Consider the following 42,307-nt stretch of genomic DNA (forward strand, 5'->3'; position numbering starts at 1 on the left):
AACGCGAAATCGAAGACATCAAACATGGCGGCGGCACGGTTTTTGTCGGGGCGGTAACAGCAGCGGCCGTTGACCTTGTTGTGCCCGCCATCCGAAGCGTTCAGTCGGTAAACTCGCTGCTTGAAGCCCATGTCGGGGTTGGCCCGTCGCATCTTTTGATCAAGGATTTGCTGGCGGGTGATCATGACTTTGTCATTGGCCGCGTGCCTGAGGACATGGACCCGCGCCTGTTTAACATTCGCGAAATCAGAAGCGAGAAAATCCGCCTGATGGTGCGAACCGGCCATCCCCTTCTGGCAAACAACAAACCCATCACCCTGGAACGGCTTGCCCAGTTTGAATGGATTTTACCACCGCCCGGCAACCTCATGCGCCGCACCATCGAGGATGTGTTTATTTCCCGTCATCTGCCCCTGCCCCATTCCAGCCTGAACTCGGCGTCCCTTCTGGTGACTCTGGCGACCCTTTCAGACACAGATTCAATCGCCCCGATGGCCGAGGAAGTCACAACTCTGCTGACCAGTGGCGGGCTGATTACCGAACTTCCCTTTGACGGGGCGATTGAAATCAAACCCTATAGCCTGATTACCGCGCGCGGCCATCGGCTTTCGCCCTCTGCCCAATTGGTGTCGGATCATATTCTGGCCCGGATTGAAAAGCCGCTTGGCGAACGCAACGCCTGATACATACGTGCTTTGGGCCAGTTTCCTTTGGCGTTGACACGCCCGGTCAACGCGCTAAAAGGCGCATCCTTAAACACGACCTTGCGCCATCCCGGCGCAAGCCCAAAACCAACAACAAAATTGCCATCTCCTTGCCGCAATACCCGGTCAGAACCCCGGCGTGCGGAGATCAACACGAATGCAAACGCCCATCACATCCAACCTTGTCGTCATCACCGGTGGTCCCGGTGCAGGCAAAACCACCTTGATCAATCATCTTCATGAACGGGGCTTTGACACCAGCCCCGAAGTGGCACGTGCCATCATCGAAGAACAGCAGGAACGTGGCGGCAATGCCTTGCCATGGGCCGATAACGACGCCTATGCCGGTTTGATGTACCGTCGCTCCATCCGGGCTTGGCAAGATGCCATACAAGCCCATCCACGCACGGTTTTCTGCGATCGCGGATTGCCCGACACCCTGGCACACCGTCAAATTTCCGGCCTTGACGATGACCCGGGATTACACCGTGCGATCAACACCTATCGCTATCACAAGATGGCGTTTGTCTTGCCGCCCTGGTCCGACATCTACAAACCCGATGACGCGCGCACACAAAGTTTCTCTGACGCCGTCAGAACATATGTCGTGCTCTGCCGGGTTTATGCCCAATGCGGCTATGACCTGATCGAAGTCCGTAAAGGCTCGGTCGAACAACGCGCCGCCCAAATCCTGTCACGCCTGAAACTTTAGGGTCAAAACCCATTCAAATCACCGGCGCCGCCATACGAATTTAAAGGCGTTTTGCCCCCAACCACCAAAGATGCACATATGCCCCTCAAATTGCCCCATACCTTTTTTCAGACAGTTGCAACCGCCACCCTGATTGCCACCGGTGCAACCACCATCACACAGACCGCCCAGGCAGCCTGCTATGACTGGCCCCTGCGCGAATATCGCGGTGCATATGCCTATGATGGCGATACAATCTATGTCGCCGTTCCCGGCCTGCCCCGCGAAATAGCCAATATGTCGGTGCGCGTGCGCGGCGTCGATACGCCGGAAATCCGGGGTAAATGCGAAGATGAAAAACAACTGGCGCAAAAGGCACGTGATTTTGCCCGTGAACGCCTTAAATCCGCCCGGTCTGTTACATTCTGTGAACCGGAATGGGGCCGCTATGGCGGGCGGGTTGTCGCCTCTGTGCGCGTTGATGGCAGCCCGCTTGATCTTGAGCTGATTTACAATGGTCTTGCCCGCCCCTATGACGGCAAAACAAAACGGCAGCCGTGGTGTCAGGGGTAATGCGCCCTGCACCAAACCTCACTTCGCTGTGAAGTTACTGGACAAGTTCGATATTCCGCCCATCTTTGGAAACAGGAATTTTACGATTAACGATCCCCAATGATGTGAAGTGACCGACATGAGCAAATACCAAAAAGACCCGGATGCCCTCCGCGACCTTTCGCCAGAACAATATCATGTGACGCAGGAAAACGGCACGGAACCGCCGTTTCGCAATGATTTCTGGGATCACAAGGAAGACGGGCTTTATGTCGATATCGTCTCGGGCGAGCCGCTGTTTACATCGCGCGACAAGTTCGACAGCGGCTGTGGCTGGCCAAGCTTTGTAAAGCCCGTCGAAACCGACCATGTGGTCGCCAAGGAAGACACCACACATGGCATGCGCCGGATCGAGGTCCGATCCAAACACGGCGACAGCCATCTGGGCCACGTCTTTCCCGATGGACCGCAGGATCGCGGCGGATTGCGCTATTGCATCAATTCGGCATCCCTTCGCTTCATCGCGATAGAGGATCTTGAGGCCGAAGGGTATGGGGAATATATAAAACTTTTTGAATAATAGTCTCGATTATTCAAAAAAAGTGAAGAATAAAAAGACCAGCGCATGAGAGATCATGGCCGGTCTTTTTTGTGTGCCTTTATTTGTATGAGGATTAAAAGTCAGACCTAGAATTCACCGGGCGCACATTGCAAACAGGTCAACCCCATATCGCGCCATTTATCGACCACCCGTCTGCGATCATCCACCACCAGCCACGGGTTGAAGCCATCGTCGATGATTTTGGCCAGCAGGTCTTCCTTGACCTCTTCATCACTACGGTGATCAGCGTCTTCGGGGCGCAAATACATGCCATCAAAGGGAATGTCATGGGCGCGCAGCCAGGCTTCTGATCGATGCTGCCATCCGGCGGGGCGGCCTGAACAGATCAGGATCGCATGGCCCGATGCATGCAGGATGCGCAACAGGCGTTCGATGTTTTCAATCGGCCTGGCCTGATCCATCGCATCAAAGAATGCATCCCATTGCTTCTCCACGCCATGAACCAGATGCCCCAACTCATCGGCATCAAAATGCGCCAGTGTGCCATCCATATCAAACACCACAGCGTCTCTGGCATCACGCGCATCACGGGTTTTGGGTTCACTCACGCGGAAATCTCCTTGATCAATTCTTCGGTCAGATTTTCATAGGTCCAACCATCAGCACTTGGGCGAAACAGGATCGGGGTGGCGTTGGGCACACGCGGCCCGTCGGCGTCAAAGCCGGTCATGTAAAGAATGCAGCGCGCCACGCCCGAATGGGCAACAATCACAGTCAAATCGTCGCTGACCTCGGCCAGGGCCTGCTGCATGGCAAAGGACACCCGCTGACACATGGCATCGAACCCTTCGCCGTTTGGCGGGGTGTCAAAACGCGGGCAAAGTTCGGATATCGGGCGGCCTTCAAGATCCCCCCAGTGCCGTTCGCGCAGGCCATCAAGAACCTTGGCCTCATAGTCGGGCAAGGCCAATTGTGCTGTCGTGCGGGCGCGATCCTGCGGGCTGACATAAACGGTATGCCACTTTGTGATCGCCAACAGGGGGGCGATTGCAACGGCCTGTTCGCGCCCGGTATCATTGAGCGGCGGTTCGTTTGACCCGGCAATGATCCCGGCCCGGTTGGCATCGGTTTCCCCGTGTCGAATGAAAACAAACGGCACTTCGGGGAAGTCGAACTTTTCAGCGGCATAGATCATGATCAGGCATCACCGTTTTGAAAAACCAAAAGCATTATAAATAGAACCGATCCGCAAGCTGTAGCCGCCCGTCAAACCCGTCGACAAGTCCAAAATCCTCTGGCCGGCTGGTGAAAAGCGGCACGACCTGCATCGCATGGCATTGGTTGGCAAGCTCGATCACATGGTTTGCCAAGGGATGCACATTCCAGCGCCGAAAATGCGCATGGCCCTTTTCCACCATTTTACGCGCCTCAATCGGCATGAAACCGGTAAAGATCACATGCGCACTTGATCCCATCCGACCAGCGGCCTTCCATGTATCAATCAGTTCACGCGCCTTGCCAAAGGTCGCACAGGGCGCATGACACAAAAGCAACCGGGCATCCGGATTAAAATGCTTTGCCTTGTCTTTAAGTGTGCGCAAACGCCGGATGGCACCGCCATCAACATAATCCGCGCCCCGGTCATCAAGCACCTGCTTGACCTGCCCGTAACACCGATCATCCATCGACCAGTCGGTCAGCCCATGACGTTCGAACAGCAATGCCATTTCTGCGGCCCTACCACTGGGCGGCACCGGAAACAGGATTTGCCCATCAAGCTTGGTCATGGTGGTCAACAGACTGTCGATGCGGACCTGCTGGGTAAGCTGTTCCATACCGTAAGACGCATCAAGCAACACGGTCGCGGCATCAGGCGGCGCGTCATAGAGAAAATAATCAGATTCCTGACAAAAATCGCCGGAATACAAAACCCCGCCGCCCAGCTCGAAATGCAGCCACACCCCGCCAAATGAATGGCCGGTGCGCCCGGTGGTCACCGTTACCCCATCAACCTGAATTTCCCCGCAAGGTGGCAAGGGAATGACATTGGCCCCCTTGGGCAGGGACCGTGCGGTGACCTCTGTGCAGTAAATCGGAAGACCGGCGGCGATAATTTCATCCGCCGCCCCGATATGATCGATATGGTCGTGGGTGATGAAAACAGCGTTAACTTTGGTCAGCCACGCCGGATCAAATCCCTGATCGCTTTCCGGCCCCACCCCGCAATCAAGCAGCCAGCGCCGGTTAAAGAATTCAAGTCGAAGACACGCCGGGCCTTTTTCCCCAAGCCCGGAAAGAACACGCATGCGGGCTGACATCAGGCGGCCTCACCTGCCATGCGATCAAACACCCAGCCATCAGATACCTTAAGCCCGACCTGCTCGCCGATGCGCGCCCGGCGGTTGGCATAAACCGGCAGGCTGTGCCCTTCGCCAATCCGAACCGAAAGCCGGAACCGCCCACCAAGATAAACGCAATCTTCGACCTGACCGCGTAGCGGCGCATCGTCCGTGACCCAAACGTCTTCGGGCCGCAAACACAGGCCTACATTCACATTGGTCTGGCTTTCGTTAAGCTTCGGGCAGATGCGTGCCGCAATACGTGCGTCCCCCAATTGCACCGAACAGGCCCCGTTCGATCCAACCGAAACGTCTTGTACCGGCAAAACCGCGCCTGCCCCGACAAAGCCCGCCACCATCAGATCGGCCGGTTCGCGGTATAGCGTTTCGGGGGCTGCCATTTGGCGAATATGGCCTTTGTCCATCACGGCAATCCGGTCGGCCATCGCCATGGCCTCGGACTGATCATGGGTGACGTAAATCATTGTCGCCCCGGTGCGGCGATGGAAATCGAGAAAGGCCTGCTGCATGGTTTCACGCAAATGCACATCAAGGTTCGCCAGCGGTTCATCAAGCAGCACCGCACGCGGTTCCATGACAAGGCACCTTGCGAGCGCAACACGCTGACGCTGCCCACCTGAAAGTTCGGATGGACTGCGATCGGCATAGGGGCCAAGGGCAACGATATCGAGTGCCTCGGCGATCTTGCGATCCTGCTCGGCCCGATTGAGACCACGCACTTCCAGCGGATAGCCAACATTGCGGGCAACCGTCATATGCGGCCAAAGCGCATAGGACTGAAACACGATGCCAAGGTTGCGGTCTTCGGGACTGACCATGATGCCGTTTTCCGGGCTTGCCATGATCTGCCCACCCAGTGAAATCTGCCCGTGATCAGGTTCCTCGAACCCGGCCAGCAACCTTAAAAGGGTCGTCTTGCCACAGCCTGACGGGCCCAAAAGGGCAACAAATTCCCCATCGGCAATATCAAGCGAGACCTGATTGACCGCCCGATAATCGCCAAAGCATTTCGTAATGCGCGAAAGATTTATGTCTGCCACGGTACAACTCCTTTGGGCAAACGACGCGCAGCAAGCTGAAAACAGCTCATCAGCGCGATCACCACCAGCACGACCAGAACCGCCACGGCCGAGGCCAGAACGGTGTCGCCACTGTCATCCAAATTGAAAATAAGAACACCCAACGTCTCGTTCCCCGCCGACCACAGAAGGGCGGAAACAGTCAGTTCGTTAAAGGCGGTCAGAAACACCAGAAGCGCACCGGCCGCAGCCGACGGGGCTGCAAGCGGCAATAAAATGTCACGAAGACGCCGTGACAATCCGGCACCACAGGCCTGGGCGGCCTCTTCAAGGGCGGGGTCAAGCTGGGTAAAGCTGTTCATTACCGGACGCAGCGCAATCACAAGGAACCGCGCCAAATATGCAATGAAGATAATCCCCAGCGTGCCATACAGGCTGACATCCAACAGCGGAATGCGGATGAACAGCAAAATGCAGGCAATCGCCAGAACCACGCCGGGCAATGCATAGGGCACCTCGACCAGAAGATTGATCAGCTTGGTCACGCCTGATGGTCGGCGCACCATCACATAGGCCAGCGGCAGGCACAGCAGTACCAAAACGATCGCCGCCCCGACCGACAGAACAAAACTGTTCTGAAAAGCGCGGATGGTTGATGGCTGTACGAACATGACTTCGCGGAACGCTTCAAACGTCGCATTGGCAAATGTCAGCTTGACGCCAAAGGCCGGAACCAGCGCGGTCGTAAACAGCGCCAGAAGCGGAATAACAAGAATGCCGACCAACACCGCCCAAAGGGTGGTTTCAACCAACGTCCGGCGCGCACCAAGCTTTACATCCAGCGGTCGCCCAACCATCCCCATCAGGCGATAGTCACGCTTGGACAGCAAACGGTGATGCAGCGCCACGCCGCAAATCGCAATCGCCCCGATCAGCATCGCCAGAACCGATACTTCACCCAAAACCGATGGACCAAACCCGGCAAGCTTCTGATAAATAAGCGTCGGCAGGGTCTGATAACCGGCCGGTATGCCCAGCATCGCCGGGATCCCAAAATTGCCAAGGGCGGTGACAAACGCCATGGCGGTCCCGGCAATCAAACCGGGGCTGGTCAGCGGCAAGATAATTTGCCACCACAACCGCCCACCACGCGCACCGGCCAGACGGGCGGCTTCGATCTGTTCGCGCGGCAACATGCGCAAGTTTGCCCGCAAGGTCAGAAACACGATGGACGCATGCTGAATACCCAGCAGCATGGCAATGCCTTCTGCGGAATAAAGCGGCTGGGGCGATCCCATTGGTGGGGCCATGCCAATGGCGTTTAAAAGCGCACTGCTGGGTCCGGTCAATTGCACCCAGCTAAGGGCTGTGATCTGTGGCGGGATCATCATCGGGATCATGAAACAGAACACCAATGCCGCCTTGGCCCGGATATCGGTCAGTGCGACCAAAAAGGCAAAAGACCCGCCGATCAAAATGGAAATGATTGTCCCAAGGCCTGCGGTATAAAGACTGTTGCCCGTGGCGCGCCAGGTCGATGAACTGCCCAGCACGTCGCGAAAATAATCAAACGAAGGCACACCACCGACCATCACACCTTCAAAGCCAAGGCGCAGGATCGGCAAAATTGAAATAATAAATACCGGCACCACCAACCAGTAAAGCAACCGGTCCGAAGACCGGTTGCCTTGTGGTTTGGCGATCATGCCAGGCAGAACGCCGCGAAGGCGACCTGTCGCCTGCATTACTCAGCCCCGAACATGTCTGCGAATTTTTCTTTGTTTGCTTCGGCCTGTTCCAGCGCGATGGCCGGATTGAAGTCCATCAGCTTGATGTTGCTGCGCGCCGGGAAACCTTCCGGAAGCGCCATGTCATTGCGGGCCGGGATATAGCCCATATCAAGAACAAGTTCCTGACCGGCACCCGAGAGCACGAAATCAACGAACTTATGTGCCGCATCGACGTTCTTGGCGTTTTTCATGATTGCGACCGGCTCGGTCACATAGGTCACACCTTCTTCCGGGAAGACGAAATCAACCGGCGATCCTTTGGCCTTACCGCGAATGGCAAGGAAATCAACAACCACGCCATAGGGTTTTTCACCCGATGCAACCGCCTTGAAAGTACCGCCATTGCCCCCTTTGGCACGTGCATCGTTGGCAGCCAGCGCCTGATAGTAATCCCAGCCAAGGTCTTTGTTCTCGGTCAGGGTGGACAGGTGAATAAGGGCCGCACCGGAATAAAGCGGGCTTGGCATTGCGATCTGGTTTTTGACCGCCGGATCAGCAAGGTCTTTCCAGGATGTCGGTGCCTTGACCGCGGTGTTGTAAACAATGCCGCTGGTGATCAGCTTGGTGGAATAATAATAACCTTCCGGATCATACAGCCCGTCTTCATAGGCACTGGCTTCGGAAGATTTGTAAGCCTGAAGCTGCCCATCCTGTTTCAGGCCTTCAAGCGTGACCATATCAGCAATCAAAAGCACATCCGGGCGCGGATCGCCTGCTGCGATTTCCGCACGGAGTTTTGCCATCAGTTTGGTGGTGCCATCACGGACCCACTCAACTTCAACATCGGGGTTGGCTGCCATAAAGGCATCCACAGTGGTCTGGGCATCCTTGTTTGGCTGGCTGGTGTAAAGAACCAGTTTTTCGGCAGCTTGACCCACAACCGGCAACATCATCGCGGCAGAGGCCACGGCAGCAAGAAGAACGTTACGCATGATCGGCATCCCATATCGAAAAGAAGGTTTCGTTCGAAAACGTTTCGATCCGGACGCTATATGGATTTCGATTTCAATTGTGTGACAACACCAAGAATTAAATGTTTCAACAGGGAAACCGGGCTATGCAGTTGCACTGCCGCCTGTCTATACTCCGATCACAAGCGAAATCATAACTTTCGAACGAAAGACCAAAAGTGTCCAAGACTCCCGATCCAGTGCCTCTTGACCGCCGACGCGACCGTATCGTCGCCCTTGTCAAATCGACCGGCTTCATGGCGGTCGAGGAACTGGCACGCCGATTTAACGTCTCGGTCCAGACCATTCGCACCGATCTGCGTGATCTGCATGAACAGGGGCGCGTGTTTCGCCGCCATGGCCTTGCCGGTCCGGCCCCGGATCCGGATAACTCGGCCTATGAAAAACGCGAAGTCTGGAACCGGACGGGGAAAATGGCAATTGCCGCCAAGGTAGCGGACCTGATCCCGGAGGGCTGCACAATTGCGATTGGCACCGGCACCACCGCCGAACTCGCCGCCCAGCATCTGGCATCCCATCGCAATTTAACGGTTCTCACAAACAACCTGCATGTGGTGATGACCCTGCAGAACGCACCGAATGTCACCCTTAGGCTTGCGGGCGGAACAGTCCGCACCCGTGACCTTGATATCATCGGGGCTGATAGTGCAGATTTCTTTGGCAGCATGCGTGCGGATTTCGGCATCGTCAGCGTCGGCGGGATGAGTGACGAAGGCGACCTATTGGACTTCAACATGGATGAAGTCCGTGCGCGTCGCGCGCTGGTATCATGTTGCGATCACGCAATTCTGATGATCGACGAGAAAAAAGTCGGGCGCAAAGCGCTTTGCCGTGACGGCCACGCGAGCGATTATCAAACCGTATTGCTCAACACCCCGCCCGGAGATGCCCTGCAACGCGCCTTGGTCAAGTCACGTTGTCAGATTGTTGTTGTGTCGTAATCAGCAGGCAAGCGTTGCCTCTTCGCTGATGGTCAGATCACCTTCAACATGCAAGGTATGGTTGGGGGCAACGGCCTTCCAGCTGTCGCTTTCGGTATCGAGCGGTTCAGAGACGACAATCACGTGATCATCGCGTTTGCGCCAATACAGCGATGGCGGCTTGTCGTCGCTGGCATGGCGGATGGCGCAGATGCTGTTGCCGTTTGACAGGCAGGCGGTGAAACGGAACGGAGCCTTTGCGCCGCGCAGCTTCATTTCATTTTCCACGACCTCGATCGTGCGGCGAATGGCGCGGTGTGGGTCATCGCGCAAGCCAAGAGTCAGCATCAGGCAAAAGATCAGTTCGCTATCGGTTGATCCCTGTCGGCCTTCGTAAAATTCATCGTCGATCATCATTTCAAGGGCACGACGCACCAGCGGATAATCGCCAATCTGGCCGTTATGCATGAACAGATATTGGTCATGGGCAAACGGGTGGCAATTGGTGCGCGTGGTGTGTGTCCCCGTGGACGCGCGCACATGGGCAAAGAACAGCCCCGATTTGATGTGATGGGCAAGGGATCGCAGATTGGGGTCATTCCAGGCCGGCAGGATTTCGCGATACAGCCCCGGTGTGGTGCGTTCGTCATACCAGCCGATGCCAAACCCGTCGCCATTGGTTGGCGTCTTGGCCTGTTCGGCATGCAGGCTTTGCTCGACCAGCGAATGACGCGGCTCAAACACCAATTTTTCCAGATAAACCGGATCACCGATATAACTTAGCCAACGACACATGATCTGTTCCCGCACTTGAATTTTAACGGCGCACATCTAAGCCTGATATCTACAGTGTGGTCAATGTGATATTCCCGTTGTCTGCCATGATTTTCCGGCCTGGGGGGACGTCATGCATTTGTTGGCAAAAAGAACAACAAACCTCTTGCCAAGGCGGGTTATTGTCCGTATTTTCCGCGCCACAAAATGAATCGTGCTGGCGTAGCTCAGCTGGTAGAGCAACGCATTCGTAATGCGTAGGTCGTAGGTTCAAATCCTATCGCCAGCACCATTTTGATTTACAAAACCCCGCCGGGTATACCCGAGCGGGGTTTTGTGTTTTTTGACCCAAAACACAACCGGGAATGATCCCTTTCGGGATGCCCGGACCATGCAAATCTTTTCACATTTCCAGTACAAACCCGTCTGTTTGCAAGGAACCGTTAAACTCCTTTCAGCAGATCGGCGGCTTTTTGACACGGTCTGACCGACGCTGTGAGGCACCACTGGGGATTGCATGCATGACTGACAGTGACGCACCCAAACAGGGTAAGGCCAACGCCAAATCCGATGCCACGCAGAACGCACCGGAAGCCAGTGCGGCGGATGCCGAAAACAACCTTCAGGAACCAACAGAACCGCTTGCAGCCGCAAGCCCGGAACAAGCCGCCATGGATATGATGGCCGCTCTTTGCCGGGATTTTGGTTTGCCGGAAGTGACCGCGAACCAATCCGCCACGGAAGATGCGCAACAGCAGCCAACCGAAACCGCGTTTCAGATCATTCAACGTTTCCTGCTTGATGGGAACGCCAGCACGCCAACGCCAACTGCCAATCTGAACGCCGAGATACATGAAGCATATGGTGATCCCGGCAGCCGGCAAACCGGCCATAGTGATGCCACCCCAACCACGCAGGGCACTGATCCGCAATGGGGCGTCACCACCACACACAGCGACGGCAGTACAACAGACCTGAGCGGCCCGGTCATCAAGGATGACATGTTTCGGACCGCCATGCCGTCCCTGCAGGGTAAAACCACAGCTGGTGCAAGTGATCCGGACTGGTTGATCAGCATGACACAAAATGCCGCGCTTTCACCGATGCACACCCCGGCACAAATCGCCGTTGCCGCCAGACTGTGCGCAACCGATGTTCCCCAATCGCTGCGCAAATGGTGCCTGCATGTCGGACCTTCATCTGATGCGCTGTCGGAGCTTTCTGTTTCACTGCCTTCAAGTCAGCCATCGCATTTGCGTGCGGTTGTGTTCGATACGACGCTCGAAGACACCAGCGGCACGCATCTGTCGGAAGTTCCAACATTCAGTGGCGGTCCCTATGCCATTCATCTGGAACAAACGGTTGGAGCCACATCAAGCGAGACCACCCCGAACCGCGCTTTGATCCGGCTGGTCTTTGCAGATCGCGCACCAATCCCGGTCGAGCTGGAATATGTTGGTGCCCTGCCCAGCCCGGTTGTTGCCGGCACCATTCTGATTGGCCCGAACCACACCATTCCTTTCTGGGTGCAGATCACCCCACCGGCAGAGGGTGACAATGGCGCCGGGCTGGTTGTTCTGGTGCGTTATGATCGGGAAACCGGGTTTGACGTCACGGCCCAGCTTGTAACCGATGCCAAGGCCAGCACCCCAACGGCCATCCTGACCTGCAGTGCGCAAAGCGATAATTCCGCCTGCCGGGCGGCAAGCATGATTGCCAACAGCAGTGGCCGTCTGGAAACAAGCCTGACCGGGCTTTCTGATATTCCCGACGAAAACGATCTGGAAAAATACGGCTTCATGCTGCCCGCAGTGGTTAGCAACTCTGACACATCCAGTCCAACTGGCACCAAAAGCGGTTCATCAGTTGGCAAAACGGATACAGTAGAAAGCCCCCCATCCGCGCCCGCATCGAAATCATCGGGCAGCAAACCAGCCAGTCGCCCGGCAAAAGGCAAGACGGGCGGCACAGATAACGCGACCAAACCCACAAACAGCAGCAGTTCAAATCGCAACACCAAGGGAGGCACCTGATGTCTGGTCAGGCGCAAAATGATATCGCCACGGCAAGCGGGCGAAAGGACGCCGTCAGAAAGGCGTTCAATCAGGAATACATGGCAACGCAGCAGGCCATGTCACAGGCCGCCGAGCGCGCCCGTGCGCAGGTTCTTGATCAAAAAAATACCATTGCCAATCATGCCACGGATGTAAAAGCCGGCGCCCAGGCCCCTCAACCGCCGATCGGCGCCCAGAATACCGGGCAGGCACATGCGCAGCCACAAGCCGCAACCGGTCACCCGCCACAGGGGGCACCCCACATGGCATCCGACCCAAATCAGTACAGCGATCAACAGATCATGTTCGATATCGCCAATGAAATCCGCAATATCATTACCCGTGAAATTGATCTTCGGATGCAGGCTCTGTCGGCAAAAGTGGAAACGGCACTTGCCAATGCCTTCCCGCCCCAGGATCAGGAAAGTGACACACAACACCCCAAAACCAGATCCGGCAACCGCCGTTCTGGAAGCAGCAAGAAAACCTGACTGATCAGGTCAGGACCACTTCGCGAAACCAACCGTCCATAAACACGATAACAAGCGCACCAATGCGCGACCAGAGCGTCCCAAAGCTCCAAAGCCCGAATGCGATGGCAATCTTGCCGCGCACCGAAGCACAACCAAAAGATGCACAAAACTTTTTATTCACAATCGAGTTAAAGCTACGTCATAATGGATACCTGAAAAGTTTATCATCCTATGGTTGTATTCCATCAACCGGAGGGGCCCATAGTGCAGAATGAAAAGAACAGTCGGCAGGATGAGACAACCCTGACACAAGCAGAGCTCAGCTTTGCCCAAAGCCTGGAGCAGACCCTTAATCAGGCTTTGGGGGATGGTGACAAGGTGACCTCGATCTGGTCACGGTTGAAACCAGAACAACGTGCGCGCATCGCAGAAGACTATCTTGCGAAGCTCGCGGGATCAGATCCCTGTTTTGATCAGGGACATGATGATTGCCAAACCACTTCTGATCGACCCAAAGACGATCCACTTGATTTGGGTGGTTTGGGTGATTTGGGTGATCGCAATGCCAAGGAACTTGATGCCGACTTCATCACGCAGTCGCCCGCCTCAAGCGCCCAGCAGGCACCGACGCCAAGCGGATCAGAAACCCCATCCCCGCAGCACCCCCCCACCACCACGCCCCCCTCCAATCAATACAGCCCACCCCGCGGTTATCCGGCAGATTTCAATCCACTGGCAGGCTTTCCCGGGCTGGAACCATCACGCAGCGGGCCAAGCCCCGAAGATGTTATTGCCGGTGCACTGGGTGGTTTAGCCCCCCATGCAACACCGCTTGATGTCTTGCGCGGCGCGGTACCGGGCGAACATGCCCCGAACATGCGTCAACCGGTTCCCCATCCACCTGTTGCACCCCCGCTTGAACAACCGGCACCTGATGACAATCCGCAGGTCGATTACAACCACCAAGCTGCAACCAGCCCCCAGGATGCCGCCCACACGGGGCCGGCTGCACCGAATTTCTGGCCGCTTTGGATTGATCAGCAAGACAGCCTGTTAAAACAATGTCTGAAGCTGATGTCAGGCAATATGGATGATGCGCAGGATGCGTTGTCCGAGGCCATGGTCAAGGCATCAACCAAGTTCGAAGATTCCATGGATGAAATTCGCAACCACCGCGCCTGGCTATCGCGCATTGTTCATAACGCCTGCATTGATCTGCATCGACAGAACCGGCGCAAGGCGGAATATCGCGAAGAAACCCATGGGGCAGCAGACATGCCCCCTTCTCCGATGACAGCGCCGATCACGCCAAGCCCGGAAGAGTCCTATTTGGCGGGCGAGAAACTTGATCAGCTTGAAACAGCCCTTCTTGCCATGCAGGAAAAACTGCGCAAACCGCTTTTGATGCGCTGCGTGCAGGATCGAACCTATGACGAGATTGCACAGGCATTGGGCCTTTCGAACTGTGCCGTGCGCAAACGCGTTCAGCTTGCCCGTGAACATCTTAGAACGGCAGGCATTCAATAGGCAGGAACCATCAATCGCGCCAAAATGAAACGGCAGGCCGGACATTTTGATATCGGCCTGCCGTTGACGAAAAAAACAAAAACTAAATTGAAAAGACGCGTCACAACCCGAAACCACCAGCGTCTTTAGACTGAAAACGGGACGGCGAAACCCCGTCAGGATCACAACAGCAAGCAGCACACAGCAAAGCTTTACGAAGGAGACTTTACAATGGCGATTCCGACCCCGGTAAATGGTCAGATCACTGATGCAGTCACCCAGGCTAACGTGAAAGTTCTGGGCGATGCCCCGGCAATGGCAATGGGCTCTATTTTCCAGTCCCTCGCACATTCCACCGGCATTCTTTATGAAAACGCGGTCAGCGCACAGCAGCAGATCGGCATCACCTCTCAGGCGGCAACCAACCAGGGCGTCATCCAGATCTATTCGGTCGATACGATGGCAGACTCGGTTGCGACCTCGAAGATTGCCAAAAGCGATGTTCCCGACAACATGCTTTCGCTTCTGACCGCTCTTCAGGCCACCAAGAGCTGATTCCCCCTTATTCCCCCAAACAGGCCCAACAAACCGGGCGGTCGCATTCACCTTGCGGCCGCCCGATTTTTATCCGCATCACCACGGCAAAACAGCGCAGCTTTTTAAGGGCCTAACGTCACAACACCCTTTGCCCTGCGTCAACTGATTGACCGCAAGACATGCGGAAAGGGCCGGTTGCGAGGGATAACTTCCATCCGGCACTTCTTTAGGCAACCAGGAGATACACAATGGCTGATAACACTCCGGTCAATGGCATGATTACCGACGCCGTCACCCAGGCCAATGTAAAGGTGATGGGCGACGCGCCGGCAATGGCCATGGGCTCGCTCTACCAGTCGCTGGCGCATTCTCATGGCATTCTCTACGAGAACGCTGTCAGTACCCAGCAGCAGGTTGGCATTTCTTCGCAAGCAGCCACCAATCAGGGCGTCATTCAGGTTTATTCTGTCGACACCATGGCGGGTGCAGTTGCGACGTCAAAGCTCGCCGCAAGCGACGTTCCCGACAATATGCTTTCGCTTTTGTCGGCACTCAAGGCAACGACCGGAACGTCCGTGTCGTAACATCCCTATTGGTTTCGCCGCCGAACCGGCCCGGCATGCAATCGCTTGCCGGGCTTTTTCCATCACAAATGGTTCGATGCGGCGTCATCACGGTAGGTACTTGTTTCGCCAGTCAAGGAGAAGGACATGCCAGCGGCACCCCCTGAGCAAAACGGCAAGAAATCCGCACACCCCCGGTTCGATTCGACTGAAGAGCCCCACAAGTGTGAGGTCTCAGATCAGATCACGGACTGTGTTGCCCTGACCAATGTCGCGACACTGGGTTCGGGGCCGGGGTATGCCGCCCTGCAATCCATGCTTGGCCAGACCCAATCCCAAAACATTCTGATGGCGAACATGGTGTCCGCCCAAAAGCAAAACGCCATGATCGGCATGACGACCATGACCCAAAGCGTTCTGCAAATGATGAACCGCGGCAACAAATAAGGATCATTCCGATGAGCAGCCAAAGCGAAGTCGACGAACAGATCACCGATAGCGTGACCCAAACCAACACATCCGTCATTGCCAATGGCCCGGCCATGGGAGCAATGCAGTCCTATCTGTCGCAGGCCCAGGCGCAGGGCATCCTGTTTGCCAATATGGTCAATGAACAACAGCAACAGTCGGTTGCCAGCCTTGCCACCACGATGGAGTGCGCCAAGGCCACCCTGTCGGTTCAGGACAGCAAACCAAATTTTTTTACGCAGCCCCAACCGGCGCGCCGTCGCCCGCATTCGGATTCGAACAACAATCCCACCTGAAAATGAAACCCCGCCCGGACGGCATGAACCTTGACGATCCGGACGATGAAGATGAAGACGACGATGCGCAAACAGCGGCCCCCTGGCATCGCGACATCTGGGGCGATCTGGACGAACGGTTCCTCGGAGATGGAACTGGCCATTCCGGGCAGGACGGTCCGAACGACGACGATGACGGTGAAGAGACAGAGGACGAAGCATGAATGATATCGTCAACCCACAAGTCACCGATGCTGTCACCCAGACCAACGTCAAGGTTCTGGGTGAAAGCCCCGCACAGGCGGTTTCCATTGCCATGCAGTCGCATTCACATGCCACGGGACTGGCGATGGAAAACGCAACGCTGACCCAGGGCAACATGCAGCAGGTCGTCAATACGGCGACATCAAAGCTCGTAGCGATGATCACAGCCCAGGCAGGCGGGTAATCCGATGAATTTGATCACAAACCTTCGCGTTGCCCGTCTAAAGATGTGCGGTCATCCGGACCGCTTTTTCGGAGGATAACATGGCTATTCCAACACCGGTGAACGGTCAGATTACCGACGCAGTCACCCAAAGTTCAGTCAGTGTTCTTGGATCCGCACCCGCCAATGCGATGGGCTCGATCTATCAAAGTGCGGCACATTCAACATCCATCCTGTTTCAAAATGCCGTGCAGGCACAGCAACAGGCATCAATGTGTTCGCAGGCGGCAACCAACCAGGGCGTGATGCAGCTTTACTCTGTCAACACGATGGCTGGCGCACAGGCCACCGCAAAACTCGGACGGTCTGACAACAGCGATACGCTTTTGACACTTCTCGTAATTTTGGCAGCAACCCGCCGCTAGGCACCTGACCCGCCGGCGCATCTGCGAACCGGCAATGGTCACAAACATGAGGGCGTGAAATGGCAGACAACACCCCTGTAAATTCACAAATCACCGACGCGGTGACACAGAACAACGTCAAGGTTCTGGGTGAAGCGCCGGCACAGGCCATGGGCCTTGTGTATCAGACGATGGCCCATTCCATCAGTCTGTCGATGCAAAACGCCATGCAAACCCAAGGCGGGCTGCAACAGATTGGCAACGCCGTAACGTCCAGCGCCTGCAAGATGATCTTGGACAGTTCCGGGGGCGGCATGGGCGGCAAAGGCGGCGAAGGCGGCTGACCGGATCTGACTGACAAGCCCCCTGATCACGCACAACCACCGCACGGGCGCGCATTTTGCGTCACATGTGCAAGTCTACCCACCAGCCCCGCACGAGGTTTACGATGGCAGACGATGACAACACCGCAAACGACAGCTCGAAAACCGAAAGCGACGATGCAAGCAAAACCAACGGTGATGATAGCACGTCAAATGCAGCCTCAAGTACGGACAGCAGCAAAGCCGAGGCTGGCGGCAAATCCGATGACAGCGGTTCAGCCAGCGGCTCCGGCGATGATAGCAGCAGCTCGGAAAGCGGGTCAGACAGTGGGTCAGAAAGTGGTTCGGATGGATCTGATGCAGGCAGCGCATCTGGCACCCCGCCGCTTAGCACCGCGCTTAATCCGCAAATTGTTCAGGCCGTCGGCACCACCAACCACGCTGTTTTGAACGGGGCCATCCCCGGTGCAAACGGGGTTGCCTATCAAAAAGTCTCCCAGGCGGCGGCCTATGCGGTTCAGGATTCAACCGATTATCTGCGCAACATCATGTCAATGGCATCCGCCACCACCGGTGTCGCCATGCAACAGATGCTCGCGACAAAGGAAGTTGATCCCTATTCCAAAATCATCGAAGCCGCAACCAAGGCAGTCGGTGACGCCCAAACCACCTTTTCAAAGGTCGGCACGTCTGCCAGTTCAGTGGTGAAGGACTTTGATAATCTGGCCTGAAAGAACTAGCCCGCGCGCATCAGTTCAATCCGGTGGCAGGCTTCCGAGAAGTCCGGGGCAAACAGCTTGACGCTGACCCCGGTTCCCTGAAGTTCATAAGCCCCCATCTCTGCTGTCGGGCAGGAAATGAAGCTTGCGACGGTCTGGCTGACCAGAACCCGTTTGCCAAGCTGTTTGGTAAGCTGCTCGATACGGGCTGCCTCATTGGCCGCCTGACCAACCACGGTAAAGTCCACACGCTCAGACACACCGACATTGCCGTAAATCACATCCCCGACATGCATGCCCAGCCCGTAATCAAACGGCAATTTGCCTTCGGCTTCACGTTTGGCATTAAGCTCATCGATGTTCAATTGTGCTTCGGCCGCGGCATAGAGTGCAGACACACAGGCATTTTCAAGATTGTTGTCATCCTCATCAATCGGGAAAATCGCCAATGTCGCATCCCCGATATAACGCAGAACCTGCCCACCGTGTTTGAGCACTGCCCCGGCGGTCGCGGCAAAGAAATCGTTCATTTCGCCAAGAAAGGCATCGTCACCCACATGGGTCGCAACCGATGTTGAATTGCGCATATCGGAAAACCAGATCACGGCGCGGGTTTTGGTGCTATCGCCCAGTTTGATCTGACCATTGCGCACACGCCCACCCGCGTCCGAGCCAAGATAAGTCTCAAGGATGGTGCTGGTTTCTTCATGGTTGATGCGCATCTTGCACGACACGGCAAAACGACGCTGAATCCCTGACAGGATTGCAAGGTCCTCGTCCGAGAAACCGCTGGGTCGACGGGTCAGATAGGTCATGAAAATGCGGTTGCTGTTAAGCGTGCTGTCACGGTCGGTGACAAACGGTGTCATCAGGGCATAGTAATCGGTGCCGCGTCTTTTACGGAAACTTTCAAGGACCGGGAAATCAACAACAGCACTTGGACCAATGAGATGACGGCGCATAAAGCTGACGTCATTTTCAAGCATCCACTTCATCGGGCTTTCGGTCCAGCCATTGTCTTTTTCATCGTCGCCCATGTGGTTGGTGCGTTCGATCTGGCCATTTTCCTTGGTCCAGATATAGGAAACACCTTCGTAAAGCGGATGCAGGGTTTTAAATGAAACCATCACCCGGTCAACGGGGATGCCCGACGCGACAAGGCGGCTTGCCATGCCTGAAAGAAGGTCCTTGATGTCGGTATCATCAAGTGCACATTCCATCAGCCAGTCATTGACAGATCGCACGAAACCGCGCGCAGCTTGCGCGTTGTTGGTACCAGGTAGCGCGGTTACCACACCTGTCGAGTTCTGATCATTGCCCATCGTCCGCTCCGTCCATCCGTATTCTTAATTGTTGCATCGCCTAGATAGAACAGCAATGCAAATTCGCAATTGTTGATTTGGAAACATTGATTTTCTCGCCACATAAATGACTATTGGTCATTAGTATTGCAAGGGCAATTCGACAAAAACCGGCAGCCCCTTGCTCCACCGGAAACATCCGGCGACCAAAGAGGTGCAATATCAGTGTTTTAGGGGCGTGCGGGCGGCAGGTAAATACGTGCCAGAAGTCCGCCCTGCGGGGCATCTTCAAGATAAATTTCCCCGCCATGTGCCCGAACGGCGGTTCGTGCAATCGCCATCCCCAGGCCAATGCCACCGGTGTCACGATTGCGTGATTCCTCAACCCGGAAGAAAGGCTCAAACACCTGTTCGCGCTGATCAATGGCGATGCCCGGGCCGTCATCGGCAATTTCGATCCACAATCCGCCGTCGTCGGCATCGCGTACAGTCACCTCGACCGTGGTCGCAAACTTCAGCGCATTGGATACCAGATTGCCAAACGCCCGTTTAATCGACAAAGGCCGACACGGATAGACCCGCGCTTCGACGGAACCGGCAAAATGGATTGGTCGTCCGGTTTCAGCCAAATCCTCGACCGCAGATTCAACAAGGGCAGTCAAATCAATCTTGCGGGTTTCCTCATTGGCAGTTTCTTCGCGGGCAAAGGTCATGGCCGCTTCGACCATTTGTTCCATCTCGTCCAGTGTTTCAATGATCCGTGCCCGGTTTTCAGGATCATCGACAAATTCTGCGCGCAAACGCAAAGACGTAATCGGCGTACGCAAATCGTGCGAAATCGCAGCCAGCATCCGTGTACGATCTTCGACAAACCGTTTAAGGCGTGCGGTCATGCGGTTAAACGCCTTGGCCGCACGGCGGATTTCAATCGGACCGGTTTCAGGAACCGGTTCGGGATAATCACCGCGCCCGACCCGGTCCGCCGCCTGGGTCAACAATCCCCAGGACCTTGATATGCGCCGGGCCAGCACAAATGCGATCACCGCAATCACCACGGCAGAAAGCAAAACGCGCAACAGATTATCGACCACAAACCTTGGCGGGGGCATCATGCCGCCGATCATGGCTTCCAGCCAGACGGTTGACGACGCGACCGTGCCGTCTGCATGGGTGACAGTCGATGTGATCGGCACGACAAGCTGCATGACCGGAGACGCGTGACAGTCAAAACGTTCCATATAGCGCAAAGCCCAAGGGGCTTTTATGCCACCATAAGGCCGGTCATGTGCGTTTTCCGGATGTTCGAACCTTTCACCGCGGGCTTCCTTCGCATCTTCAAGAACGTCTTCTGCGTCTTCTGCATCCTTGTAATCCGCATTTCCCGAAGATGATGCATGGCCGTTCATAAACACATTTTTGGCTTGAAGCAGCGATTTTTTGTGCTTCCAACAGGCATCCTCGGACAGAACAAAAACCTGTGCAGGATTATCGGGCGTGGTACCAAGAAATGCGTTTAGCCGGTCACTTAACCCACCTTCATCATGGCTGCCCCCACGGCCTTTGCCGGTGCTGTCGGGCAGTTCGGCCGGATCAAGGACACGCAACCGGGTTTGCGCCGATTGCGCAACACGCAAAACATCGCGCCAGTTTTCCTGTGGCGTGGTGGTCAGTATCCGTGAAATCGCCGCCACACGGGACAATGCATTGCCACGACGTTCAGATGCCACGGCATCGCGGCGCTCGTCTGCCAGCATGACCCCAAGCACGATATGGGTAAGTATAATCGCCCCCAGCAACAGACACACAAGCTGCGCGGTCAGGCTTTGCGGCCACAGACGTTTTATCAGGCGGCGTCTGTTCATTTCTCCGCCACCTCGCAGGTAAACATGTATCCCCCGCCCCAGACGGTTTTGATCAGGGTCGGGTTTTTCGCATCATGTTCGATCTTTTTGCGCAGACGGCTGACCTGATTATCAATGCTGCGATCAAACGGAATGGCTTCACGCCCGCGTGTCAGATCAAGCAACTGGTCGCGGTTAAGCACCATGTTGGGATGTTCGACAAAGGCGCAAAGCAAGCCGTATTCACCGGCACTAAGCGGGACCATCACATCATTGGCATCGCGCAGTTCATGGCGCGTGCGATCAAGTATCCAGCGATCAAAATGAACCTGCCCACCGGGCAGAGGTCCCTTGCGCCCGACCGGAAGACTTTGGGCACGTCGCATCACGGCTTTTACGCGCGCAAGCAATTCGCGCGGATTAAACGGCTTTGCCAGATAATCATCCGCCCCCATTTCAAGCCCGATGATGCGGTCGGTTTCCTCGCCAAGGGCGGTCAGCATGACCACTGGCACATCATGATTTTCCCGCAGCCAGCGACACAGGCTGAGCCCATCTTCGCCCGGCATCATCAAATCAAGGACAATCAGATCCGGGGCGATGTCATCAGCCATCAACTTCCGCAACTCACGACCATCGGATGCCAGAGACACACGGTATTCGTGCTGGCGCAAATATCGCCCAAGAAGGTCACGAATATCGCGATGGTCATCAACAACAAGAATATGGGGCTGGTCGCTCATAAGGGGTCCTGAAATCAGATTACGTCGCTTCTTGATCCTAACCTAACGCGTCGATGTCCATCCCAGAAACAGCAATTTGTATCAGATTGTCGCATTTCGTCATTTTGACAAACCTTGCGACCAATTTGCCGGTTTTCCGGGATCATTTCGCGACAATCATCAGCGATAACAGGCCTCAACGAACGATCCCCCACCCAAAAGAGGTTTTATCATGAAACACAAAAATGCTTTGAAACTTGCCGCTGCCCTGATTGCCACAAGCATTCTCGCAACACCGATTGCAACAGCATATGCCGCCCCGGGCGGACATGGCGCACAAAGTGAATGGGCGATGTTTGACGGCGGTTCCCCAAAAGGAAAATTTGAAGGGAAACACAGCGAACATCACAAAGGCGAAAAATCGCATCGTGAAAACCGTGAACGTGCCGTGCCACTGACCCCGGGCGAGGCCCGCATCCTGATGGACGCGATGCTGCTGAAAACCGGTACGGTCAACCTGACAACCGGCGACGCCCTTATGGCCGAAGAACCGGGCAAGATTGATGTTTTGCTGGTCAATGCCGAAGGCAATGTCGTTAAAGTCGTCAAGTTTGATGCCAAAAGCGGCCATATGGAACGCAGTCAACGCCGCGAGTTGCGCAAGCTGATGGCGCGCCCCGATCCGTCGGACCGCTACAACCGCAGTTACAACACCGATCAGATCACCCTTCTGGCCAATGCCATGGTCATCCGGTTTGGCAACGGGGATCTGAAAATTGGGGATATCACCGAAACCCCGCGTGGAACGTATAACGCGACCGTCACCAATCAGGCCGGTGACATTGTTCGCGAAATGGAACTCAGCCGTGTGACTGGCCGTCCGATCAGCTAATCCAACGGCCAAACACACCTGAAACCGTCCCCACCCCGGTCCGGGCACTTCCCCCCAACCGATAGCCCGGACCACTCCCTGCGCCCTCAAGGTTTTCCTTGAGGGCGTTTTTTGTTCAATATCATGGGCATATAACAGATTTGGGTTTGACCACCCTGCTAGCACCGATCATTCTTCGCATTTGATATCCCCACGAAAGAACCATTGATGACAACCATCGCCCTTAAACCAACGCCGCGCACCGCCACCCTTGATGACATTCCGGCCCTGACGAAACTTTGGCAGGAAACCGGGCTTTATCGCCCCTACAACCCGCCGGAATGGGATGTAAAATTTGCCCTGAACGCGGCAGAGGCAACACTTCTGGTCTGGGAAGATAACAGTGATAACATTATGGGTTCGGTGATGGTCGGCCACGATGGTCATCGCGGCTGGATCTATTACCTTGCCGTTATGCCCAGCCACCAGAAATCGGGACTGGGTCGCACCCTGATGGAAATCGGCGAGAACTGGTTGCGTGACCAGGGTGTCTGGCGCATGCAGTTGATGGTCCGCTCGGAAAACCGTGCAACGCAGGACTTCTATCGCCATCTTGGCTATCGCGCGCTTGACGTGACCGTCATGCAAAAGGATATCGACACACCGCCTGCCGATCGCTGATCACGGGAATAAGCCGATCATGAAACCTGAAAAGCTGCGCAATATCGGCCCGACATCATCGCGTGAGTTGCGCGAAATCGGGATTAAAACCCGTGACCAGCTTGTCACCACAGGGATTGAGGAAACAACACGCCGGTTGCTGTTTCGCTTTGGCAGCGAAAAGAAGATCAGCGTGAATTACCTTTATGCGCTTGAAGGTGCCATCCACGATCATGATTGGCGCGATATTACGCCGCCCCGCAAGGAAGAACTGCGCAGGATGCTTGAACCCCTGCGCAGTGAGCTGACCGTTAACCGGTCCTAGAGTCTATTCTGCCGCGACCGATGTTTGACCGGGTTTTTCCGGCGCCAGTCGGTTACGCAGGGCAGAAATCTGATCGGCAGACAACCGCAAGCCAAGCTTGGACCGCCGCCAGATCAGGTCATCGATGTCGCGCACCCATTCCTGATCCATCAAATAGCCAACCTCTGCCTCATAAAGATCATGGCCATAGCATTTGCCAAGATCGCCCATCGCCTTGGCGTCACCAACGATCTGTTCGATCCGTGTGCCATAGGCGCGCAGCAGGCGCTTGAGCATCACGGCATCCATCCAGTCATAGCGTGCGGCATAGTCGGCAAAGGCCGCCTCATAGGACGCATGAGGGAAATCGCCGCCCGGAAGCACGGCATTTGCCGTCCACGGCGTATCCTTGGTGTCCAGTTCCTTGGAAATGATCTGAAGGGCATGTTCGGCAAGCTTGCGATAGGTGGTGATCTTGCCGCCAAACACATGCAGTGCCGGAGCCTTGTGCGCGTTTGCTTCAAGCTTCAGGGTGTAATCACGCGAAACCTTTGATGCACTCTCGCCTTCGCCAGCTTCGCCGTCGCCAGCATAAAGCGGACGCACGCCGGAATAGGTCCAGACGACATCATCGGATGCAACGGGCTTTTTGAAATAGCCACTGGCCAGTTTGCACAGGTAATCGATTTCATCCTGATCAATTTTGACCTTGGCCGGATCACCCTTGAAATCAATATCCGTGGTCCCGATCAGGGTAAAGTCACCCTCATAGGGGATGGCAAAAACGATGCGGCCATCACCGTTCTGGAAGATATAGCAGAAATCATGATCAAACATCTTGGGCACAACGATGTGGCTGCCCTTGACCAGACGGATGTTGGCCTTGGTATCGGATTTGACCACACCCTTTTCCGGATTGATCAGATCAGCACACCACGGCCCGGCCGCATTGATCAGCATGCGGCCGGAAACCATACGGTTTTCACCACTTTCCTGATCGCGCAGGGTGACGTTCCAGATATCGCCGGAACGGTTTGCACCAACGCATTCGGTCCGGGTCAGGATTTCCGCCCCTTTGTCCTTGGCATCCATCGCGTTCAGCACTACAAGGCGCGCATCATCGACCCAGCAATCGGAATACACAAACCCCTTGGTCATATCATCGCGCAGCGGTTCGCCCGCGACATGCTTGGCAAATGAAATGCCTTCGGACGCCGGAAGCTTTTTGCGCCCGCCAAGATGGTCATACAGGAACAATCCCAACCGGATCATCCAGGCCGGACGCAGGTCGCGGCGGTGCGGCAGAACAAACCGCAGCGGCCAGATGATATGCGGCGCGTTACCGAGCAACACTTCACGTTCCGTCAGGGCTTCGCGCACCAGACGGAATTCGTAGTGTTCAAGATAGCGCAAACCCCCGTGGATCAGCTTGGTACTGGCCGATGAGGTTGCACTGGCCAGATCATCCTTTTCACATAGCAGGACTTTCAGGCCCCGGCCCGCCGCATCCCGCGCAATCCCGGCACCGTTAATGCCGCCGCCAATAATGATCAGATCGTAGGGTGAAGTACAAGCCATGGGGGCCTCTCATCGCAGAAGGGAAACTCTTTGCGATGATAAATAGTTCATTTTCGAAAATTTTCAAGTTTCGAATTGTGACATTTATTCGACACAGATATGCAGTTAACGCAGTTACAATCCTTGATATGCATAAATCAGATCGTGAAACGGCTGCGTCGAAAAACGTTCATTCGTGAAATAAATTGAAAAACCCCGGCTGATAAACAGCCGGGGCGTTGAAAGATCGGGTTATAAGCGGGTTCGGTTCGGCCTGCGGCGTTGTTTCAGCCCAGCCAGCGCTTCTGCCAGTCAGACAGCATGGCAATCGTCCACAGCTGATGCCCCCAATTGCGCTTGCCCGACATATGTTCGCGACGAAGCTTGTCGATCTGGGCACGGTCCAGGCCAAAGTCCATGTAAAGCGCATCATTGGCCAGATGGTCGCCCATCCATTCATTGAGCGGCCCACGCAGCCATTGTGCGAGTGGCACGCCAAATCCGGTTTTCGGACGGTCAATCAGTTCACGCGGCACATATTTATACAAAATCTGACGCAGCGCATATTTGCCCACCGATCCGTTCATTTTAAGCCGGGCGGGCATCCGCCAGCCAAACTCGATCACGCGATGGTCAATAAACGGGACGCGCACCTCAAGCGAATTGGCCATTGACGCCCGATCGACCTTGGTCAGGACATCATCAACCATATACATCATCGTATCCATGGCCTGCATGGATGACACATAATCAAGGTGACGGTTCCGACAGAATTTTTCCCCCGGCACGCGGAACTTTTTATCGCCGGCATGCCCCCCGCGCAGCTTGTCGGGATCAAACAGCGACAGCAACGCATGATACCGGTCAATATCATCCTTGATCGCAATCAGCGGTGCGGCCTTGTGGATTTTATCACCAATTGCGCTGGTGGCATTTTTACCCGGTATCAGGCCAACCAGCCAGTCCCACTGTTCGGGGGAGAGCATGGTCAAACCACGCGACACCAGCGACGCGCCAAACGGGATACCCCCCGCCGCACGGCTAAGGTTTTTGGCCCACAGATACCGCGTATAGCCCCCAAACGTTTCATCCCCGCCATCGCCCGAAAGTGCCACGGTGACATGTTTGCGCGTCAGGGCCGAAATCAGGTAGGTCGGAATGGCGGAGCTGTCAAAAAACGGTTCGTCATAGGTTTCCGAAAGCTTGGGCACCAGATCAAGCGCATCCTTGGGCGTGACATAAAGTTCGGTATGGTCGGTCTTGAGGTGCTTGGCGACTTCCCCGGCAAAGGCCGCCTCGTTAAAGGCTTCGTCCTCGAACCCAACCGAAAATGTTTTCACCGGCCGGTCTGATACCGATTGCATCAGGGCCACGATGGTTGATGAGTCAATCCCGCCCGACAGAAACGCGCCCAGTGGCACATCGGCCACCATGCGGCGTTTGACGGAATCGCGCAGCAGGTCTTCAAGTGCATCAATCGCACTTTGGTCATCCCCGCTCCAGGCGTGTGTCTGACCATTCACCACCGCATCTTCGACCGACCAATAGGCGGTTTCGGTGGCCTGATCATGCGACGAAATTTCAAGAATATGACCGGGCTTGAGCATTTTGGCATGGGCATAAATCGAAAGCCCCGACGGCACATAGCCAAACCGCAAATAGGCATCAAGTCCGCTTTGATTGACTTCACGTGAAATCGCATCGCCGGCCAAAAGGCCCTTTACCTCGGACGCGAAACCGATGTTGCCGTCATAGCGTGACCAATACAGCGGCTTGATCCCCAACCGGTCGCGCACAAGGACAAGCGTTTGCTTCTTTCGATCCCAAAGGGCAATGGCAAACATGCCAATCAGGCGTTTGAGCGTATCGCGCAACCCCCAATGGGCAATGCATTCAAGAATGACTTCTGTGTCGGAATGGCCGCGCCAGGTGATGTTGGCCGGGGCAAGCTTTTCACGCAGTTCCGGCGCGTTATAAATCTCGCCGTTATAGACCATGACATAACGACCATTGGCCGAATGCATGGGCTGCTTGCCCGCATCAGACAGATCAATGATCGCCAGTCGGCGTTGACCAAGGGCCAATCCGCTTTGCGTATCGACCCAAACATCACCGCCATCCGGACCACGGTGATGCAGCGCATTGTTCATGCGCGATACACGATCGCCCAATCCCGTTGCGTCACCCTGCCCCGAAAGCCATAAACCGGCAATTCCACACATAAAAATATCCTGTAAAGCCCTGCCGTTACTTAAAACAATAACGGTGCGCGCGACAATGAAAACATTCGAAAATCTGCGCCACAAAAATCCGGGCTAACAGTGCAAATCTGTGAAACGGAGGATGGAAAGGATCAAAGACGTCAAAACAGCAAAAATCAGCGTCTTTCGATCCCCAGACGCGCCATTCGGCGATACAGCGTATTGCGCCCGATACCAAGGGCCTTGGCCGTATTGCTGATGTGCCAGTGATGGTCGTCAAGAACCTGGCGCAAGGCTGCCCCTTCTGCATGTGCAACCACCTGACGCGGTGATGACGCATTATCATTGGTCATCACATGGAAATCATCGGGCAAATGATCGCGCTTTATCACACCATCTTCGGCAAAGACGCAGGCGTATTGCAAAACATTGATCAGTTCGCGCACATTGCCCGGCCAATTGTGACGGGTCAGCAGTGCCAATACATCATCCTGACATTCGACATAGTCATCAGACAGCACCGCAAGAAGCCGCCCGATCAAATCCACAAGATCACTGCGTTCGCGCAAGGGCGGCACGGCAAGACGCGCCCCCTTGATCCGATAAAGCAAATCTTCCCGGAATTTGCCCTCGGCCACCGCCGCATTCAGATCAACATTGCTGGCACAGATCAGACGGAAATCAACCGGGACTGACTTTGTACTGCCAAGCGGCTCCACCGTGCGGCTTTCAAGAACCCGCAACAGGCGTCCTTGGGCGGCAAGGGGCATATCGCCAATTTCGTCCAAAAACAGCGTCCCGCCATTGGCCTCGCGAATGCGTCCGCCAAACCCGTCACGCGCCGCCCCGGTAAAGGCACCGCCAGCATGACCAAACAGCTCGTTTTCAATCAACCCTTCGGGCAGGGCTGCACAATTGATCGCAACAAATGTCTTGGATTTGCCAAGTGTTGCTTCATGGATATGACGTGCAAGATATTCCTTGCCGCTGCCGGTTTCCCCCGACATCAGAACATTGATGTCGCGATCATGAAGGCGGGTGCCGATGTCAAAAATCCGACGCACGGCCGCGTCCCGATCCGGGATACTGGCAACCGGCCTGGCTGGCATCCTTGCCCTTGTCGTGACCGGTGTCGATCGCCCGACATAGCGACGGCGCATCCGTTCGGGCACCGTAAGACTGCCAAACAAGACCCCGCCGCCGGCAATATTCAGCGCCGTGGCTGATGGGCCTGCCCCTGCACCTTTAGCAGCCCCCTCGGCGTTTGCAAATCTTGCGAGCAGCTGTTCAATATCCATCTCGAACATCTCGCCGATGTCGGTGGAATTGTTTGCTGCGGCAAGAATGCGCCGTGCTGTCGAGGTCGCCCCGCTGATCGTGCCATCGGGCGCAATCGAAATCATGGCATCGCGGATGGTGCCGACATGGGCGGCTTCGGGATGCAGATGCAAGATCACATCGCCTGCCCGTTCGTCAAAAAACAAAATACGTTCAAGCGCATCGGCATAATCGGCCACCATGCCGCGCACACGCAGGCAATCGGTACGTTTGATGTCATCACGCACCGCCGATACATCCAGCACCGAACACACCTTGCCGTCCGGATCAAACACCGGGGCGGCCGTGCAGGTCAGAACCGAATGCTGGGCCAGAAAATGTTCGTCCTTGTGGATGGTAATTGCGCGCCCTTCGACAATACAGGTGCCGATACCATTGGTGCCTTCGCGCTCCTCGCTCCAGACCGCACCGGGCAAAAGGCCGTTGGTGCGAAACGACGGCAAAAGCGACTGGGCCGCGACACTGTCAAGAATCACACCGCTATTATCGGTCAAAAACACCGCATAGCCCGAAGCATCAATCTTGCGATAAAGGGTGCGCACCAGATCATGGGCATGATGATAAAGCCGCCCGTTACGGTCGCGCAGCTGACGGGTCTGGCTTTCGGGCATCACTTCGGGGCGGCGCAAGGTATCATGTGCCAGACCAAAGCGTTCTTCACACCGTTGCCAGCTTTCAAGCACCGCACGATTTTGCGCCCCGCCGCTTAGCTGCAGGGCGGCCTCTATCCGTCCGCCGGGAAGGTTTCCTGACATAGACGTTATCTCCCTTGTGTCGGCGTTTTGATCCGGAAAATTCCAGCGCGTGGCTTTTGCCACATCCGATCACGGCCGAAATCCTAACACATCAGCCCCCTGCCACACCAAACAGTTTCACGGCAAATTCACAGCACAATCGCCAGTGTTCCATTTTTGGAACAAATTGCGCCAACCGCACCACATTCGACAGGACAGTGACACAACAACATGCAGCACCCAAAACACCCCAACCACCTGTAAAACAACACCTTCAGACCGAACTGGCACGCCGGGCACAGAGTGGCATGCGCTTTGCGGGTAGTACGGCGTCACAATCAATAAACGGGCGAACAAATCGCCTGTGGATCTCGGAGGAACGAATATGATCTACAAGAATCCAAATGACGCTGGCAGCCCGGCAAGCTTTAAGGGCCGCTATGAGAACTTCATTGGCGGCGAATGGGTCGCCCCGACCAAGGGACAGTATTTTGAGAATGTCTCGCCGGTGAATGGCAAACCATTCTGTGAAATGCCGCGCTCCACCAGCGAAGACATCGAAAAGGCACTGGATGCCGCCCATGCCGCCTTCCCGGCCTGGGGCAAAACATCGCCGACAGAACGCGCCAACATGCTCAACAAGATTGCCGATCGCATGGAAGCCAATCTTGAAATGCTGGCCGTTGCCGAAACCTGGGACAATGGCAAGGCGGTGCGTGAAACCCTTGCGGCCGACATTCCGCTCGCCATTGACCATTTCCGCTATTTCGCCGGTGCCATCCGCGCACAGGAAGGATCCCTTGGCGAACTTGATGACAATACGGTTGCCTATCATTTCCACGAACCGCTTGGCGTCGTCGGGCAGATCATTCCGTGGAACTTCCCGATCCTGATGGCGGTCTGGAAACTGGCCCCGGCACTGGCAACAGGCAATTGCGTCGTCCTGAAACCGGCAGAACAGACTCCGGCATCGATCTGTGTCTTGCTGGAACTGATTTCTGATCTGATCCCGGCAGGCGTCTTGAACGTTGTGCAGGGCTTTGGCGTTGAAGCAGGCAAGCCGCTGGCGCAAAGCAACCGTGTGGCCAAGGTCGCCTTTACCGGCGAAACCACCACCGGCCGCCTGATCATGCAATATGCTTCGGAAAACATCATTCCCGTCACCCTTGAGCTGGGCGGCAAATCGCCAAACATCTTCTTTGACGATGTGATGGCAGCCGATGATGATTTCCGCCAAAAAGCAGCCGAAGGCCTGGCCATGTTTGCCCTTAATCAGGGCGAAGTCTGCACCTGCCCGTCGCGCGCGCTTATTCAGGAAAACATCTATGACAAGTTCATGGATAACGTCCTGTCGCGTGTTGCCAACATCAAACTGGGCAACCCGCTTGATACCGACACCATGATGGGTGCGCAGGCATCAAACGAGCAGATGGAAAAAATCATGTCCTATCTGGATATCGGCAAACAGGAAGGTGCCGAAGTTCTGTGTGGCGGCGACAAGGCCGATCTGGGCGAAGACCTGTCGGATGGTTTCTATATCCAGCCGACCATCTTCAAGGGCCATAACCGCATGCGGATTTTCCAGGAGGAAATCTTTGGCCCGGTGGTTTCCGCCACCACGTTCAAGGATGATGCCGAGGCACTCAGCCTTGCCAATGACACGCTTTATGGCCTTGGCGCCGGCGTGTGGACGCGTAATGGCAACCGCGCCTATCGCTTTGGCCGGGAAATCAAGGCCGGTCGTGTCTGGACCAACTGCTATCACCTCTATCCGGCCCATGCGGCCTTTGGCGGGTACAAGCAGTCAGGCATCGGGCGTGAAAACCACAAGATGATGCTGAACCATTATCAGCAGACCAAGAACCTTCTGGTTTCCTATGACCCGAAACCGATGGGCTTCTTCTGATCGTGACATCACCGAACCGGGCGGGCTTCATAACGGCCTGCCCGGCCATCCTTCCCGAAGACGGAGGTGACAATGACCGGCTCAGATGAAACCGACGGCATTCCCAACCGGGTCACGGCAACCGATAATGCCATTGCCCTGATCGGAAAGCTTAAAAATATCCACGGCCCGGTGATGTTTCATCAATCTGGCGGCTGCTGTGATGGCAGCGCGCCGATGTGCTTTCCCGAAGGGGAATTCAAAACCGGCGATCAGGATGTGTTACTCGGCCATATCGAAGGCAGCCCGTTTTATATCGGGCGCGCGCAGTTCGAATATTGGCGCCACACGCAATTGATCATTGATGTGGTCGATGGGCGTGGGGGTATGTTTTCGCTTGAAGGCCCGGAAGGCAAACGCTTCCTCACCCGATCACGCATCTTTAGCGACGATGAATGGAACGCGCTGAAGGAATATGAGGAAAAGGCCCCCATAGCCGACTGATCCGCATGAACTGAATCCACCCCGGCGTTTCGGCTTTGACATTCTCCCCCAGGGTGTCGAAACACGCCTGAACTGCCAAAGAGGCTGTCGCACCAAACGACGCGGCGCTTCTTTCCTCCCTGCCCGCTGCCACATTTAGTCTGGCGGCGGGCTTTTTTGCGTCTATCAGAACGACAAATCCTTGCGGATTATCGGGAAAACAGGTGGGTTCTTCCAACGCCTTCAGTCCGGGCCAAAATTATTGTTTTGTCAGATCCTGTGCGAGCATGAGCGCATTGCCATCCGGGTCATAGAATGTAGCGGTACTGACCATGCCTTCGATGGTTTCGGTCTCGCCATCAAATTTCACGTTTTCCTTTTCAAGGGCTGCCCGGGCCGACGCAATATCCGCAACGCCAAACACCGGCACCAAGTTGCCCGGAGACGGTTCCATCTGCTCTCCCAGCCCAAGGGTGACACCTTCCGTTTTCGTCTGCATTTCACTCCAACCGGCTTCGTCAATATGCATTAGCAGCTGAAAGCCAAGGTTCTTTTCATACCAATCCGCACTGGCATGGCGGTCCCGCACAGACAGGGCGAGAGTGATGGTGTTCTCCAAAGAAACGACAGACATGACACTTCCCTTTGTATTAAAAATATAGTAAATATAATTTATGGATATCCCGTTGCTTGTCAAGCTCACATCGAAAGCTTGGTCCTTGAAAATTCTGGCGCTGATGCATTCCGGCGTTCCGGGACGGCAGGCGCCGTTGGTCGCAGCAACCACGGCGTCGCGCAGTGCCTTTGCCGCAAGTCTCGCGCACCTGATCCAACTGGGATTGCTTGAGAGAAACCCGGGCCACGGCCACCCACTCCGGCCGGAATTCCGCCTAACAGTGCAAGGCAAGGTGATTGCCGCCATGGCCTACCGCATCCTGGAAGCGGCACCGGACGAAGACGAGTTTGATATTTTGAAGCGAAGCTGGCCTGTGCCGATCCTGGCATTGACGGAGGCCCCCTGCCGATTTTCCGCCATCAGGTCCGGTCTGGGTGCGATTACCGATCGTGCACTTTCAAAGTCACTGGGGATGCTCGAAGAACGCGAGTGGCTTCGGCGTGAAATTGATGTGTCACAGCGCACGCCGTTTCCAACCTATCAGGCGGTGAATACAGGAAAAACAATCAACCGGGCGATTAGATCGAGTCTCTAGTTCCTGCAAACTTAAATCGTCACAGGCTCCTGCGTCAGGATCCCAGAACAACCAGAACCGCGCCGCTTGCAGCACATAAGAATATCAACGACAAAAGTGCCGCGATCACAACCCGCCCGCCAACATGCAGGATTTTGCGAATATCAACGCTCAGCCCCAAGGCCGCCATGGCAAGGATGGTTAAGAACGACGCCGTGGTTTTCATCGGCGCGCGGGCCATATCGGGGACCAGTTCAAACGAGCAGGCGACCATCATCACAATAAAACCAATGATGAACCACGGCACGACCTGCGCGATGGGAAGCTTGGTTTCACGTGCACGCCCACCGATCAGGGCAAGGGTAAATATCACCGGCCCCAACATCAAAACCCGGATCAGCTTGACCAGCGTTCCGACCTGAACCGCAAGGGTGCCGGCCGGTGCGGTTGCCGCCAAGACCTGCGGCACGGCATAGACGGTAAGACCGGAAAAAATGCCATATTGGGTTGCCGATAATCCCAATCCGGCATGGAGCATCGGCAGGACAAAGACAAACAACACGCCCAAAACCGCGGTAAAGGAGATCGAGGCCGCCACATCATCAGATTTGGCTTCAATCACCGGAGCGGTCGCCGCAATCGCCGAATTGCCACAGATCGAATTGCCGCATGCCACCAACATCGACAGATGATTTGACAATCCCAACGCACGGCCGATGTGATAGCTGACAAACAGGCTGATGCTGACCACGGTAATAATGGCTGCAATCAAACCACCGCCCGCACTGCCAAGCGCCTGCACACTGATTGACGCCCCAAGCAATACAATGGCGATCTCAAGCACGGTTTTGGCACAGAACCGCACCCCGGCAACATAACGTGGGGCCAAACCAAACACGGACCGCACCACCACCCCGATCAAAATGGCAAAAACCAGACTTTCCACCCAGCCACGCCCGAAGAACACGCGTTCGGCATGCTCGGCCAGCTTGGCAGCAAGGGCGACCAAAAGGGTCACGGCAAGCCCGGGCAGGATTGGTTTGAGGCGGGCGTTAAAAAACATGATTTTCCTGTGTTTTGATCACGACCGGAAAATCTCACACCCAACCATTTACTTCCATCGAATAAAAACTCATATTTCATTCGATCAAATCGAATGATTAAAGCTTGATGCGTGACGAGCCGGAACCTGGAGCCCCAAGTTTAAAAGTTTGCCGCCTGCGCGGGAAAGACGCCGAGACAGAGCGGAAGATACCAACGCCATGATGACACTCGAACAGCTTCAGATATTTGTCGCGGTTGCCGAACGCGAACATCTGACCCGCGCAGCCGAGGCCATTGGCCTGACCCCGTCTGCGGTCAGCTCGGCAATCAAGAATCTCGAAGGTTTTTATGGCGTGGCCCTGTTTAACCGGGTGGGTCGGCGGATTGAGCTGACCCAGACCGGGCGGCTGTTTCTCGATGAAGCCAAAGCCACCTTGTCACGCGCACGGGCGGCTGAATTAACCTTGGCCGAACTCGGCGGTATGCAGCGCGGCGATTTGAACGTTTATGCCAGCCAGACGATTGCCAGCTATTGGCTGCCGCCGTTTTTAATGAAATTCCACGACCAGTATCCCGGGGTTGAAATTCATCTATCGATTGGCAACACCAAAACCGTCTCGGACGCAGTGCGCGGCGGGGCTGCGGACATCGGCTTTATTGAAGGCGATATTGATGAACCAACACTTGCCAAGCGCGAGGTCGCCGAAGACGCATTGGTGATTGTGGTCGGCCCCAAACACCCGTGGGCTGATGGCAAACCGATCAAGCCCAACGCCCTGATCACACAAACCACCTGGATCCTGCGCGAAGCCGGTTCGGGCACGCGGTCCGAATTTGAAAGCGCCCTGCGCGATCAGGGCGTTGATCCCGCACGGCTTCGAACCGCCCTTGTCCTGCCAAGCAATGAAGCCGTAATTACCGCAGTTGAAAGCGGCACCGCCGCCACCGCCGTCTCACAGTTCGCGGTAAGCTCGCTGATCGCCGAGGGCCGCTTGGCACGCGCAAACTTCGCCATTCCCCCGCGCAAGTTTGTTGTCCTGCGCCATAAGGAGCGCCAGCAAACCCAAAGTTCGCTGGCGTTGGAAAAGTTATGTCTGCCGCAAAACCCCTGAAATTAAACACATTCGGATATCAGGACCGATTTACTGATTGTCCTTGCGCCGTATCAGATCGGCCAGACGGGTAATACCGTCTTTGATCCGGTCGACTTTCTCGGTTGAGAAGCTCAGTCGTGCGGTATTCGCACCACTGCCATCGGTAAAGAAGGCCTGACCGGGCACAAAGGCAACCTTAACGTCTTCAAGCGCCTCTTCCAGTAATTGGCGGGCATCAATATGGGCAGGCAGGGTCAACCAGACAAACATGCCGCCTTCGGGCCGTGTCCATGACACGCCGTCTGGCATCATATCGGTCAGGGTTTGCAACATCACATCACGTTTGGCGCGATAGGATACACGCAGCTTTTCCAAATGCCCCGGAAACAGTTTTCGGGCGGCGTGCAGGGCGGCTTCCTGATTGACTGTCGAAACATGCAGGTTACCGGCCTGCATCATCAGAACCAGCTTGTCGATCACAGGCCGTGGTGCACAAACCCAACCGATACGCAGGGCCGGGGCGAGTGTTTTGGAAAATGTGCCCAACTGAATAACATTGCCCATTGCCGGATCGGCACCTTCTGCATCAAGGCTCAGCAGCGATGGCAGGCTTTCAGCCCCGTTATAGGAAAGCTTGCTGTATGCCGCGTCCTCAAGCAGCACCGCACCATAACGGCGCGCCAGCTCCAGCACGGCCTTGCGCCGCGCAATCGACCAGGATCGACCGGTGGGGTTCTGAAAATCAGGGGCGACATACGCCACACGCGCACCCTTGGCAAACGCGTCCTCAAGCTGGCTTAAGACCGGGCCTTCGTCCTCGGCATCAACACCGACATAGTTTGGCAAGCGGGTCGAGAAGGCCTGCATCGCACCAAGATAGCTTGGCTTTTCAACGATCAGATTGCGCCCTTCTTCCAGCAACAGGCGGGCAAGGATATCAAGCCCCTGCTGCGCGCCATTGGTGATCAGGATGTTGTCGATATCGCGCATCGCGCCCTGATCGGCCAAATCATCAACAATCCACTGACGTAAGGCCGGCAGGCCTTCGCTGACCGAGTATTGCAGACTGCGGCGCGCCTGTGCGTCGCACGCCATCATCCCGCCATAGATATCGCGAAAGGCATCAACCGGAAACAGATCAGGATCGGGCACCCCACCGGCAAAGGATATGACGTCCGGGCGCTCCGCCACCTTCAGCAAATCGCGAATTTCCGAAGCCCGCAAGGCAGACGCATCCCGCGCGATCAATTCATTCCATTGAACAGACATGACAACTCTCTTTAGGTCAGCTTTGTTGCCGTTATTTGGCAAGCATTACTGACCTAAATCAAGTTTATTTTTTATTGATGTGTCATTTTGAAATAAAATTACGCAAAAGACGCCAGCCCCATTAAATCACACGATCGCGAAATTCATGCTGACGGGGATCGATCAGCTGGTCCGCACCCGAAAACGTGGCAGGGAAAGCAAAATCCCCGCCGCCGCCATCACGAAGCAGAGCACGAGGGTCAACCAACTGGTCTGCGCCAGACTACTGCTTAGCCCGACAAGAAGCCCCGACAGGGGCTGTGTCATATTATTAAACAATATGATCACACCAGTTGTTTTGCCGTAATCCTTGGCCGGTATGATTCTTTGCCGGACGGTGCGGATATAGATATTGAACATCCCGTCAAACGCGAGAACTACAGAAAAGCCGACCATATAGAGCCAGAAATCCGGACTGATGGCGGTCACCACCCCACCCGCAAATACACCGAAAAACGATATCACCCCGATCCGGCCAACCGAAAGGCGACTTGCCCCAACCAGCATCAGAACGACAATCGTAAAAGCCGCACCCACGGTTTGCAGCAGTGCGTAATGCTCTTCACTTTGGGCATAAAGCCCCGTCACCATCGCGGCTGATGTCGCAAGTGTGACGCCAAAGATCAGGTTTACACTTGCTGTCAGGGCAATCACGCGCTTCAAGCCCGGAAGATGCACCACATGGGAAAGCGCCGTTTTTACCGGTACGATCCAGGATGGATTGTCATCGCTTGGCACAATCGAAATCCTGTTGCCCCGCCGCCAGATCAACATGGCAACCTCTGCGAGAACAAACAGGATCGCCGCCACGACAACAACGGTCTGCCAATCAGTTATGGCAAAGAGGCTCGCCGCCAGAAGCGGCCCCGTAACGATGCTGGTTTGATTGACACTTTGTGAGATCGACTGGATTTTCTCAAACCGCGCTTCTGCAAATATCTGCGGCAGCATCACTTCGCGCGCCATGAAGCCCTGTGTGGTCAAAAGCCCGCAAAGTGCGGATATGCCAACCACCCAGCCAAGCCCGCCAAACAGCGCGAACCCGATCAATCCCAGCACGCACACCACCGCCCGGCCGATCTGGCTGATTTGCATCAGACGCAAAGGGGAATAACGATCCGCCAAAACCCCGCACACCGGATAAAACAACACACGCGGCAAAGTTTCAGCGGCATAAGCCATGCCCGAAAGCGAGACACTTTGTGTGGTCTGATACACCACAAGGGGTACAACAAATAAAAGAAACTGATCGGCGAGCCTTGCGGCAAACATGGAGGAGAAAAACAGGCTGGAGGCCTGACGCAACCGCAACATTGTTTTGCCTATCTTGTTGACCTGGCATGCAAAAGAGTTCGCAGACAGCTTGGCCCGGTTACAAATTTTACAAAAGCAGCAATTCTGCATGGCAGTCAGGCGAACTCAGACATGCGTTCGCAAGATGACCGGCCCCTTTGACGACCAAGTCATATGCCTTGGCGCTTTGACTTGCCCGTTGTGATCAAACCAATTAAACATATAAAAAATGTGGAAATAAATTCGACTGCAATTTTTTGTGTAAAAATAGAAATCACACTTGCTTTGTGGGGCCATCCATATTACCCATCAAACACAAGTGAAATACAATTATAAACACATTTTTTTGTGTTGATTGCCACAGTTTGATTGATCGTCAGGAAAGAGAATGCAGCCCAATCTGACCCATCTCCGCCAGCTTGAGGCAGAGAGTATCCACATCATCCGCGAGGTGGCGGCAGCGTTTGAACGGCCGGTGATGCTTTATTCCATCGGCAAGGATTCATCAGTTTTGCTGCATCTGGCGCGCAAGGCGTTTTACCCTGCCCCGCCGCCCTTTCCGCTCATGCATGTCGATACCACCTGGAAATTCCGCGAAATGATCGAATTTCGCGACCGGGTTGCGGCTGAGTACGGCTTTGATCTGATTGTTCACATCAACGAAGAAGGCGTAAAACAGGGCATCGGCCCGTTTACCCATGGGTCAAGCCTGCATACCGATGTGATGAAAACGGAATCGCTTAAACAGGCGCTGAACAAATACAAGTTCGATGCAGCCTTTGGCGGTGCACGTCGGGATGAAGAAAAGGCACGCGCCAAGGAACGCGTCTTTTCCTTCCGCACCGAAACCCACCGCTGGGACCCGAAAAACCAGCGCCCGGAATTGTGGGATATCTACAACGCCCGGATCAACAAGGGTGAAAGCATCCGTGCTTTCCCGATCTCCAACTGGACCGAGCTTGATATCTGGCAATATATCTACCTTGAGCAGATCCCGATTGTACCGCTGTATTATTCCGCCAAACGTCCAGTGGTTGAGCGTGACGGTATGCTGATCATGGTCGATGACGACCGTATGCCGCTTAATCCCGGCGAAACACCGGAAATGAAATCGGTCCGCTTCAGGACTCTTGGTTGCTATCCGCTTACGGGGGCCGTTGAGTCTGAAGCCGCCACCTTGCCCGAGATCATTCAGGAAATGCTTCTGACCCGCTCAAGCGAACGTCAGGGCCGCATGATTGACCACGACCAGGCCGGGTCGATGGAGAAGAAGAAGCAGGAAGGCTATTTCTGATGTCCCATAAATCTGACCTGATTGCTGAAGACATTCTTGGTTACCTCAAGGCTCAGGAAGAAAAAAGCCTTCTGCGCTTCATCACCTGCGGCAGTGTCGATGATGGCAAATCGACCCTGATTGGCCGTCTGCTTTGGGATTCCAAACTGATTTTCGAAGATCAGCTGGCCGCCCTTGAATCAGACAGCCGCAAGGTCGGCACGCAAGGCGGGGAGATTGATTTTGCCCTGCTGCTGGATGGTCTGCAGGCCGAACGCGAACAAGGCATCACCATTGATGTTGCCTATCGCTTCTTCTCGACCGACAAGCGCAAATTCATCGTCGCCGATACGCCTGGCCACGAACAATATACGCGCAACATGGCCACCGGCGCCTCGACCGCCGATGTTGCCGTAATCCTGATTGACGCGCGTAAAGGCATCCTGACCCAGACCCGCCGTCATAGCTTTATTACCTCGTTGCTCGGCATCAAGCATGTGGTGCTGGCGGTCAACAAGATGGATCTGATCGACTATGACCAGTCGAAATTCGATCAGATCGTTGCCGAATATCACGAATTCGCATCCCAACTGAATTACAGCTCGATCACCGCGATCCCGCTTTCAGCGCTTCGTGGCGATAACATGATCGCGCCCAGTGCGAATACGCCCTGGTATTCCGGCCCAACACTTCTCGCCCATCTTGAAGATGTGCAGGTCGAACAGGACGCGATTGAAAAGCCGTTCCGCCTTCCGGTGCAGTGGGTCAACCGCCCCAACCTTGATTTCCGGGGCTTTTCCGGCACCATTTCGTCGGGCCGCGTCAAACCGGGTGACGAAATCGTCGTTACCGCATCAGGCCAGACCAGCAAGGTCAAGGACATCGTCACCTTTGACGGCAACCTTGAAGAAGCCATTGCGGGCCAGGCGATCACGCTCACCCTTGAAGATGAAATCGACATTTCACGGGGGGACGTTCTGGCAGAGGCAAAAGCCAAACCGGATTTCGCCGATCAGTTCGAAGCCCGCATCATCTGGATGCATGAAGATCATCTTCTGCCCGGTCGCCCCTATCTGATCAAGATGGGCACACAGGTTGCCAACGCGCAGATCAGCGACCTTAAATACAAGGTCAATGTGAATACGCTTGAACATGTGGCGGGCAAGACGCTTGAGCTCAACGAAGTCGGCATTGCCAATATTTCCGCCGACAAGGCTTTGGCCTTTGATCCCTATGACGAAAACCGTCATTCGGGCCGCTTTATCATCATTGACCGCTATACCAACGCCACTGTTGGAGCGGGCATGGTCAACCATTCCCTGCGCCGTGCGACCAACATCAAATGGCAGGAAATGGACATCAACAAGGGTGCGCGCGCCTATCAGAAGGGCCAGAAATCGGCCATTCTATGGTTCACCGGCCTGTCCGGGGCGGGTAAATCGACCGTCGCCAACCTGGTTGAGAAAAAACTCCATGCCATGGGCAAGCACACCTACACCTTGGATGGTGATAATGTGCGTCATGGGCTTAACAAGGATCTTGGCTTTACCGATGCGGACCGGGTGGAAAACATTCGCCGCGTTGGGGAAACCGCCAAGCTGTTTGTCGATGCAGGCGTGATCACGCTGGTGTCCTTCATCTCGCCGTTTAAAAGCGAACGCCAACTCGCACGCAGCCTTGTCGAGGAAGGCGAGTTTATCGAGGTGTTTATCGACACCCCGCTTGAAGTTTGCGAACAGCGCGATGTAAAGGGCCTTTATAAAAAGGCCCGTGCGGGTGAAATCGCCAACTTCACCGGGATCGACAGTCCCTATGAACGGCCCGAAAATGCCGAGATCGTGGTCAGCACCGCCGATCAGAGTGCAGAACAAGCCGCCGAAATCATTGTCGCCAAACTCGAAGAGTTCGGCGTTCTGGGGGCCTGGTTCCCGGAAATCTGATCTACCTTTTTTGCGCTGCTTCGATACATCGCAACACATTACTGCAAAAGCCCCGGTCTACTGATCGGGGCTTTTGTTTTAGGAAATTAGAAAATTACCTGACGATCGGTGATACTTCTAGTTTTCCCAAGCGCCTTGTCAAAAACACGAACAAGTCAAACTTCATCGAAAAACCACCCTTCGGTACATATATGATACAATCATGATCTACCCAGAAATAGGGAAAGAAGGATGACGTTTGACTGTCAATTGGCGTCTGAACTGTTTGATGCGGCAATCGACGAACACCGCTGGACGCCTTTACTTGAAAAGGTTGCCGTGAACTGCGGGGCGCGTTCCGGTGCCGTCATTAGCGTGAATATGGCCGGAGACAGTAATTTTCAGGCTGTTTGGTCCAGTAGCGTGATGACGGCGGAAGTTCAGCACGCCTACAACACCAAGTTTGCCCAATATGAAGCAGACGGCATTCCCGTCATCCGCGACAGCGAACGCTTTTCCATCCTGACAGAAAATGACCTGTGGCCCAATGAACCGAACCTGCGCAATCGGCCGGATTTTATCGGTCTGCGTGAAATGATGGGTATTGACCATCGGATAGTAGCGCGCATCAACGAGGACCGAAGCTGGTTCAACACATTCGCCCTGCAGTTTGCCGTCGGTCGACCTCAGGCCAGCCTTGCTGAAAAGCAGAGCTTTGCAGCCTATCTGCCCTTCATGGGGCAGGCGGTAAAACTTGCCAATATTTTTACACAATTAAAGGCACGCTTCCGGGCCGTGTTAACCGTGCTTGACCGCTATGCCGTGCCCGTTTTCGTCGTCAATCAACAGGGACATATTGTGGTCGCCAATGAGTCTGCTGAAGTCATCATTTCTCAGGAAAATGGTGTTGGCCGTGATCAACAGGGGCGCATCCGCCTTTCCGATAGCGATGCCCAATTCCAACTGCTTGACGCCATCCGCGGTGCCTGTGCATCGGCAATTGGCGGCAGCGATCAGCCCGAAAGCATTTTCAATGCCCCGCGCCTGACACGCGACGCCCCCTTTTGTATTGAAGTTTCTCCCTTGCGCGATACGGACATGGAACTGGCCGGAAGCTTCTTTTCCGGTGCCTTGGTCAAAATTTACGATCCCGCCTATCATCCAGTTATCCGCATCGAAGCTTTTGCCACTGTCTAT

The 42,307-nt window shown here is 55.2% G+C and carries 44 protein-coding genes and 1 tRNA gene (1 of these 45 running past the window's edge); 28 read left to right on the forward strand and 17 right to left on the reverse strand.

What is annotated here, in order from left to right; genetic code table 11:
- The 4 genes from JF44_RS0103990 to msrB all read left to right on the forward strand — a co-directional run.
- Positions 1 to 683, forward strand: partial view of a LysR family transcriptional regulator gene (locus JF44_RS0103990; protein ID WP_033067634.1) — the 3' portion only. It extends 316 nt beyond the left edge of the window; the window shows 683 of its 999 coding nt (coding positions 317–999); the start codon falls outside the window, past its left edge; the stop codon is at positions 681 to 683.
- A gap of 178 nt (positions 684 to 861) precedes the next feature.
- Positions 862 to 1,416 (forward strand): AAA family ATPase, encoded by a 555-nt coding sequence (locus JF44_RS0103995; RefSeq protein WP_033067635.1) that lies wholly within the window; start codon positions 862 to 864, stop codon positions 1,414 to 1,416.
- Positions 1,417 to 1,494: 78 nt separating this feature from the next.
- Complete coding sequence (locus tag JF44_RS0104000; protein ID WP_081944324.1) at positions 1,495 to 1,968, forward strand: thermonuclease family protein; 474 nt, start codon at positions 1,495 to 1,497, stop codon at positions 1,966 to 1,968.
- 118 nt (positions 1,969 to 2,086) lie between these two features.
- A complete protein-coding gene (msrB, locus tag JF44_RS0104005) occupies positions 2,087 to 2,527 on the forward strand; it encodes a peptide-methionine (R)-S-oxide reductase MsrB (protein WP_033067636.1) in 441 nt (146 codons plus the stop codon).
- A 107-nt stretch (positions 2,528 to 2,634) separates the two neighbouring features.
- Here msrB and JF44_RS0104010 read toward each other — a convergent pair whose 3' ends face one another.
- The 6 genes from JF44_RS0104010 to JF44_RS0104035 are packed head-to-tail and all read right to left on the reverse strand — an operon-like array spanning position 2,635 to position 8,610.
- Positions 2,635 to 3,117 (reverse strand): phosphatase domain-containing protein, encoded by a 483-nt coding sequence (locus JF44_RS0104010; RefSeq protein WP_033067637.1) that lies wholly within the window; start codon positions 3,115 to 3,117, stop codon positions 2,635 to 2,637.
- Positions 3,114 to 3,704 (reverse strand): histidine phosphatase family protein, encoded by a 591-nt coding sequence (locus tag JF44_RS0104015; protein ID WP_033067638.1) that lies wholly within the window; start codon positions 3,702 to 3,704, stop codon positions 3,114 to 3,116. The genes JF44_RS0104010 and JF44_RS0104015 overlap by 4 nt, the downstream gene beginning before the upstream one ends.
- Before the next feature lie 34 nt (positions 3,705 to 3,738).
- The gene (locus JF44_RS0104020; protein ID WP_033067639.1) at positions 3,739 to 4,827 is read right to left on the reverse strand and encodes an MBL fold metallo-hydrolase; all 1,089 of its coding nucleotides are present in this window, start codon (positions 4,825 to 4,827) and stop codon (positions 3,739 to 3,741) included.
- Positions 4,827 to 5,909 carry an ABC transporter ATP-binding protein gene (locus JF44_RS0104025; protein ID WP_033067640.1) on the reverse strand — a complete coding sequence of 361 codons (1,083 nt, stop codon included), beginning with the start codon at positions 5,907 to 5,909 and terminating at the stop codon, positions 4,827 to 4,829. Before JF44_RS0104025 ends, JF44_RS0104020 begins: the two co-directional genes overlap by 1 nt.
- Positions 5,897 to 7,633 (reverse strand): ABC transporter permease, encoded by a 1,737-nt coding sequence (locus tag JF44_RS0104030; RefSeq protein WP_033067641.1) that lies wholly within the window; start codon positions 7,631 to 7,633, stop codon positions 5,897 to 5,899. The genes JF44_RS0104025 and JF44_RS0104030 overlap by 13 nt, the downstream gene beginning before the upstream one ends.
- Positions 7,633 to 8,610 carry an ABC transporter substrate-binding protein gene (locus JF44_RS0104035; RefSeq protein WP_202901476.1) on the reverse strand — a complete coding sequence of 326 codons (978 nt, stop codon included), beginning with the start codon at positions 8,608 to 8,610 and terminating at the stop codon, positions 7,633 to 7,635. Before JF44_RS0104035 ends, JF44_RS0104030 begins: the two co-directional genes overlap by 1 nt.
- Before the next feature lie 197 nt (positions 8,611 to 8,807).
- Here JF44_RS0104035 and JF44_RS0104040 point away from each other — a divergent pair, with 197 nt between their 5' ends.
- The gene (locus JF44_RS0104040; RefSeq protein ID WP_052065424.1) at positions 8,808 to 9,590 is read left to right on the forward strand and encodes a DeoR/GlpR family DNA-binding transcription regulator; all 783 of its coding nucleotides are present in this window, start codon (positions 8,808 to 8,810) and stop codon (positions 9,588 to 9,590) included.
- Here JF44_RS0104040 and JF44_RS0104045 read toward each other — a convergent pair whose 3' ends face one another.
- Positions 9,591 to 10,364 carry a class II glutamine amidotransferase gene (locus JF44_RS0104045; protein WP_033067718.1) on the reverse strand — a complete coding sequence of 258 codons (774 nt, stop codon included), beginning with the start codon at positions 10,362 to 10,364 and terminating at the stop codon, positions 9,591 to 9,593.
- Between the two features lie 195 nt (positions 10,365 to 10,559).
- Between JF44_RS0104045 and JF44_RS0104050 the strand changes: the two genes are divergently transcribed.
- The 13 genes from JF44_RS0104050 (at position 10,560) to JF44_RS20580 (ending at position 18,104) form a co-directional block, all read left to right on the forward strand.
- Positions 10,560 to 10,635 (forward strand) — tRNA-Thr (locus JF44_RS0104050).
- 229 nt (positions 10,636 to 10,864) lie between these two features.
- Positions 10,865 to 12,376, forward strand: a complete 1,512-nt coding sequence (locus JF44_RS0104055; RefSeq protein WP_156111587.1) for a hypothetical protein — start codon at positions 10,865 to 10,867, stop codon at positions 12,374 to 12,376.
- Positions 12,376 to 12,888, forward strand: a complete 513-nt coding sequence (locus tag JF44_RS0104060) for a hypothetical protein (protein ID WP_033067645.1) — start codon at positions 12,376 to 12,378, stop codon at positions 12,886 to 12,888. Before JF44_RS0104055 ends, JF44_RS0104060 begins: the two co-directional genes overlap by 1 nt.
- A gap of 246 nt (positions 12,889 to 13,134) precedes the next feature.
- Positions 13,135 to 14,397: an RNA polymerase sigma factor gene (locus tag JF44_RS0104065; RefSeq protein ID WP_033067646.1), complete on the forward strand. Its 1,263-nt coding sequence runs from the start codon at positions 13,135 to 13,137 to the stop codon at positions 14,395 to 14,397.
- Positions 14,398 to 14,607: 210 nt separating this feature from the next.
- Positions 14,608 to 14,931 carry a RebB family R body protein gene (locus JF44_RS0104070; protein WP_033067647.1) on the forward strand — a complete coding sequence of 108 codons (324 nt, stop codon included), beginning with the start codon at positions 14,608 to 14,610 and terminating at the stop codon, positions 14,929 to 14,931.
- A 230-nt stretch (positions 14,932 to 15,161) separates the two neighbouring features.
- Positions 15,162 to 15,497 carry a RebB family R body protein gene (locus tag JF44_RS0104075; protein ID WP_033067648.1) on the forward strand — a complete coding sequence of 112 codons (336 nt, stop codon included), beginning with the start codon at positions 15,162 to 15,164 and terminating at the stop codon, positions 15,495 to 15,497.
- Between the two features lie 126 nt (positions 15,498 to 15,623).
- Positions 15,624 to 15,923, forward strand: coding sequence for a RebB family R body protein (locus JF44_RS0104080; RefSeq protein WP_033067649.1), 300 nt, complete (start codon positions 15,624 to 15,626; stop codon positions 15,921 to 15,923).
- Between the two features lie 11 nt (positions 15,924 to 15,934).
- On the forward strand, positions 15,935 to 16,240 hold the full coding sequence (locus JF44_RS19830; RefSeq protein WP_052065425.1) for a RebB family R body protein: 306 nt from the start codon (positions 15,935 to 15,937) through the stop codon (positions 16,238 to 16,240).
- 2 nt (positions 16,241 to 16,242) lie between these two features.
- Positions 16,243 to 16,443, forward strand: a complete 201-nt coding sequence (locus JF44_RS0104090) for a hypothetical protein (RefSeq protein ID WP_033067650.1) — start codon at positions 16,243 to 16,245, stop codon at positions 16,441 to 16,443.
- Positions 16,440 to 16,667, forward strand: coding sequence for a RebB family R body protein (locus tag JF44_RS0104095; protein ID WP_033067651.1), 228 nt, complete (start codon positions 16,440 to 16,442; stop codon positions 16,665 to 16,667). The genes JF44_RS0104090 and JF44_RS0104095 overlap by 4 nt, the downstream gene beginning before the upstream one ends.
- Before the next feature lie 80 nt (positions 16,668 to 16,747).
- Positions 16,748 to 17,071, forward strand: coding sequence for a RebB family R body protein (locus JF44_RS0104100; protein ID WP_033067652.1), 324 nt, complete (start codon positions 16,748 to 16,750; stop codon positions 17,069 to 17,071).
- A gap of 59 nt (positions 17,072 to 17,130) precedes the next feature.
- Complete coding sequence (locus JF44_RS0104105; protein WP_033067653.1) at positions 17,131 to 17,394, forward strand: RebB family R body protein; 264 nt, start codon at positions 17,131 to 17,133, stop codon at positions 17,392 to 17,394.
- A 104-nt stretch (positions 17,395 to 17,498) separates the two neighbouring features.
- Positions 17,499 to 18,104: a hypothetical protein gene (locus tag JF44_RS20580; RefSeq protein ID WP_052065426.1), complete on the forward strand. Its 606-nt coding sequence runs from the start codon at positions 17,499 to 17,501 to the stop codon at positions 18,102 to 18,104.
- 5 nt (positions 18,105 to 18,109) lie between these two features.
- Here JF44_RS20580 and JF44_RS0104115 read toward each other — a convergent pair whose 3' ends face one another.
- The 3 genes from JF44_RS0104115 to JF44_RS0104125 form a co-directional block, all read right to left on the reverse strand.
- Entirely contained in the window at positions 18,110 to 19,414 is a 1,305-nt protein-coding gene (locus tag JF44_RS0104115) for an adenylate/guanylate cyclase domain-containing protein (protein WP_033067654.1), read from the reverse strand.
- A gap of 209 nt (positions 19,415 to 19,623) precedes the next feature.
- Complete coding sequence (locus JF44_RS0104120; protein WP_033067655.1) at positions 19,624 to 21,255, reverse strand: ATP-binding protein; 1,632 nt, start codon at positions 21,253 to 21,255, stop codon at positions 19,624 to 19,626.
- Entirely contained in the window at positions 21,252 to 21,977 is a 726-nt protein-coding gene (locus JF44_RS0104125) for a response regulator (RefSeq protein WP_033067656.1), read from the reverse strand. The genes JF44_RS0104120 and JF44_RS0104125 overlap by 4 nt, the downstream gene beginning before the upstream one ends.
- 211 nt (positions 21,978 to 22,188) lie before the next feature.
- Here JF44_RS0104125 and JF44_RS0104130 point away from each other — a divergent pair, with 211 nt between their 5' ends.
- From JF44_RS0104130 to JF44_RS0104140, 3 genes are all read left to right on the forward strand, one after another.
- Positions 22,189 to 22,848, forward strand: a complete 660-nt coding sequence (locus JF44_RS0104130) for a hypothetical protein (protein WP_033067657.1) — start codon at positions 22,189 to 22,191, stop codon at positions 22,846 to 22,848.
- Between the two features lie 207 nt (positions 22,849 to 23,055).
- Complete coding sequence (locus tag JF44_RS0104135) at positions 23,056 to 23,508, forward strand: GNAT family acetyltransferase (RefSeq protein WP_052065427.1); 453 nt, start codon at positions 23,056 to 23,058, stop codon at positions 23,506 to 23,508.
- A 19-nt stretch (positions 23,509 to 23,527) separates the two neighbouring features.
- On the forward strand, positions 23,528 to 23,812 hold the full coding sequence (locus tag JF44_RS0104140; protein WP_052065428.1) for a TfoX/Sxy family DNA transformation protein: 285 nt from the start codon (positions 23,528 to 23,530) through the stop codon (positions 23,810 to 23,812).
- 3 nt (positions 23,813 to 23,815) lie between these two features.
- On the opposite strand, the gene glpD is transcribed toward JF44_RS0104140, so the two are convergent.
- The 3 genes from glpD to JF44_RS0104155 form a co-directional block, all read right to left on the reverse strand.
- On the reverse strand, positions 23,816 to 25,369 hold the full coding sequence (glpD, locus tag JF44_RS0104145) for a glycerol-3-phosphate dehydrogenase (protein ID WP_033067658.1): 1,554 nt from the start codon (positions 25,367 to 25,369) through the stop codon (positions 23,816 to 23,818).
- A 266-nt stretch (positions 25,370 to 25,635) separates the two neighbouring features.
- Positions 25,636 to 27,570: an asparagine synthase (glutamine-hydrolyzing) gene (gene asnB / locus JF44_RS0104150; RefSeq protein ID WP_033067659.1), complete on the reverse strand. Its 1,935-nt coding sequence runs from the start codon at positions 27,568 to 27,570 to the stop codon at positions 25,636 to 25,638.
- Between the two features lie 155 nt (positions 27,571 to 27,725).
- Positions 27,726 to 29,642, reverse strand: a complete 1,917-nt coding sequence (locus JF44_RS0104155; RefSeq protein ID WP_033067660.1) for a sigma-54-dependent Fis family transcriptional regulator — start codon at positions 29,640 to 29,642, stop codon at positions 27,726 to 27,728.
- Positions 29,643 to 30,006: 364 nt separating this feature from the next.
- Here JF44_RS0104155 and exaC point away from each other — a divergent pair, with 364 nt between their 5' ends.
- Both exaC and JF44_RS0104165 read left to right on the forward strand, forming a co-directional pair.
- The gene (gene exaC, locus JF44_RS0104160; protein ID WP_033067661.1) at positions 30,007 to 31,527 is read left to right on the forward strand and encodes an acetaldehyde dehydrogenase ExaC; all 1,521 of its coding nucleotides are present in this window, start codon (positions 30,007 to 30,009) and stop codon (positions 31,525 to 31,527) included.
- Between the two features lie 72 nt (positions 31,528 to 31,599).
- Positions 31,600 to 32,010, forward strand: coding sequence for a DUF779 domain-containing protein (locus tag JF44_RS0104165; RefSeq protein WP_052065429.1), 411 nt, complete (start codon positions 31,600 to 31,602; stop codon positions 32,008 to 32,010).
- A 238-nt stretch (positions 32,011 to 32,248) separates the two neighbouring features.
- Here JF44_RS0104165 and JF44_RS0104170 read toward each other — a convergent pair whose 3' ends face one another.
- The gene (locus tag JF44_RS0104170; protein ID WP_033067662.1) at positions 32,249 to 32,623 is read right to left on the reverse strand and encodes a VOC family protein; all 375 of its coding nucleotides are present in this window, start codon (positions 32,621 to 32,623) and stop codon (positions 32,249 to 32,251) included.
- A gap of 52 nt (positions 32,624 to 32,675) precedes the next feature.
- On the opposite strand from JF44_RS0104170, the gene JF44_RS0104175 reads away from it, so the two are divergent.
- Positions 32,676 to 33,200 (forward strand): winged helix-turn-helix transcriptional regulator, encoded by a 525-nt coding sequence (locus JF44_RS0104175; RefSeq protein WP_202901477.1) that lies wholly within the window; start codon positions 32,676 to 32,678, stop codon positions 33,198 to 33,200.
- A gap of 34 nt (positions 33,201 to 33,234) precedes the next feature.
- Here JF44_RS0104175 and JF44_RS0104180 read toward each other — a convergent pair whose 3' ends face one another.
- The gene (locus JF44_RS0104180; RefSeq protein WP_033067664.1) at positions 33,235 to 34,242 is read right to left on the reverse strand and encodes a YeiH family protein; all 1,008 of its coding nucleotides are present in this window, start codon (positions 34,240 to 34,242) and stop codon (positions 33,235 to 33,237) included.
- A gap of 199 nt (positions 34,243 to 34,441) precedes the next feature.
- Between JF44_RS0104180 and JF44_RS0104185 the strand changes: the two genes are divergently transcribed.
- Positions 34,442 to 35,335 (forward strand): LysR family transcriptional regulator, encoded by an 894-nt coding sequence (locus JF44_RS0104185; RefSeq protein WP_337587901.1) that lies wholly within the window; start codon positions 34,442 to 34,444, stop codon positions 35,333 to 35,335.
- A 30-nt stretch (positions 35,336 to 35,365) separates the two neighbouring features.
- On the opposite strand, the gene JF44_RS0104190 is transcribed toward JF44_RS0104185, so the two are convergent.
- The gene (locus JF44_RS0104190) at positions 35,366 to 36,586 is read right to left on the reverse strand and encodes an aminotransferase-like domain-containing protein (protein ID WP_052065430.1); all 1,221 of its coding nucleotides are present in this window, start codon (positions 36,584 to 36,586) and stop codon (positions 35,366 to 35,368) included.
- A 162-nt stretch (positions 36,587 to 36,748) separates the two neighbouring features.
- Positions 36,749 to 37,939 carry an MFS transporter gene (locus JF44_RS0104195; RefSeq protein WP_033067665.1) on the reverse strand — a complete coding sequence of 397 codons (1,191 nt, stop codon included), beginning with the start codon at positions 37,937 to 37,939 and terminating at the stop codon, positions 36,749 to 36,751.
- Between the two features lie 379 nt (positions 37,940 to 38,318).
- On the opposite strand from JF44_RS0104195, the gene cysD reads away from it, so the two are divergent.
- From cysD to JF44_RS0104210, 3 genes are all read left to right on the forward strand, one after another.
- Positions 38,319 to 39,212, forward strand: a complete 894-nt coding sequence (cysD, locus tag JF44_RS0104200) for a sulfate adenylyltransferase subunit CysD (protein ID WP_238318368.1) — start codon at positions 38,319 to 38,321, stop codon at positions 39,210 to 39,212.
- A complete protein-coding gene (cysN, locus tag JF44_RS0104205; protein WP_033067667.1) occupies positions 39,212 to 41,131 on the forward strand; it encodes a sulfate adenylyltransferase subunit CysN in 1,920 nt (639 codons plus the stop codon). The genes cysD and cysN overlap by 1 nt, the downstream gene beginning before the upstream one ends.
- A 231-nt stretch (positions 41,132 to 41,362) precedes the next feature.
- A partial coding sequence (locus JF44_RS0104210; RefSeq protein WP_033067668.1) for a hypothetical protein occupies positions 41,363 to 42,307 on the forward strand: 945 nt, incomplete at its 3' end.

Source organism: Thalassospira australica (assembly GCF_000763295.1).
In the GTDB taxonomy this organism is placed as follows: domain Bacteria; phylum Pseudomonadota; class Alphaproteobacteria; order Rhodospirillales; family Thalassospiraceae; genus Thalassospira; species Thalassospira australica.

What these genes read in the sequence shown, in the direction of transcription:
- msrB (WP_033067636.1), top strand. Translation starts at nt 2,087, where the DNA reads ATGAGCAAATACCAAAAAGACCCGGATGCCCTCCGCGACCTTTCGCCA.
- JF44_RS0104035 (WP_202901476.1), bottom strand. Translation starts at nt 8,610, where the DNA reads ATGCGTAACGTTCTTCTTGCTGCCGTGGCCTCTGCCGCGATGATGTTG.
- cysN (WP_033067667.1), top strand. Translation starts at nt 39,212, where the DNA reads ATGTCCCATAAATCTGACCTGATTGCTGAAGACATTCTTGGTTACCTC.
- JF44_RS19830 (WP_052065425.1), top strand. Translation starts at nt 15,935, where the DNA reads ATGAGCAGCCAAAGCGAAGTCGACGAACAGATCACCGATAGCGTGACC.
- JF44_RS0104140 (WP_052065428.1), top strand. Translation starts at nt 23,528, where the DNA reads ATGAAACCTGAAAAGCTGCGCAATATCGGCCCGACATCATCGCGTGAG.
- glpD (WP_033067658.1), bottom strand. Translation starts at nt 25,369, where the DNA reads ATGGCTTGTACTTCACCCTACGATCTGATCATTATTGGCGGCGGCATT.
- exaC (WP_033067661.1), top strand. Translation starts at nt 30,007, where the DNA reads ATGATCTACAAGAATCCAAATGACGCTGGCAGCCCGGCAAGCTTTAAG.
- JF44_RS0104130 (WP_033067657.1), top strand. Translation starts at nt 22,189, where the DNA reads ATGAAACACAAAAATGCTTTGAAACTTGCCGCTGCCCTGATTGCCACA.
- JF44_RS0104180 (WP_033067664.1), bottom strand. Translation starts at nt 34,242, where the DNA reads ATGTTTTTTAACGCCCGCCTCAAACCAATCCTGCCCGGGCTTGCCGTG.
- JF44_RS0104030 (WP_033067641.1), bottom strand. Translation starts at nt 7,633, where the DNA reads ATGCAGGCGACAGGTCGCCTTCGCGGCGTTCTGCCTGGCATGATCGCC.
- JF44_RS0104165 (WP_052065429.1), top strand. Translation starts at nt 31,600, where the DNA reads ATGACCGGCTCAGATGAAACCGACGGCATTCCCAACCGGGTCACGGCA.
- JF44_RS0104060 (WP_033067645.1), top strand. Translation starts at nt 12,376, where the DNA reads ATGTCTGGTCAGGCGCAAAATGATATCGCCACGGCAAGCGGGCGAAAG.
- JF44_RS0104135 (WP_052065427.1), top strand. Translation starts at nt 23,056, where the DNA reads ATGACAACCATCGCCCTTAAACCAACGCCGCGCACCGCCACCCTTGAT.
- JF44_RS0104080 (WP_033067649.1), top strand. Translation starts at nt 15,624, where the DNA reads ATGCCAGCGGCACCCCCTGAGCAAAACGGCAAGAAATCCGCACACCCC.
- JF44_RS0104155 (WP_033067660.1), bottom strand. Translation starts at nt 29,642, where the DNA reads ATGTCAGGAAACCTTCCCGGCGGACGGATAGAGGCCGCCCTGCAGCTA.
- JF44_RS0104045 (WP_033067718.1), bottom strand. Translation starts at nt 10,364, where the DNA reads ATGTGTCGTTGGCTAAGTTATATCGGTGATCCGGTTTATCTGGAAAAA.
- JF44_RS0104075 (WP_033067648.1), top strand. Translation starts at nt 15,162, where the DNA reads ATGGCTGATAACACTCCGGTCAATGGCATGATTACCGACGCCGTCACC.
- JF44_RS20580 (WP_052065426.1), top strand. Translation starts at nt 17,499, where the DNA reads ATGGCAGACGATGACAACACCGCAAACGACAGCTCGAAAACCGAAAGC.
- asnB (WP_033067659.1), bottom strand. Translation starts at nt 27,570, where the DNA reads ATGTGTGGAATTGCCGGTTTATGGCTTTCGGGGCAGGGTGACGCAACG.
- JF44_RS0104125 (WP_033067656.1), bottom strand. Translation starts at nt 21,977, where the DNA reads ATGAGCGACCAGCCCCATATTCTTGTTGTTGATGACCATCGCGATATT.
- JF44_RS0104195 (WP_033067665.1), bottom strand. Translation starts at nt 37,939, where the DNA reads ATGTTGCGGTTGCGTCAGGCCTCCAGCCTGTTTTTCTCCTCCATGTTT.
- JF44_RS0104105 (WP_033067653.1), top strand. Translation starts at nt 17,131, where the DNA reads ATGGCAGACAACACCCCTGTAAATTCACAAATCACCGACGCGGTGACA.
- JF44_RS0104170 (WP_033067662.1), bottom strand. Translation starts at nt 32,623, where the DNA reads ATGTCTGTCGTTTCTTTGGAGAACACCATCACTCTCGCCCTGTCTGTG.
- JF44_RS0104115 (WP_033067654.1), bottom strand. Translation starts at nt 19,414, where the DNA reads ATGGGCAATGATCAGAACTCGACAGGTGTGGTAACCGCGCTACCTGGT.
- JF44_RS0104015 (WP_033067638.1), bottom strand. Translation starts at nt 3,704, where the DNA reads ATGATCTATGCCGCTGAAAAGTTCGACTTCCCCGAAGTGCCGTTTGTT.
- JF44_RS0104190 (WP_052065430.1), bottom strand. Translation starts at nt 36,586, where the DNA reads ATGTCTGTTCAATGGAATGAATTGATCGCGCGGGATGCGTCTGCCTTG.
- JF44_RS0104070 (WP_033067647.1), top strand. Translation starts at nt 14,608, where the DNA reads ATGGCGATTCCGACCCCGGTAAATGGTCAGATCACTGATGCAGTCACC.
- JF44_RS0104120 (WP_033067655.1), bottom strand. Translation starts at nt 21,255, where the DNA reads ATGAACAGACGCCGCCTGATAAAACGTCTGTGGCCGCAAAGCCTGACC.
- JF44_RS0104055 (WP_156111587.1), top strand. Translation starts at nt 10,865, where the DNA reads ATGACTGACAGTGACGCACCCAAACAGGGTAAGGCCAACGCCAAATCC.
- JF44_RS0104090 (WP_033067650.1), top strand. Translation starts at nt 16,243, where the DNA reads ATGAAACCCCGCCCGGACGGCATGAACCTTGACGATCCGGACGATGAA.
- JF44_RS0104185 (WP_337587901.1), top strand. Translation starts at nt 34,442, where the DNA reads ATGATGACACTCGAACAGCTTCAGATATTTGTCGCGGTTGCCGAACGC.
- JF44_RS0104095 (WP_033067651.1), top strand. Translation starts at nt 16,440, where the DNA reads ATGAATGATATCGTCAACCCACAAGTCACCGATGCTGTCACCCAGACC.
- JF44_RS0104000 (WP_081944324.1), top strand. Translation starts at nt 1,495, where the DNA reads ATGCCCCTCAAATTGCCCCATACCTTTTTTCAGACAGTTGCAACCGCC.
- JF44_RS0104100 (WP_033067652.1), top strand. Translation starts at nt 16,748, where the DNA reads ATGGCTATTCCAACACCGGTGAACGGTCAGATTACCGACGCAGTCACC.
- JF44_RS0104020 (WP_033067639.1), bottom strand. Translation starts at nt 4,827, where the DNA reads ATGTCAGCCCGCATGCGTGTTCTTTCCGGGCTTGGGGAAAAAGGCCCG.
- JF44_RS0103995 (WP_033067635.1), top strand. Translation starts at nt 862, where the DNA reads ATGCAAACGCCCATCACATCCAACCTTGTCGTCATCACCGGTGGTCCC.